Source organism: Acetoanaerobium noterae (genome assembly GCF_900168025.1).
In the GTDB taxonomy this organism is placed as follows: Bacteria; Bacillota; Clostridia; order Peptostreptococcales; family Filifactoraceae; genus Acetoanaerobium; species Acetoanaerobium noterae.
In genome coordinates this window covers 87,872-142,210 of the sequence record NZ_FUYN01000002.1, presented here as the reverse complement: position 1 = coordinate 142,210, position 54,339 = coordinate 87,872, and the positions used below count along the sequence as shown (strand labels likewise).

Below are 54,339 nucleotides of genomic sequence, written 5' to 3'. Positions count from 1 at the left end.
AATAATGTTTATTTTCATTTCTATCTTGCTCTAAATCCGGTCTATTTTCATTCCATTCAAAATGTGCTCTTACTTCATACTCCACATCATATAAATAAGTGTAAAATGAAAGAGTATTTTTGCTATCGTGATAGTTTATGGGTCTTATTCCCTTATTTTCTGTCCTAATAGGATTCAATACTCTAATTTCATCTATTACCCATCTAAATGTGGGCTTCCAGTATATTGATTCGCAAATTCCTTTTAGTGCTTGATATGTAGGAATCTGATATGAAAATTTTTCTCCTCCTACTCTAGTTACTGGATCGCTAAACAAAGCATACTTTCCATAAAGCTTAAATTCAATTTGATTTCTCATATTCTCCCCCTTTATAGAATCATAGAATCTATTATTTCTACTTCATCAACAAGACCAAAATTTTTATTATAATGTTCGTCATATGCTAAATAATATATTCCATAACCCTCTTGTATTTCTCGAATAACTTTACTCTCAAATAATTTATCCATTCTATATTTAAATAAATTAACTGAATATCTTTGAGCTTCCCTTAGAAGTGGATATATCTGCCTGATATCTTCTGCCTCACACAGCTTATTAACTAAATCTCTTCCTTTTTCTCCATATGGAACAATTACCCCTTGTGTATATGAATCTATTGCCTTAAAATTATTTCCTGCTGTTTTGAATGCAAAAGGTAATGCCACCTCTTTCGTTAACTTCGATTTTGCTTTTGATGTCAGAATTGATTTTTTATTTGATGAGAGCAATGAAAACAACGAGTCTTCTATATCATAATCTCTCAGCTTTGTTTTATAATCCATTTCATCATTCCTAGAGTAAAAATAATAGCTATAGTATTGACGAAGAGCCATTGGACTAAGTAAATCATATCCATATAATTCTGGATTAGTTTTATATTCTCTTAAAACTCTCTCCGTGATTTCTTTTCCCTTAAGTATATCCTTGAGCATTTTAAGATTTTCATCTTGAGGATTTACAATAAAGGTTATCCCTTTTCCTTTTAACTTTCCATTTCTATTACATCTTCCTGCTGCCTGTACAATTGAATCCAGTCCAGCTGTAAACCTTATTACTACATCAAAATCTACATCTACTCCTGCTTCAATTAGTGCAGTACTGACACATACCACTGGTTTTGCTGTATTTATTTTAGAATTTTTTAGTTCGCTTATCATTTTATCTAATGTGTCTGTCCTATGTACTGGACACATATCAGTGCTAAGATGGTAACAATTACAATCACTTTCTTCTAATTTTTCATAAATCTCTTTAGCTGATTTTTTTGTATTAACAATTACTAGAACGCTTTTCCCACTATTTAATTGATTTGTAGCTAGTTCTGCTACTTGCTGTAAAGTCCACCCTTCTTCTTTAGTGATATCTTTTAAATCTACTCTAGATAACCTCTTGTGGAGCAAATCTGGATTTAAGATTATCCGTTGATTATCAGATATATTTAGACTATGAACAAATGGATTGATATTATCAAGAAGGGGCTGGGTTGCTGTACATAAAACTACTGATGAATTACAGAACTCTACTAAAAATTTCATTGCAGTGTTAAACATATAGACCATCTTTACATCTAGTGTCTGAATTTCATCAAATATAATTACTGAATTAGCTAGTTGATGTAATCTTCTTATATTTCTAGTCCCTCCATTAAATAAACTTTCTAATAACTGAACCATTGTTGTAAAAACAATAGGACAATCCCAATTTTCAGATAGTAGCTTTGTCTGAGATGTATTCCCCTTATATACTTCATCTTCCTTTGTTAGATTTGAATGATGTTCTAAAACTATACTTCCTCTTTCAGATTCTAGCTCTAAAATGTTTCTAACAACATCTGCATTTTGGTCAATTATAGTCGTAAATGGAACTACATAAATAACTCTATCCATGTTGTTAAATTCTGCATGTCTAAGAGCAAATCTCAAACTAGAAAGCGTTTTCCCTCCGCCTGTTGGCACAGTTAATTGAAATATATTGTTGCTTTGTGTTGCAACTTGTAGACATCTACCCGCAATATCGGTTCTTATATCATCTATATGGTTTTGTGGTTTAAAAGAAGCTAGCTTTTCTTCCAATCTATCTATTAGCACGTTCCACTCAATATACATTCCATTTTGCCTAATTCTTTTTTGAATAGGAATATCAAAATCTGCTGTATCTTGCCTGTCTGCATCAATTAAGCAGCTAAAAAGATATTTCACTACCATTCCTAAACTAAACATTCTAGCGGTATGTTGATAAAACTCTAGATTTTTATCATTCGCTTTTTTGATGTCTTCATCTGATATTAAATCATGATTAAACTTATTTGTTTTATCCAAAATAATTTTAAAATCATTTTCAATATCGCTATTTAATAGCTCAATTATTCTATTCATAATTTCTTTAGGACAACTCTCAATAGCTTCTTCTAGCCTAGTAAGGTTTATATCCTTTGAAAGTTTATCGTATAGAGGTATTTCTCCATCTGGAGAAATTACATCTAAAAGACCTCCATGATGAGATCTTATAACTAAAGCAAGAATTGATTTTAATCTAGCATCAGATAAGTTAGATTTTCCATATATATACTGTGCTCCAGCTGTAGAATGGTCAACACGAAGCTCCCCTTCTTCTATATAGCCTTTATCACTTTCTTTTAGTAATCCAACTCTGGATTTTATATAATTATTAAATAAATCGGTTGCCTTTCCTAAATCATGTAACAATCCAATAAGTTCCCCAATATCTGCTAGCCCAATCTTCTCTGCAAATTTACGAGATAGTTTTGCTGTTCCATACATATGCTCTTGGACCGTCTGAATAGTTGAGTCATATTCTCTATAGTGAGCAACAAAAATTTTTTCTTCTTTCTTAACCAATGCTATCACCTCCACAAATCAATAATAACAAACAAAACAGGTACTATAACGTATGTATTAATTATTTATTTATAAAGATTCATCATACTTTGTATCTGATTTAATATATCTGCTTTTAACTCTAGTGGCTCTATTACTTCTGCACAGGCCCCCATTCCGAGTATCCAAGTTCTATATTCTTCATAGCCTTTCATGGTTGCAGTGAATAATATTGTCTTTTCATCTATCTCAATTATTTCTTGATTTTTTGTGATTTCTTTTTCTTTAACTATTTCGCTCATAGGATAATATATTTTTAAAACTACTTTCTTTGCCTCGTCATTATAGATTCCAAATGAAGTATTCATTAAGTTTTGAAAATCAAATTTATTATCAGGTTCAAATGAATCTTCGGTTTTGTTATAACTATCTACTCTTGATAATTTAAAAAATCTTATACCTTTAGCTTTTTCACAATATCCATATACATAAGATGCTCCTTTATAATCAAATACCCCATATGGATGTACTGTTCTTTCGCTTAAAGAAATACCTGCTTTTTTGAGTGATTTATATTTTATTTTCAATTTATGTTTATCTATTATTGCTTCGTTTACTACCTTCCATATGTCTTTTTCTCTATTTATAACTTCATCTGACTCAACCATCATTTTATTAAAATAAACGATTTCCTTTGATTTGTTTATCTCGAGCAATTTATATGCTAACTGCTCAAAACCTCTACTATAATGGAAATTGCCGCTAGTTATTGTTTCTCTTGCCATTTTCAGCGCTATAATATCAGATTCACTAAGTCCAATATTGTCAAAAGTCTTAGTTTGTTCTATGAAATAATATCCATTTCGTCCTCTAATAGCTCCTATATATACTCCTGCTTGTTCTAAATCATCTTTATATTTTTTAACCATTCTCTCACTTACTTCTAAATAATCTGCTAACTGACATATAGTTGCTTTACCTTTTACACTCAAATAAAAATAAATATTTAATGCATTTGCAATTCTAGACATATTAGCCTCCCTACTACTTATTCTTGAATAATCAATATGTGAAATTTTGTATATATTAACATCATAGCTCAAAAAAATTGAATATCAAACACCATTTTACAAATATTGTAATTGAAAGAACCTGAGTTTAAATGTTAAAATATAAACAAATTGTTTTCTATATGATATTTTCAATAATAAGAATTTATTAATTTCAGGAAAAAATTGGTGTATAATATTTCATTGAGTATTATTTAATAAATAAGTGAAATGAGGCACTATGTATAAGAATCGTTCATTCGGACAAAAACTCATACTATTTACAACAATCATGCTATTTATATCAAGCGCTATTGTTGGCGGATGCAGCTATCTAGTCGCTAGAAATGCGTTGATTGAAAAGGGGAAGACTATTCTTCAAAATGGAGTAAAATCTGCGTTAATTTTGATTGATGAAATGAATAAAGATGTAGAAAACGGCTCTATTACTTTAGAAGAAGCCCAAGAAAACATAAAGCTTCATCTGCTCGGTCCACTTAATGAAGATGGTACAAGACAAATTAATTCTCCAGTTGATTTTGGAGAGAATGGTTACTACATAATATACAGCACATCAGGTGTAGAAATAATGCACCCAAACCTTGAAGGTGAAAATGTTTGGCACTTTAAAGACAAAGCAAATAAAAATAGACCGTTCTATTTAGTTCAAGATAAAATTAAAAAAGCCCAAAGTGGAGGCGGATTTACCGAGTACACATGGGAATACCCTAATTCAAACGAGCTCGGTAAAAAAATAGTCTATTCAGAGCTCGACCCTAATTGGGGATGGGTAGTCACTGCTGGCTCATATATATCTGATTTTGATAAAGCTGCTCTAATAATTTTACAAATAACTGTTATTACTATGATTGCAGTGATAATTTTGGGATTTTTGTTTGCAAGAGTATATATTAATTCAATTACTAAGCCTCTCACTGTAGTAGTTGATGCTATGAAATCTGTAGAAGAGGGTAGCTATGGGATAGTTCCTCAATTTGAAGTTTACGATGAAATAGGAAATTTAATTCACGGATTCAATACTATGGTTCAAGCTATTGATACTGCTCAAAAAGACTTAATTCAAAAAGATGATCAGCTTCTCCAATATGCCTATTATGATCAGCTAAGCGGCCTTCCTAATTCTTATTATTTCAAAAAGCATGTCAGCGAGAGATTGGCTCATCTAAATAGTAATGCTGCTATGTTATTAATAGATATTAAGGATTTTAATATTATTAACTCAATTTACAGTACAACATACGGAGACGAAATTATAGCTCATCTCGGTAAAAAAGTAATCGATATGAAATCAGATGATAGTTTTGTCGCTAGAATCGGTGGCAATGAATTCGTTGTTTGGATAGAGGATGTAAATGAAAATCAAATATCTGATATTCTATCTAATATTCTTGAAGAGTTTAAACTTAGCCTAAGAGCTTCAAAGTTTATAAATCATATTGATTTTTATACTAGTTTAGTTATTGTTGATTCTACGAATTTGGACTTTGAAGATATCTATAAAAAGGCATCTACAGCACTTCAATATTCAAAAAGTAGCAAAAATATGGAGATAACTAAATATGAGGACGAGATGTATGCACAGCTTGAAAAGGAATCAAAAATCACGTCTTTAGCAGAGCTTGCTATTCACTCAAATGAATTTTTAGTTTACTATCAAGAAAAAGTTGATGTTACAACTCAAAAAGTTGTCGGGGTTGAAAGCTTATCACGCTGGTACAGCAAAGAACTCGGGTTTGTAAGCCCTGCAGAATTTATTCCTGTGCTACATAAATCTAATTTAATGATTCTATTTACCAATATGGTATTAAGAAAAGTTGTAGATGATATTGAAAAAATTTATTCGCTTTACGGAGAAGATGTAAGCGTTTCTATAAATATATCTCCTATATCATTTTTTAGTGATAGCTTTGTTAGTTCACTTCAGTCTTTGATAGAATCTAGTAAAGTTAAAGCAAGTTCAATTGTGCTTGAAATTACAGAGGACGTTTTTATTAGTGATTTTGAAGTTGTACAGGCTAAAATCCTTGAGCTAAAAAATTTAGGAGTTAAAATTTCACTTGATGATTTTGGTACAGGATATTCATCACTTAATTACCTATCCAAAATTCAGTTTGATGAAATCAAAGTAGATAAGTCCTTTGTAGATAATGTTCATCTTGATGAAACGGCTTATTCTCTATTTGATGCCATCGTAAAAATTGCGAAATCACTCAATTGCAACGTTGTTGCTGAAGGTGTTGAAACTGCTGAGCAAGTCAAGGTTATTGAAAAGTCTGGTTGCAATATAATTCAAGGCTATATATATTCAAAACCTAAACCATTGTAGTCCCTTATAAATATCTAAAATCATATAACCAAAGAGTAATTGTCATTTCCTTAAAATGTTGTTTTTCTCACAATAAAAGGCAGCTCCATCCATTTTGGTATGAGTTTGCCTTTTAAATTTTATTTTAGACTATTATATCTCCTCAAATCTATTTACCATCTGCCCATCTACTTCCACCTGCTCTAGAAACATCTCAAGAGGTCTAACCCATACTCCCATTTCGCCATATAGAGCCTGATAAACTACTAGCTCTTCTAAGGTTTCTGAATGCTTTGCTATATGCATTACTAGATATTCGTTACCCTTAAAATGTCTATATTTCTTGCCAATTTTTAGTGTTCTCAAACATTTCACTCCTTTAATGGTTATTCTCGCTATACTAATATATACCAAATTTTATATTTATTCCATTCTTCCAAATTTCATTTCTATCCCTTTGGAATCATACTTTTTTCTCTTTCCTGTAATGCTTTCTATTGTTATTTTGTAGACGTTTGTTCTTCCTAATCCTGCTTTTATTGCAATATCAAAATATGCCATTTTATCAGGGGTATATTTTTGACATATGAGCTTCATTGCATGAATTTTTTCAGCTTCATTTTCTAATTTTTCTACTATCCCTGAAGCTATAGCTGATTCAAACTCTGTAGTAAATACGCTGCTTATAAAAGTTACGGCTTTTGATTCATCTATTGCCATCTCATCTAGTTGAGCTTTAGTATAGTTATCTGGCACATTTACTTCCCCTACAAAAGCTATGCTGACTTTTTGGTTCTGTGCTAGGGCATGAACTTTTCTACCATCCATAGCTGAATGAAAGTATAGATTTTTATCGTCTCTTACTATCGATAGAGGAAGACCATAAGGAATATTGTCACCATCTACCATAGATACTATGCCATATCTAGATTTATCTATTATTCCCAGTGCAAATTCTTCAATCATTTCTCTATCTTTTCTTCGCATGAGACACCTCCTAATTGGGTTTATATATATCTTACACCATTATTTATAATAATCAAAATACCCCAGAAAATAGAATCCTTACTCTATCCTCTAGGGTATTATAATCTTCATTTATTAAATTTTTTTATGCTTTTTTCATCTCTATTACTAGCAGATGGATGTTTTCCAGAGCTTTTATTTTTAGATTTTCCTCTACTACTTCCATTGCATCTCTTTCGATTAGATTTACATCATTTATCTCGGAGCTTCCTTCTATTTGAACTATATAGGCTTGTCTATCGCTACCCATTAAAAATTCAGTTTCTTTGTCCTTATCTAGCTCTATTACATAAAAGTTTGTATCTTGATTTATTTGTATAGGAGCTTCACCGTTTTTGGCTGATACCATGTGAAACCACTTGTTTTTCCTATCCTTCTCGTCTGTTCTGAAATCTCCATAGTTAGGTTTATGGTCCTTTTTATCTGGAAATATCCATATCTGAAGTAATCTTAGAACATCTTTTCCTAGATTGTGTTCGCTGTGATATATTCCTGTTCCTGCGCTCATATACTGAACATGACCTCTTGATATAGTATTTCTGTTACCCATATTGTCTTCGTGAGTAAGCTCTCCATCTAGCACATAGGTGATTATCTCCATATCTCTATGAGGGTGCATGTCAAATCCAGTGTCTGCAGATACTAGGTCATCATTTACAACTCTTAGAACTCCAAAATTTATGTTATTTGGATTATGATAGTTTGCAAATGAGAAGTGAAAAAGGCTTTTAAGCCAGCGTGACTCACTAGAACCCATCTTTTTATGATCTATTTTCCTTAGCATGGTAATATCTCCTTTCTGAAGATTTAAAGCTTTCATATATGAGCTAGCGATTATAAATAGGTTTTTACTCTCTCATCTAGTGGCAAGAATTCTTTCTCTCCAGCTCCTGATACTGGCTTTCCAAACGGCATCTGAGCTACTAGCTTCCAGCCTGAAGGTATGTTCCACTCTTTTGCTACATCCTCTTCTATTAGTTCATTGTAGTGCTGTAGTGACGCTCCTAAGCCTTCTACTGCAAGAGCTGTCCATATTACATACTGCAGCATTCCACTTGATTGCTGTGACCATACTGGGAAGTTATCTTTATATAGTGAAAACTGCTCTTGTAAATTTTTAACAACGTTTTGATCTTCGAAGAAAAGTACGCTCGCATAGCCATTTCTAAATGAATCGATTTTTTCTTTTGTAGGTGCAAAATTTTCTTCTGGCACTATTTTCTTAAGTGATGCTTCTGTGATATCCCATAACTTGTTGTGATTTTCTCCAAATAGTACTACAACTCTAGCACTTTGAGAGTTAAAAGCCGATGGTGTATGAAGCACTGCCTCATTTATAACCTCTTGGATTCTTTCATTTGATACCCCAGATTCTTTGCTTATAGCGTAAATTGATCTTCTTTCTTTTAATGCTTCATAAAAATTTTTTGACATTTTCATTTCCTCCTTAGAATTTTCATTTTATATTTTCTTATATTATTTCGTTTAAAAACTATTAGTTTGTCATCTCCTGTTGCTTATGCTATAATTATATATCATATTTACTTTTATGTAAGTATGCACTTTTTAGTAAGGTACTACCTAAAAGGAGAGTTAGGGAATTATGGAAACTAAAACAGATATGAAATATAACTGCCCCATCCAATATACTTTGGACTTGATAGGGGGAAAATGGAAGCTTATTATCATATGGCATCTAGCTACAGAAGGCATCATGAGATACAGCGAGTTAAGAAGAAGCTTAAAAGGCATCACTCATAAAATGCTCAGCCAGCAATTAAAGGAGCTAGAATCAGATGGGTTCATTCACAGAGAGGAATATCCTCAAGTTCCCCCAAAGGTAGAATATTCTCTTACTGATTTTGGGAAATCAATACTTCCTGTTCTAAAAGGCATGAGCGAGTGGGGAACTTCAAATATGAACAAGTAACTCTAATTTATTAGCCTTAATCTGACTTATTGAATTATCTGAGGTATAAAAAATTGTTTGATTTTAAGTACAAAAAAAGCAGAAGATATATTGGAACACATCCAACTTATCTCCTGCTTTTTGAATTACTTTATTAACTTGTTTAAGAGCTTTATTTTGCTTAAATAAAAAATTTTAGTTAAAAAATCTCTCGTCTTCCTTCTAACGCTTTTGTTATTGTCACTTCATCTGCGTATTCTATGTCAGCTCCTACTGGAAGTCCATGTGCTATACGAGTAACTTTTATGTTAAATGGCTTTATAAGTCTAGCTATATACATAGCTGTAGCTTCGCCCTCTATGGTAGGATTCGTTGCTAGTATTACTTCTTTTAGCTCTGGGTTTGCCATTCTTCCTACTAGTTCTTTTATTTTTAGCATATCTGGAGTAATAGAGTCCATAGGTGATATGGTGCCGTGAAGCACGTGATATTTTCCATGAAATTCTTTTGTTCTCTCCATTGCGGCTACGTCTCTTGGGTCTTCAACCACACAAATGATATCAGAGGTACGATTAGGAGAATCACAGATACTGCAAGGATTTTTGTCTGCTATGTTACAGCAGGTAGAGCAGTAGGTTATGTTGTTTTTTGCTTCTACTATAGCATGAGCCAGTGCTTTTACTTGGTCTTTATCCATATTTATAACGTGAAAAGCCAGTCTTTGTGCTGTTTTCCTACCTACCCCAGGCAGTTTTGCAAATTCCTCAATCAGTCTGCTGATGGGTCCTGAGTAATAATCCACTATATCACCCGCTTAAAACATGCCAGGCAGATTAAGTCCTGATGTTACTTTTGACATGCCACTGCTCATCATTTCTTCTGCTGAGCGAAGAGCTTCGTTTACAGCTGAAAGTACTAGATCTTCTAGCATTTCTACATCTTCAGGATCAACTACCTCTTGCTTTATTGTTATTGATACGATTTCTTTTTTACCATTGGCTTTTACTGTTACAGCTCCGCCACCAGCAGATGCCTCTACCTCTTTTTCAGATAGCTCGGCTTGGATTTTTTCCATGTCCTTTTGCATCTTTTGTACTTGTTTCATCATATTATTCATATTTCCTGGCATTGCTCCGCCTGGAAATCCGCCTTTTCTAGCCAAATTAATTCCTCCTTTAAGCTTTTTATTCTATTTATTATATCATATTTAGTCTTCTCTTTCTCGTATTTCTAAAGGTACATCTGGAAATGCCTGCTTGATTTCCTCTATTATATTTTTTTCTTCATCTATCTCGTCTTTTTTTATATTTCCCATTTCTCTTTTGAATATAAATGCTACTTTTAGAGGCTTATCAAATACCTTTGTAAGAGCCTGGGATATATGGTCAGCATTTATTTGAGTTTCGATAGTCTGTTTATGAAAAGCAAAGTTATCGTCGTAGCCTATGTATATGCAGTCGTTTACGTAGCGTACAGGCTCTCCCTCCATGAGTAGTGCCTTTAGGTGAACATTTTTTTGCTTTCTTAAGACCTCGTGTACCTCTGTCATTCTCGCTTTTACTTCCTCGAGCTTTTGTTTTTCGCTGTCGTCTATATTTGCCTGTAGTCTTACATCGTCAATATAAGGCATAGCAGCCTTGGCTTTTTTTTCTTCCTGATACTGGATTACTTTTTCTTTAGGCTTTTGAACCCCTTTTTCTAGGTTGCTGATTTTAAGCTCAAGCTCATCTATTTTTCTGCTTAGCTCCTCTATTTGAGGAAGCGTCGCCCCTTCATTACTGCTTGTGGTCATTTGTGTTAGCTTTGTAAGCCTTATAAAGCACGCTTCTATTAGGATTTTAGGTTTTGTAGCGTACTTTATTTTTACTTCTAAATCAGACAGGGTTTCTATTAGATTTATTATAAAATCCATATCTACTAGAGCTGCACTTTCTTCCAAAGCTTCAATTTCGTCGCCTGAGTGGCTAAGAAGTTGACTAGCTCCTGATTTACATACCATCATATCTCTAGTATATGATATGAAGTCTCTTGTAAATACTTTTAGGTCTTTACCTTGAGTTTCTATTTTTTGAAGGTTTTCAAGTAAGGTTACTGTAGTTTTTTCTTTTATGCCTTTTACAAATCCATGAAACTCTCTGTAATCTAGCTCTCCTATTACATGAACTACATTTTGATATGTCAGCTCTTTGTATGCAATAGCTTGGTCTAAAAGGCTAAGAGCATCTCTCATTCCGCCATCGCTTTTTTGGGCTATGAGCTCTATAGCTTCTTCTTCATAGGTCAGACCTAGTTCATCTAAGATTTTTATCATTCTTGCTATTATTTGATTTTTGTCTATTTTTTTGAAGTCAAATCTCTGGCATCTTGAAAGCACAGTTGCTGGAATTTTTTGAGGCTCTGTGGTTGCAAGTATGAATATTACGTGAGAAGGTGGTTCTTCAAGAGTTTTGAGTAGAGCATTAAATGCTCCTTGAGAGAGCATATGAACCTCATCTATTATGTAGACCTTGTATTTTCCATATGAAGGCGTGTAAACGACATTTTCTCTTAGCTCTCTTATGTTGTCTACGCTGTTGTTTGAAGCTGCATCTATTTCGATTATGTCCATATCGCCTTGCACGCAGACGCTACATTTGTGGCAAGGCTCCTGATTTACTGAATTTGTGCAATTTACTGCTTTTGCAAATACTTTTGCTGTAGAGGTTTTTCCAGTTCCTCTTCCTCCACTAAATAAATACGCATGCGAAACAGAGCCCTCACTTATTTGATTTTTGAGTATGCTGATTATTTGTTCCTGTCCTACTATATCTATAAAGCTAGTAGGTCTATATATTCTATATAAAGCTTTATGCATGTTTTTTTCCATGATTTTTTGCTTTTCAGTCCCTTCAGTACACTAATTGAAAGTATTCCTAAATCTATATTAGCTTACTTAAATATTATATCAGATTTACAGCTTGATTTATTGATTTTGTATATAAAAATAGACCGTATGAGGATTCATACAGTCCAATATGTGAAAATTTAAAGCTGTGCACCTGCCTTCGTGTGAGTATCATAAACGGTATCAAAGCAGTTAGCTCAATCTAGGCACCCTCGCGGCACACAAAAGGGTCCGCTTACCGCTGCTTCCTTCCGGACCTGACGGGGTTCACAGTCTTCCGTTGCGCGAGACCCAGGTCTCAACACCACTTACTCTTTCCAGCTTTACAAATGCTCATACTCTGGCAGGAATTCGACCCTGCTGAAGCGGATTGCAGGTTACAAGGCACCGCTAACTCCCCATCTAGCACAGCAAATCCTATAGACAAATTTTCAGTAGATAATAGTTATCTACTCATGATATTATAAACAAGTTTGCTCTATTTGTAAAGTAAAATTGCTTTATAGCTGATTCTTCAATCACTTCGTATTAATTGTGGTTTCTCCGCTAGATATATGTTGATTATTACTGCCTTATGATGATATTATATTTATGGGAATGAAGTTCTCCCCTAGCAGTATTTGCTAAAACCGCTTTTTCTAGAGCTGATGGCTTCTGTGAGTATTCACAGAATTTGTCTGCTCTTTTTTAATGTGAATACAAAAAATTAATATAGAAAAGAGGAAGTACTATGCTGTTTAGTTTATCACTGATTTTAATTTTAGGCTTTTCATTAAGCGGAATATTCAACAGGTTAAGACTGCCTGGACTTTTGGGTATGATTCTCACTGGGATTGTCCTTGGCCCTTACGCTCTTAACCTCATTTCTCCTGATATCTTGGATATCTCATCAGATTTAAGAGAAATAGCTCTTATCATTATATTGACTAGGGCTGGACTTAATATCGACATAAAGGATTTGAAAAAAGTAGGAAGACCTGCGATACTTATGTGCTTTGTCCCAGCTTTATTTGAAATAACTGCTGTTACTCTTCTTGCTCCTTTATTTTTTAATATATCCTATATAGAAGCCGCCATCATGGGAAGTGTGCTAGCTGCTGTATCTCCAGCTGTTATAGTTCCTCGCATGATTCATCTTATAGATTCAGGCTATGGTAAGGACAAAAGTATACCCCAGCTCATTATGGCCGGGGCTTCTGTGGATGATATTTTTGTAATTGTATTATTTGCTTCTTTTATGGGCATGTATGGAGGCGAAGGCTTTAATCCTACTTCACTGCTTTTAGTTCCTGTTTCTATTATATCTGGTATGGGGCTAGGTATCATCTCTGGATTTATTTTTGTGAAGGTTTTTAAAGCTATTCATGTCAGAGATACTGTAAAGGTACTAATCATGCTGAGCATTGCCTTTTTGTTTGTTTCACTTGAAGACTTTATAAAGCCATATTTTCCTGTATCTGGGTTACTTGCAGTTATGGCATTTTCTGCTACCATACTTTCAACCTATGAGGTTCTTGCAAAGAGAATCACTGGAAAATTTTCTAAAATCTGGGTTGCTGCTGAAGTTCTGCTGTTTGTTTTAGTTGGAGCGGCTGTTGATATCTCTTATCTAAAAGGAGCTGGTATAGCCTCTATTGTATTTATATTAAGCGCACTAGTATTTAGAATAGTTGGAGTAAATGTGAGCCTACTTGGAACTTCACTGGATAAAAAAGAACGTATTTTTTGCTCTATAGCTTATCTTCCAAAAGCTACAGTTCAAGCCGCTATAGGCGCTGTTCCTCTTGCCGCAGGGGTAGGAGCTGGAAATTTAATTCTGACTGTAGCCGTAGTTGCTATATTAATCAGTGCACCGCTTGGTGCTATAGGAGTTGACAATACTTACAAAAAGCTACTTCATAAATCTAAGACTGCTTTTTCCCAAATTCCTTAGCCATATTGGCAAGCACTACCCACTGGGCCCAGTTTTCAGGACTATCATAGAGATTTTTTATATGCACGCTAGGATTTAATATATAACCTAAATCTGCCAGCACATGTATAGAATCAACTGCATACTGCTTTTCTTTTTCGGTTACTGTTATCATCCATTTAGGTGGATTTGGTGAAGTATTTAGGTGTTTTTCAGGTATTTTTGACAGGTTTATAAATCTTCTAAAGTACTTGAACACCTTGCCATCATCTACGGTCACTCCTTTTGCACTGAAGCTACAGTGAATCCACTTTCCATCTCCAAAATAAAGCCCTATATGGTTGATTTCACTGTTTTTATTTGGATCATACAAAAATCCAAGATCAGCTATCTCAAGCTGTGACTTATCAATAGGCTCACTTACATGCCACTGATGCCAGCTTCCATCAGGTACAGCTATACCAGCAGCTAGGTAGCAATATCTCACAAAGCCCGAGCAGTCTAGTTCCTTTGGTATCGCTGGCGGAACTGCTTTTGCTCCTAGGCTATATCTCACATGCTTGTCTTTTAACATTCTAGCTGTATCGATTATTTCTTGCCTATTTATAAAATTCTGAGTATCAGTCATAATATTACCTCCAAACAAAAAAACCATTAGATTAGTTATCACACTTATCTATATGGCTTTTTATTTGATTTGGTAGGTTTTTTTATTTACTTATTTCATGTGTTTATCTAAAAATTCAAATACTTTATCTAAATTACTATTATCTTCAAATTGTACTCCTCCGTGTGAAGCTCCTTCAAGAAGGATTAGTTCTACTTTTTCATTACCTAAAACCGATTGGAGTTTTTGTGCAAAATTTATTGATTGTTGTACTGGGACATTTGCATCTTTAGTTCCATGCTCTATTAAGAATGCCGGATCATCTTTTGAAATATATGTTTCTGGATTGGACTTTGCAACAATATCCTTTGCATTTGTTATTAAATTCCCAATATAGGCTGATTCGGGAGAAGAATCACTGCTTGTTTTACCAAACTTTGGAGTTATTCCGGATTCTTCGAATTGACTGTCCATCTCTAAAAAGTTAATAGGTCCAAACCAGTCAACAACTGCAGTCACATCGTCTGAAATATTTTCATATCCCAATGAGGGATCATAAAGCTCGTCCGTTCCTCCTGTAGTTCCAGCTATTGATGCTAGGTTTCCACCTGCTGAGTCTCCCCATAGAGCAATCTTATCAGGATTTAGATTGTAATCTGATGCATTTTGTCTTATAAATCGTATTGAAGCTTTTATGTCATTTACTGCTGCCGGAAATATTGCTTCCCCAGAAAGTCTGTAGTCAACAGCAACTACTGCATATCCTCTATTTAAAGATTCAAACATAGAAGTTAAATCTCCTCCAGTTTTGCTACCCATTTTAAAAGCTCCACCATGTATTGCAACAATTACAGGAAAAGGACCTTCTCCTTCATTAGGTAAGTATATATCTAGCTTTTGGGTTTGAGATTTGTCTGCATAAGCAATATCTACATATTTATTTGTATATTTTGATGTGTCTAAAGAACTGCCTCCTAATCCTCCGCCTTCAGGTTTTGTACAGCCTACAAAACTAAAACTAGCAAGTACTAAAGCTAAAGTCAAAACAGTTAATTTCTTCATTTAGAATACCTCCATTTTTTTTGTTTTTATAGTTTAAGTTTAAAGTAAAATTGTGGCAAAAAAATGGCAGTAATTTGAGCTAAAATGTAAATTATTTAGTAATTTCCATCGTAAAACTAAACCTAGTACCTTTTCCTCTATGAGATTCAACCCATATTCTCTCATTTAATTCTTCTATTATTTGCTTTGCAATAGCAAGTCCTAATCCTGTTCCTTGTGTTGTTCTTGATTTATCTGCTTTATAAAATCTTTCGAAGATATAAGGAAGATCTTCTTCACTAATACCTTTTCCAGTATCTTCAACTCCAATTACAATCTTATCATTTTCTATATGTCCAGAAATAATAACTTTTCCATTTTCATTAGTGAATTTAAATGCATTATCTAGTAGAATCACCAATACTTGTTCTACTCTCTCCTTGCTTGTATAAGATCCAGGTAGAGTTTGAATTTCATCTGTCAATTCAAGACTTATAGATAAGTCGTCCGCAACGGTATAAAATTTTTCATGTACAGTATTTATCAAAAGAGAGGTATCTACTACACTTTTTTCTATATATAGATTTCCAGACTGAAGTCTAGAAAGTTCTAACATATCATCTATTAATCTTTGTAGTCTAATTGATTCGGCAAGCATAATTTGATAATACCTTTGTTTTTCGTTATCTTCTTTAATTAATCCATCTACTAAGGTTTCGCTCATTGCTCTTAGCGAAGATAATGGCGTTCTTAGTTCATGCGATATATTCGCAACATAGTCTCTTCTAGTTTTTTCTAACCCTTTTGCTAGCTTAGAGGATTCTTCTAAATTTACAGCTAGTATATTAAAGCTTTCTGCTAATTCCTCAACCTCACCATAACCCTTTTCTTTTATTCTGACATCGTACTTTCCTTCAGACATTTCTTTAGCGCTAAACACCATGCTCTTTAACGGAATTATCAAAGGTTTTATTGAAATATAAAGTAAAACAAGTATTATATTTAGAACCAATGTACTCATAATTAAAAAGACCATATTAAATCCCCTAATTGCAGAAGCAAAGTCGCTAACTGGCTTTAGTAAAAACACTCCTCCAATTATATGATCTCCCTTTTTAATAGGCATACCTAAAACAATAGATGTCCCTTCAATTGCATTTAGGCTAGTTATTTTTTTTACCTCTTTCCCCATGAAAACTTCATTCATAAACGGTTCAATAGATATTCTTATATTTTCTTCAATATATGGCTCATGTTTTTCATCATGATTGTCAATGATTGTAAATGGTTTTTCAAAAACATTCATATCATTTTTATAAATATCATACGCTTTTATAATAAAAGGCATTTTATTCAAATCAGTATTTGTTTTTCCTTTAGCATTGATTTCACTTATAATTTTTTGTAACTCAGGTTTAAGTTCATCTACTTTTATTTCAATATAATATTTTTCTATTACAATCCTCCCTATAAATAAAGATGATACAAATACTAGAACTAAAATTATACTTATATTCAAAAATAGTCTTTTAAACAAGCTTCTATTCATTTTGCACCTCAAATTTGTAACCCACTCCGTAGATAGACTTAATTTCCCAGCGTGTTCCAATTTCAGGTAATTTTTTTCTAAGCCTTTTTATATGGGTATCTACTGCTCTTGTATCTCCAAAATAATCATATCCCCATATGCTTGACAAAATCTGTTCTCTTGTGTATACCTTTCCTATATTGCTTACAAGTAAGTACAAAATTTCAATTTCTTTAGGCGTAGCTTCTATCTTGCATTTATCCACCTCAATTAAATATTTATCTAAATCTACAATCAAATTATCTACTTTAATGATTTTTTTATTTTCCTCAATTTTTTTGCTATCAGATTGATACCTTCTTAAAATAGCCTTAACTCTTGTCACCACTTCTCTTGGAGAAAAAGGTTTTATTACATAATCATCTGCTCCAATTTCAAGTCCTACAATTCTATCAATTTCTTCGCCCTTGGCTGTTAGCATAAGTATTGGAACATCACTTATTTTCCTTATTTCCTTGCACACTTGTGTACCAAACATTTTGGGCATCATTATATCCAAAATCACAAAATCTGGTTGTTCCTTTTTAAAAATTTCTAGAGCTTCTATACCATCAAATGCTGAAAAATATTCCATTCCTTCTAGTTTCAAATAAGCGCCAATGGTATCATGAATAGCTGGATTATCATCACAAATTAAAATATTAATATTTTTCTCCATATATTTTCCCTCTTCAACTCCTTATAATTTTTAAGTAATTTTGTTAAAAATCGACAAAAACCATATAGAATTAGCTATAAACTCATCCATATGGTTTTTATTATTTCATTTATAGAATTATTTATTTATTAAATAGCTCAAAGAAGTCAAAATCGCTCTTTATGATATGGCCTACTACTACGTCTTGGACTACATATTTTACGACTGCTATAGGAGAAATAAGGCCTTTTTCTAAAGCATCATACATATTTTTAGCTTTTATTACTAAGTCATTGTGAATCTTTTTATGCTGCTCATACTCTTCATAGCTATGCTCTAAAAGTATGGCTTCTTCATTTTCAAAATGCAGAGATACATGATCTAGCAGTCGTTTAAACATAACTAGAATTTCTTCAAGATTATCTTCAATAAAGCAATTTGAAATTATATCGTTTGATATGCTTATAAGCTCTTCATGCTCTTTATCTATCTGAGGATTTCCACTTCTAAAGAAAGGCCCCCAGTCTATATTTACTGGAATTCCTCCTTTTGCTATATATACTTCCTCATCGTAAACTACCTTATTTCTTCCTGTAAGCTTGGCTAGGTAGAGAGAGTTATCGACACGTTTAAACAAGCTATCTTCAGTGTCTTCCTTCTGGCACTGCGTAACTCCAAAGCTAGAGGTAATCTTCTTCACGCCTTTAACTCTTAGAGATTCTACTTCTCTTCTGATTTTTTCTGCAACTATAGTAGCTTCCTCAATATGCGCTCCTGGCAGCAGAACCAAAAACTCTTCTCCTCCCCATCTGCAAAGGACATCTGTTTTTCGTATGAGCTTTGAAACCAAATCAGCAGTACCTTTTAGCACTAAATCTCCTTTTTGGTGGCCATACTCATCATTTATTTGCTTGAAAAAATCCAAATCGAATAAAATCACAGAAAAGGTTTCTCCATTTTTACAGCCTTTAAGAAATTCCTTTGAAAATTTTTCCTTTAAATACGAGCGGTTGTAAGCTCCTGTTAGAGAGTCTCTCGTTGCTCTTTGGTAGAGCTTATTTGTCTTATTTATATTTTTCTTTTTCACCTTGTAGTTTTTGATGCATGAGCTTAGTCTGAGCATAAATAGTTTAAAGTCGAGTGGTTTTAGTATAAAATCATCTGCTCCGATGCTCAGGCAGTGAGAAATAGCTCTTACATCTCCATACTGAGTCACTAGGATTATGATGCCGTCGTTATTTTGCTCTCTGATTCTGTGAATTACATCCTCTCCATCGTAAACAGGCATAACCAAATCTATCACATAAAGGTCGTATTTTAAATCTGAGTTTAAGAATTTTTCAGAATCATTGTAGTAGTCTACAGTATGAATCCCACTTTTATCGAAAAAATCCTGCAATACCTGCAAGGAGAATCTACTGTCATCCACTACTGCTATTTTCATGTTTTTAAGACTACCTATGGTCTGAGTTTCCGACTCTATACTGCTGATATATCTTCTAAAGCGCTTCAGGTCTATTTTATCCCTATCTATAATCGCCATAACTCCATTGTCATATAGGTGCTCTTTCATAGCTACACTCATACCATGGGATATGATAATGGTATTTACTAGATATTTCTTTGCCTCTAGAATTTTATTTAGCACTATCTCGCATTGCTCCTGAGATGTGCAATCTGCTTCTATGATTATTAGTCTGTAGTAATCTATATTCTTCTCGTGGTTTTTTAGTTCATCAAAGGTCACTGTCTCGTAGCCATTATATCTATCTCTTATCGCAGTTTTTATTTGAGTTGAAAGGTTGGGGTTATTTGCTATATGCAAAATTCTCATAAATTCCTCCATGTTACATTTAAAAGCAGCTTAGTATTACACACAAATAATAGTATTTTAAAACCAACCTACTTACAGTAAATTAAACTTACTAATTTTGGAAAGTAAGTTTAAAAAAACCTTGCATTACAGTAACTGTAATACAAGGTGTCTACTTTAGATAATGGCGGAGAGAGGGGGATTATCAGACTATAAGACACAACCACTGATACACCTCTATCCTGTATAACAATACTGCTTATATACTGCTTAAGTGGTGATTCATTATTTCAATATATTATATCATTTTAAATTAAGATTGCAATTATTTTTAATAAAGAACCCCTTCATCAGGTCATGCCTGGCCATAATCGGCTGAAGGGGTATTGTCTTTATCATTATTATATCACTTTTCATGTTTAATATCATCTAAATTAATTTCACATAATTCATTCTTTCTTGCTTTTATAAGTTCTTCTAATTCTTCAATATCTTCAATCTTAGCCTGCTTTTTTATAAAATTCCTTGCAGTACTTCTATTTCTTAAATATCTAGCATGTTCTCTATTTTTTTCTTGCCACTTTTTATTTGCTTCAGTTTGAGCCTTAGTTTCCATATTATCTCCTTCATCATCTGGATCATAGTCAGGTACCATTAAATTAAAATTGAACCAATCTAAGTTATTTTCCATAATGTTTACCCCCATTTTATATACGGTTTTAAAGGATTACCGTAAACCTTTTAAGATTATTTTTCCCAGTTGTTTTCTTCTTCCCACTCTTTTTCTAATTCTAGCATTTCTTCATAATTCACTTCTCTGCCAACAAATTCGCTAAAATTTTCTTGAACTGAAGGTTCTCCACAATCATATGCTTTTTGTCCTTCTTCTTCTATAAATCCATTAGCTATTAATCTCCACTCATTATACTTCTGTTTTAAGTTCATCATTTTAATTCCTCCATGTTTTTATTTTGGCGGTTTTTAGGTTTACCGCCAACCTTTTATTTTAGTATTCTAGTTCTACTGTTTTTGTTTCAACTTCTTCTTGTTCTTCTGTATCCCAAACTTCTACTGGAGAATTCCAATCTGCTGCATCTGATAAGTCTGGATTAGTGTCTAGATCAAAATCTTCGAAAACTTTAAATGTTACTGAATACTCTTTTCCACTTTCATCTTTTCCAAAATCTTTAACCATTCTGTCTTCGATTACTTGAGCTTGTCCATTCATTTTAATTTTTAGCATTTTTCATATCCCCTTTGGTTTTATTTAGGAGGTTTTGTTAACCTTCTATAATTATATTATACTATCGATAGTATAATAAGTCAACACTATTTTAAAAATAAATTAATTTTTTCCAAAAAAAAATAAACCCCTGCGTTTGCAAGGGTTTACTGCTATTTTATAGTTATATAGTTATTGACTTTTCTTCCATCGCCTGAAACTATAACCTTATCATTAATCTTTAGAGAGCTGCTTCCACCCCCATCTAGAGATATAGCAAAATCTAACTTAAGATTATTCACTGAGTCAATTATTCTATCGTGACTTGAGTTTGGTCTTATGCATAGATATATAAGGTTTTCATCTTTTTTATAACCCATAAAGGTCTTATTAGTAGTCCTCAGCACATCGCTATATACACCACTAAATCCTTCGCTAATAGGACTATATCCATACGGAGTAACAATTCCAAGTCCACCTATTGCCCACTGAGATTCTAATATTATCTCTGCTGCTAGATTAATTCTTTTAATTTTAACCTCGCCTTGCTTTGTCATGTAAATCACCGACTGAGGGTATCCTCTCCATACATGACTAGCTTGATCGCCTAAAACTTTGCCTTCATTAATTAAAATTCCGTTTGGCTTTCCATCCCAAAAAAATGTACCATTGATTGCAGTACTTTCAGCAATATCTTTAATAGCTTTATTTTTTAATACTATTTTTAAATCTTCTGGCTTTATTTTTAAAACATGAGTCTCTCCTATTAATCCATAGCTATATTTAGGTTCAATAGGAGTATCTACTTTTTTTCAGTTAAAACCTTGTGCATGTTGGCCAGTATTGAAAACACTGCCCAAGCTGGCATATTATCATCAATCTTTTTTAACCATCCATCAAACTGGTCTACCATTTTATTATCGTGTAGATATTTAAGATTGTCTACTTTCCACTGCTCTACTCCCATACTATCCTCCTTAGGTTTTTCACCTGGTTTTAAGTATTTTATACCTTCATGCTCACATATAGCTTTTAAAACTGATTCTGCAAGCTGTAATTTACTGTTTTTTATTATTTTTACATCTTCATCATTTGATGCAAATCCATACTCTACAATAAATGTTATTACATCTCCAGTAAGACGATGCATAAAGTAATAGTCATTATCTTTATCGTTTTTTCTATCAAACACTCTTCTTCCTGGAATTATTTTTTTCATTTCTTCAAACATCTTATTTGCAAGTACCTTATCATTTGTAATTGAAGTAATTATTTCAGCTCCTCTAGCCTTTTTATCACTTGCAGCATTAAAATGATTACTTAAGCAGTATTTAGCTTTGCTTTTCTTCACTAGGTCGGTTCTATAAGGTGGAGTTAAAAACATATCTTTATCTCTTGTGAGTTCTGCTTGTATTCCTAATTCTTTGCACCTTTTAAATTGATATAAGCTTATTTCTAAAGCTAAATCTTTTTCTTTCCAAAAAAAATTAGAGCCACCTCCTGGGTCTGTTCCTCCATGTCCAGCGTCAATAATTATTTTTAACATTCTAATTCACCTCCGTTTCTTCTTTCCAAGCCTTTAATGCTCTTTTAAGTATAGAAGGTACTGGCACACCAATAATCGCTAAATTTTCTACTAAAGACACCCCTTCATTTGCTATAAAAAAAGTAACTACAGCATTTCTAAACAGCTGTGAACCAGTAGGGTCAATCTTATCCATCTGATGTGCAACTATAACAGCTATAAGAGTGCCTATTTTCTTCATCAACCCATTCCAACCCACTGCGGATGATAAATCTTTTCTTATAAAAGCTTTCATCAGGCCTGTAGTATAATCTAGCACAAGGAAAAATAATAGCACTCTAAGTATCAAGTCCACGCCTCCAAACGCATATACTATGCAAGTTCCAAAAAATGTCGTTATTAATTTTACAGCTGCACTTTCTCCCATGTTTTTACCTCCAATTTTTACAATAAAAAAGAGCCATGCGGCTCTTTTGGTTATGATATTAATTTACGATATTCTGACTTGATATGGTCCTTATTCATGACAGCATAAATCTGAGTAGTTGCTACACTCTCATGCCCCAAAATGCTCTGAATACAGTTATATCCATACCGCTATTAAGTGCTAAAGTAGCAAAAGTATGCCTGAGCAAATGCGGATGCACTTTTCTATTAAGCTTAGCTGCTTCTCCAAGTCTTTTAATTTCTAATTGTATTGCTCTTGCTCCTAAACGCATATAAGGAGCACGATAAGAAACGAATAGAGCAGGGTTTTTATCCTTCCTAGAGTTAATATACTCTTGTATAAATAACTTTGCTCTAGGGCTAAAATAAACCACTCTTTTCTTATTTCCTTTACCAAGTACCTCAACACATCTTTCATTGAAATCAACATCAGATATATTGAGTTGCTGAAGCTCTGTAAGTCTACACCCTGAGCTAGATAAAAACTCAACTAATGATTTCTCTCTGATTGTCTTGCATGCATTTCTAACTTTTTCTAATTCTTCACTGGTTAATGCATGCCTTAAATCCCTTTTATTTAAGCTTGGAGTCTTAAGTTTTCTCATAGGGTCTTTATCAATTATTTCCTCGTTTGCCATCCAGCTAAAAAACGATTTTAAGACACTAAAATTAGTGGCCATAGTAGACTCTTTTAAAATCTTCTCCTGTCCAAGCAATGCTAAATAATAGCGTATATCATGAGTTGTTATCATAGATGCTGGTTTAACTACTCTATTTGCAAAATGTTGTAGTTTAAGATTGTAGTTATACAAAGTATTAAGCTTTACTCCATCGATTTTCTTGGCGGCTAGGAAATAAGCTATCTTTTCTTTTAAATCGCTAACTACTAGATCATAGCTTTCCTTTTCAACTAAATATCCGTTAAATGCTTCATCCAAAATAGCTCTCATACTTTTTGAATCAATGTCAGCTATTTCTCCTAAATTTGCCATTATCTTGATTATTATTAGCTCTTTATTGTCCATAGTGATTACCTCCAACAGGCAATATAACTACATCATCAAGATTAATATCAGACTCAGTTTCCCAAGCACATTGAAAACAGATTACCTTCTCCCAAAGATATGCATATAAGGGATACTCAAATTCTCTACCACATAAATCACAAGTTTTTTTAATCATAAAGATTAACCTCCATTTATACATTACACGCACAAAAACAAAAAGTTTTTATACATGTAAAAAATGGAGGCTATATTTCACAATTTTTAACTGTATCTAAAAATAAATACTTGTAACCATTAGTATGACTTATTCCTAACTAATAGCGAATAATATCGACTATTGTGTAATAAAAAAAGCACCTTATTTAGTGCTTTTCTCTTCTTCTAATTTTTTCTCTTGTTCAATAAATTCTTTCATCTGTTGATTAACCCAGGTTGATATTTTTATTCCTTTTCTTGCTGCATACTCACAAAACTCTTCAAATACTTCAGGATCTAAAGAAATATTTTGCCTTCTGGTTGCCATTTAATTTCCCCCTAAACCTATGGTCATTAAGGGGATTATAATAAAAAAATAACATTTTGTCACCAAAGTGTGTATTAATACACACTAATACACACTATTAAACTATTGAGAAAGAATCTCTAAAACTATTACCCTCAAATTTCCTACATCTGGAACATCATCTATTGTTATTTGTCCTGCAAGTATTAAAATTGAATAAGATATTGCTATTCTACTTTTTGTTGTGAATGTCATATAAAACATCTCCTTCGCTAATATATAATATAATTTGATTAAATTAAACAACTTTTTTATCCAAAACATTTCTAACTACCTCTTTTAGATTTTGGAAATTAGGCACATCGTCTATTGTTTTTAAATTATTTACAATAAGAAGTACATAGTCTTTAACAAGTTTGCTTTCTTCTGTAAACATTTACATACCTCCTACCATAGATAGCATCATTTCAAATAACTCAGCGTTTGCTTGAGCTGATTCTATTCTTATTTTGTCAAATTCTGTCGGCTGTGGTGGTAATGGTGTTGGGTCATGTGTATCTATGATTTGTTGCACTAAATCCATGTCTATACCTGCTGCGAAATCGATATCAGCGCCTATCTGGCTATCACCTACAATAGCCTCTATTGATTTTAATACTATGCCTTTTTCTATTAATTCATCGTGCAATTTGTTTCTTAAAACATTTTCAATTTTCATTATTCCACCACCTCGATAGCAAAATATGTTTCAAATCTTAAATCAAGTGCTGAACCCCTAGCATGAAAAACTCTCATTTCAAAATAATCACCAGCTATAACATCAAACGTAGGGGACTCAAAAGATTGCGAAGATTCGTCTTGAGCCAATCTTGTATCTCTCGGCTCAATTATATTTCCATTTTTAAATAAAGCTACAATTCTAACCCCAGTGTTATTCGGAGACCAATGAGCAAAACCTTTTAACTTTACTTTCGTTACACCTTCTGGAATAGTTAGTCTTGTAGGATTAGTGGCATTAAAAAACATACTATTATCATAGACGCTTTCTTGAAATGGGACAGAAGTGTATGTTGTGTTTGCAATTGATATATTCGATGTCCGCTTAACCAAAGCCCCTTTGAATCCACCATGTGCTTTATTGGCATTTCCCTGCGCATGTTGTGCCGATTGCGAAACAAGTTCATTGACTGCCCCGACTAAATTAGTCTTATCAGTAGTGATTAAAGTTGCTAAATCTCCTTGATTATCAGCAAGTTCTTCTACATTATTCTTCAAAGCTTCATAATCATATTCAGTAAAATTTCTTGCTATAGTGGTTCCTGCATTCCATGTTTTAGCAGTCCCCTGAAAAGCTCTTTCTACAGTGATAGCTAGACCTGAAATACTTAGTACTTTTATAGTTTCAGCACTTATTCCAGTCCCAATTACCATTAGATTTGGTAAGTCAGTTGGAACCTTAGTTTCGTCTTGTACATATATTAGTGTATCTGTATTGCTGATATTGTTAGTTATTATTGTCTCAGGCGAGTTTATAGCACCTTTATACATTTGTAACATTAATAATCACCGCCTCCTCTACTGTTTGTAAATATTTGCATAAATACATTGGCAACTATTCTAGTAAGTGCATTTGGAATAATTTCTATAGTATGCCAAGTATTTCTATTTATCCTTCCACCACTATCAGTCGCAAGATAAGCTACTATATCTATATCTTGCCCTGGACTAGTCTGAGGAATAGTCTTTCCATCGACTTTAATCGTCACGCTATTTGCAGTAGTTCCTCTATATATCCCAAATTGCAATTCGTGGATATGACTTGGTAAACTTATACTGTGCTGATGATTTGGGATATTTACATTATGGCTATGGTCTTTAACTTCAAAATTATGTTTATGTGATGGGGCATTAAATCCGTGACTGTGGCCATAAATACTAACTCTATGAGCATGATCAGGTATTCCATGACTATGACCGTCCTCAGTTTCAGTTTGGTCTACATAAACTGGTGGATAAGAGCCAAAGGTATATTCCCTAATATCAATATCCTCTTTAGCGTTTTGAGTAGTTTTATATTCACCACCTCCACTATCAGTAGAACTATAAGAACCTCCGCCTGAACTTGTAGATGTTGCTGAGCCTCCTCCTGAATTTGTAGATGTTACACTAGCACCACCGCCTCCTATAGCTTTGCTATAAGCCCTAAAAGCTTCTAGCTGATAGTTTAGTATGCACTTATTTATCCTAGCCATAGTTCCAGGTATATATATCCTCATGACTGCAGGATTTGCATTGTCAGCATTATCAGCATAGGGAATAATCATTTGATTAGTAGCACCTTGAGCATATACTTCATTTATTCTAGCTCTATCTGCAAGCTCAGATATGCTTCCAGCTACATCTCTTGTCTTATTTGCTATTTCTATTTCAATATCTCCTGGATTACCTGTGATGTCTGATTTGCTTACTTTTATAATAGGTAAATCCTCTATTATGTCATCCTCTTTATCCATTATCCTTACAATGTCCCCTGGAAAGAACTTACTGTATTTCTTATTATCTTTTCTATAAAGGTCAACTGCTTTAGTAGTATAAGATTTATATGGATATTTAAGTTGATTTAGTAATGCTTGGCCATAAGCTTTTAATGTTTCTGGACTTTCAAACCTTTTATCTACAAGTATGCTAGACTTAATGCCATAAGTTGTTGTTTGCCCATTACTTTCTAAATAAGGGACTCCATTATTTACACTTTCAATTCCAAGTTGATTGTCTCCCTCTCCATAGCCAAGACAATATAACCTAGTTACTACAGTTGTAGGGTCAACTTCCTTTTGTATTTCTGTCATGTTTTTCTTGTATGTTACATCTGCTTTTACTTCAGTGCTTAGTCTTTTTAAATTGATTCTCCATACACTGCCTTTAGTGTCAAATTCCCATCTGTAACCTTCGTTAAAGCATTGAGGTACACTAAAAAGAGCTGCTAGTAAATTTTCATTTTCCCATTTATATTCAAACCTTCTGTCGAACTCACATACTCCAAGTTGCCATTTCTTATCTAACTGTCTATCTAAGATATATCTAAGCACTGTAGTAGTTCCAACACCAATATTTCCTATTTGGTGATATTTAAAAAGGACATCATCTAACAATGTTGCAAGTACATGCTCGCATTGATAACTGATATCCCCTTGACTACTTCTAACAAGAGTAGATGGCATAATTCTAAATAGCTCTACTCTTTGATTATCATCATAAATTTCTACATAATTAAATGGCTGACAATAAATATTTTTAGGATCATCAGCAGGCATACTAAAATTTGCATACCATAGCTCATTGAGTGTGAGCTGATATCCTATTGCATATGCATTATCAAGATAGGCTAGTTTTTTCATGTTTCTATCATATACTCTGATAAGATTCTTCACTACAACCACCTATCTTTCCATATGACATCAAACATTGCTTTTCTAGAAGCATTACTATCACTGTAGATTAAAGTATTAAGTCCATTAAGTAAGCTTATAAAATCACTATCAGAGCTGAAATACTGCATTGCATTTTGACCATTTAAAGTCACGGTCATATCGCATGTATTAATAATAAGTTCTTCACCAGGCTTTAATACTAAATTATCTAATTTTATAACCTGCTCTCCTGATAAAGTTTGACTTGCTGAAGCTCCTAGCACCATGTTTGCATCATCACATGCAACAATGAAAGCTTTAGTTCCGTTTGCGGTATACCCCATAGTCATAGCTGCAGTACTTGCAGGACTGTATTTATTTATAGTAGCTTCTGATAAGCTCTTAAGACTAAGATTAGATATTCCTCCTGCTGATATTATCTTGCTTGCACTAACCAATGGAGTCGATAAACTCATTTGAGCTAGTCCTGATGCTCCTGTGGTTTGAATAGAGCTTACATTAAACTTACCACGATTAAAAGGTTGCCTATTAAACATAAGCCACCTCCTATTCCATTGTCACTTGTATATTACCTGTCTCAATAGTAAATCTATTACCACTAAGCACATTCTCGACCCTTGAAAAACTACCCTTGCATAAAAGATTTCCACCAGTTTGAGCTGTTCTTATTCCCCAGTGAGATATCTGGCCCCAATCTGTAGAAGCAATGGGAAACTCTACCTTCTGGTTATTAGCTATTACTCCCTTATCTCCTGTTTGAGTTGGTGCTCCAAAGGTTACTTGTTGCCTCGCATATGCTCCACCACTTACCTCAGTACCAGTGTCAGCATCAGTAGGATCGTTTATATATAAAGCTAAATAGATTTGCGTAGGTTGAGCTACCGACTGATTTCTAAAAAAATAATTTAGTATAGCCTCTTCAAGATAATTACTTGCACTTGCCATCTAAATCGCCGCCTTTCTTGTTATTGTTATATTATTTATATTAGTTGTACCTGTGTTTTTTATCGTTATGATACAGCAAGTTTCTGAGGTTCCTGAAACATTAACAGGTATTTCATAGGGCTTTGTTGTAACTTCTGGAATATTTACTTGATTAAATTGTAAGCTTTCAGCAAATGGCTGGCATTCGAATACTACACTTGTTACTCCAGTTGTATTGATTTGCTCTAAACTAATAGCATCATAGATTTTAGCTGGATAAGCTTTATTAGGTTCGTCATCAAATATCAAATTTCCTTGCTTCGATAACCATTCTGCTACAGACCTTGCTTGTGTTCTTAAGTCTTCTAAACTGTTTTTTATGAAATTTAATTCTACTGAGATATATCTATTCTCATAAGTTTCATTTCCGTAGTCTAAATATCCATGTTTTCCGTTAATTAGAAATAAGTTTTTTCTTTTTTCAGGTCTTAATGATCTATCAATTGACCTTATATATATGCCATATTCTGAGCTATGTTTATTGTTAAATGTGAATCCCATCATGCAAATAACACGCCCTTTCCTCTAGCATCTTGTTTCTGCAAGTTATATAATTCTTTTACTATCTTCTTAATATCTGCTTCTTCTCTAACAACTAAGCTTGATATATTAAAATTATTTTCTATTTTCTGACCTGTGCCCGTTGACATGGCTTTATTTTCTTTTGCTGTTAAAACTCTCTCGCCTTGGTGCAACAATGCAGCATAATTATTATGAGGCACATAATCAAGTCCAGTAAAGTGAGAGCCTTCATTTTTACTTGTTTTAACATTGCTAGTATTCATTTTTGAACTTGTAGTATTCCAAGATGTTAAAGCATTTTTTAAATCAGTCATTCTATCACTTACCCAATTTGATATACTACTCCAAACACTTTTCATACCTTCCCACACCATATCAAACATGCCTTTGCCTAAATCTCTAAAGACATTAAATGCACCTCTTAAGACTGCATATATTCCTTCTAATAGCTGAGGTAATAAATCTTTCATCCCATTCCAAACACTACTGAATATCTGCTTAACTCCGTCCCATGCTCTTTGCCAATCACCTGTAATTAGTCCAAGGGCAACATTTATAATTCCCTTGATGATATTTATAACAGTTTCTATGATTGTTTTTATAGCTCCAAACGCTATTTCTGTTATCTGTTTTATGTCTTCTCCATATTTATTCCAAATAGTTGTGGCTATTTGTACGAATGCCTTTATTATCTCGCCTATGGTATTAAAAATTGATTCAAATATAGCTTGAATAGCTGGTAAATTAGCTTCTACCCACTCAAATAAACTTTCAAGCCAAGGCATCAAGTATTCCATTATTACATGTGTTGCTGCTTCAATGACTTTGCCTATAACATCAAATACTATTTCAAAAGTTTTTTGAATTTCAGGCATATGATCTAATATAAAATCTAAAAATATTTGTAATGTAGGTAGCATTTGATTTGATATAGTCATAAAAACCATTCCAAAAGCAGCCTTAACATCTGCCATAGTGTCCCCAAATACGACATTAGCTTTAACCATGTCTTCTGACATAACTAGGCCTAATTCATCAGCTCTTTCTTTAAGTCCTGTCATACCCTCGCTACCTGCGTTTAAAAGTGGCAATAGCTCAGTATATGATTTACCAAGCAAATCATTACCTAATGCGTTTCTTTCAGCTCCTGCTGGCATATCTGCAAGTGCATTCATAACATCATCAAATATTTCTGATTGAGATTTTGTTTTTAAATCATCTAGGCTTATTCCAATCTTATCAAATGCTTCTACATTTGCTTTAGAGCCATTAGTAGCACCATCCATAACATCAGATAATTTTTTCATACCTACTTCTAGTTTTTCAATATCTCCACCAGATTGTTCAGCTGCATACTTCCATCTTTGTAATTCTTCTCTATTTATTCCTGTTCTTTCACTTAATTTATCAATAACATCGGCTGTCTCTGCTGTCTTATTAGCAAGTGCTAACATACCTCCGACTGCTGTTCCAGCTCCTGCAACTATGCCAGCTCCCCATTTAGCCGCTGTGCCTATCATACCTGTTAGTTTTCCGCCTAGTCCTTCTGCTTTGCCTTCTGTTTTAGATATAGATTCATCAGCTGCTTTATTATCTACTAGGATACTTCCAAACAGTTTAAATAACTCCATACTTCACCTTCTTTCTTGCGTAAAGGTAAAAAAAGAGAGTACATTATCTAGTTCTAAGACTATCTAATATGCTCTCTGCTTCACTTACTATTTCTTCAAATGTCTTGTTTTCATATGTCTTATTAATAACCTTAGATGGATTGCAAAAGTCCTCAAAAGATACATAAGTTTCTTTATCCATGTAAGGATATTTAGTTAAATATAGTTGCCATAATTTTTCTTTTTCTTCTTCTTGATACGCTTTCTTTATAAGCTCTATTGCATCAAGTACATCTAATTCCATTACAGCATCTAAGCTTTTATATCTTTTTAAGAGCAAATCATACAATTCTATGTATCTAATTTGCCCACAAATGATAAAAAACTTTTGATATCTTCCTGCTCTTTCAACTCTTCAAAGTACTTCATTGTATCTATTAGAGGTAACTTAGCGTATTCCTCAGCGGATATGCCTACTAAATCAGCCATAAAGTCTGTTATTTCAGCCTCTGCCATGTGCATGTTTTCAGCCATCTGCTTGATAACTAGTGTTCCAGCTTCGTGTTGCGACATTCCTTCACTTATAGTGAAATCTAGATTCATTTTTTTAATAATCTTACTAACCTTGAAAACATCTTTAGTCTGTAATCTTCTCATTTAATCCTCCTATGGTGTAACTACTGGTTTAGGATATAGTATTTTAAAAGGTGGAGTATCCAGTTCAGTTGAATCTAAATGTCCGTAGAATGTAGCTGGAATTTTACCTTCTGAAGCATCTTGCATATTAAGGCTAAGACCTTCAGTGGATAAAGCGTTATAAATAATAATAACTACTGGATCATCACTTCCGCTAAGCTTTCCTACAAAAGCTATATTCTCTAGATAGTTAGTCTCTAAAATATAGTTATTAGCAGTAATCTCATCATGAGTAGTTCCTGATGTAACTGTAACTGCTCCAAGTGCCATAGCTAATGTGTCCTTTGTGACTTCTAGCAAGTTTGTTGCTAAGCTTACTTCCCAGCTGTCTATAACATTAAGTCCTTTTACTCTTGTGCTTTTAACTCCGTCAATTGGAATGTTTCTCATATTTGGTTTAGCTGTAAATGTATTACCGCCTTGTGTTGCTCCTATAAGAGTTCCTGTCATTAGTGTTTCGTCTAAATTCTTGTATAATGCTCCAGCATCTAGTAGTAAATTTTCTGCTGTATTAGCATTAAATCCAGTAAATTGTAATGGCATTTCTATACCTCCCTATCATAATATCTAATGTTAAACACTACCGTTTTTCTTTTCCAATCTAGGCTTTCAGATTTAGTGTTAATAATTCTATCTAAGTGCATGCTAAATTGAATTTTATCGTTAATAAAATTAAATCTATTAAGTTTTTTTAGCTTTTTTACTAGATCATCAACATTTATTTCATTTATGTTCTTATCCCATATATCAACATCTACAATCCATACGATTTGGTCTTCTATATTTGTACCTTGTGCTAAATCGTAGGTTAGATATGGTACTGGTCCGTCTGCTGGGGCTTTTTCAAAAGCATAAACATTAGGGCATATGCTAAGGAGAGTATTTCTAAGTTGCTTTTTCAATTCTCTCATATTACTCTTCTCCTTGTGGGCTTAAATATTCTTCTTCACTTGGTATATCTGGTTTTTCTTGATTTAGTGCAGATAAATATTGTGCTTGTATTCTCTGTATTTCATCAAGATTTTCCATAACAGTTCCTCTTAATATATCTCTCTTTGGCTGTCCTCTATCTCCAAGTTCCTGAAATGCTCCATACCAGGTGTTATGCTTAAATCCTATTTGCAAATCTGTTTCTCTTTTTCTAACCCAGTACTGTGTAGAGCTATAAGGTCTTTTAGATTTTCTCATTCCTTGTAGATTTCTTAGCTTTTCTACCATCCGTTTTCTAAGGAATTTTGCCGTATCTCTAAGTGCTGCTCTTGATAACTCAGTCATTGAATACATTACTGCATCTACATTACTTTCAAACTTAACTCCATCTTTATTTATTTTCATTTTGGCATTAGGAAGTGGCAAGGTCTACACCTCCGTAGACTGTTATTTCTAAAGCTTTAGAACTTTTTCTGTAAGTTTTCAGCACTCTGTATATCTTGCCTTCATGCTCTATTTCAGATTCATTTTGATAATCCAAATAATCAGCTATTTCAAACTTTAGTTCAGGCTTTAAACCTGCAGTATGAGCCATATAAAATTCCTGTTGGCCTATACTTAATATCTTGGCATAAACTTCTATTTCGGTTGATGTTTCTATTGGTTCTCCTACCTCATCATAGGTTCTATCTATCTTTCTTAGCTTTATAATCTCGTTATACACTGTAATCACCACTCATGGACAATGATTGTGCCATTGATGTATATGCTTCTTTGTATCTATCCGCATCAGATTCATAGTTTAAATGCCATTTGCAATACAATTTAACAGCTTGAATTATTAAAGTATCTTCATCAGTTATATTTATTATGCCTACCCTAGCTAAGTCCTTTTTAGCTGCAGCTATCATGTCTATTAATTCATCATCTAATGCCGTATGCTTTATTCTTAGGGACATTTTTATTTTTTCTAGCATATTATCCCTCCATTAACTATCTCCTTTTAAAAGCTGTAATAACTTAGCTTTATTATCTCTAGGAGTATATTCAATTCCTTTTTCCTCTAGCATTAATTTAATTTCTTTTACTGTAAGTTCGCTTTCTTCTTCTTGATCATCTTGCTTCAAAACTAATACATCTGCTTCTACAATTAATTGTCTGCTAAGTAGGTCTTTTTTTCTGTTTTCGTCTTCTATTTCAAGTATTGTACCTACTTTTATTACTTTTCCTGAGTATTTATCTTGAAATTCATGTTTAACTACTAACATGCTTCACCTCCTAAATAAAAAAGGCTGGTTTCCCAGCCATATATTTAACCTGCAGCCTTTTCAATTAAAGCGAATGCTTTTTCAGCTAATACATTTCCGTCATTTACTTCATAAGCTACGAAATCAGTAGTTCTAGCTTTTGCATGTTGCTCAGTAACTAATCTCATTTGTTCTTGAGTATTAACAATATAACCTTTAGCTGAATTCCCAAGAAGAATTTCCCCATCTAATAAAGCATCTTCAACTTCAACTACTTTACCAAATATTCTTCCTACTCCACCAGAAGTTGGGTCTGGAATAAAAATAGGTCTATTTTGTCCATCAAGCAGGTTAGCAAGATTGTTCCAAAGAGTGCTAGTGTTAACATAAAATTTTACACCGCCAGCAAACTCCGAAGCTATCTTAGCCATAGCAGCAGTTAAATCAGAATAACCTGGTGTAGTTGCATAAGTCTTTATTTGAGGAGTTAATGTTTGAGCTTTTAGAGCAGTAATAATTCCAGTAGGTTGGTCAGTTCCGTTACCTCTTACTATAGCATGTGCTTTAGCAGCTCCGATTCTTTCACCAAGTTCTTCTTGAATAAATGGAATAAAATCAGAAACAGCCATTTCTTGTAATTTCCAGCTTACTGTAACAGACTTAGATAACTCATGTCCCCCTAGAACAATTTCTCCAAAAGTATTTTCTTCATCTTCAACAACTTGAGATTCTGTGTAATATTTAGCATCTCCAGCTACAATTCCAGTGTGTTTTACAAATTTAACGATTCCTTTAATTCCAAGTTTTCTTACATCTCCTAGTATAGGATGTAGTTCTACAGCTTCTTTCATGATTCCAGCTATTACAGTTTCAGGAATCATGATTTCAGTATTTGTAGTATTGTGAGTATATGCATTTTCAGGGTTATATTTGTTATAAACCTCTATTTCTGCATTATTAAGTGGTCTTTTCAGTGCTACTTTAGCAAATACAGTCTCATAATCTACTTTGCTGTTGTCTTGCTCGGTTGTTCCTACTACTTTAGCTCCTATAGGATTAACTGCAGAATTCTCAGGGTTATATGGCACTGCTTTGTTTTCTAGTGCTGCTAAATTTGCTTGCTCAGTTGCTATAGCTTCAAAATCGCTATCTAATTTTTCAATCTCAGCTTTTTTAGCTTTCATTTCTTCAAATTTGCCCTCATTCAAAAGATTTTGAGCCTCTGTCATTAATGCATTTCTCATCTGTAAATATTTTTCTCTGTTCATTGTATTTCTCCTCTCAATTTTAAAATATCTAATTCGGCTTGAGCTTTTTCTTTTACCATTTTTTCAATAACATTTGTAGGAATGATATTTGGCATAAAATTAGCTAATAGCTGAAATTTAGAATCATCATTTGTAAACATAACTTCATCAATGAAACCATACTCTTTAGCTTTTTCAGCTGTTAGCCATGTTTCTTTATCCATCATGGCCAAGATTTCATCTTTAGATTTACCAGTTTTTAAGATATATGCACTTGCAACAGTTTCATTTGCAGTCTTAAGTATGTCTGCCATATGTTGCATGTCTCTATAATCTCCTTCTCCTTGTGCTGAAACATTATGCACCATGAACTGAGCAGTAGGAGACATTTTAACTGTTTTACCTGCCATAGCTATTACACTTGCTGCACTTGCAGCTAAGCCAACTATACTTACATTAACTTGTCCTTTATGGTTTTTTAATGCTGTATAAATTTCACTTCCTGCAAACACACTTCCACCACCACTATTGATTTCAACTTCAATAGTTTCATATTCATCAGTGATAGCTTTTCGTAAATCATTTGGACAGAATGAATCCATTTCGAACCAGTCATATATCCATTTCTGGTCATTTGAAATTATTACTCCTGCTATTCTTACTTTTGCCATGCTTCACCTCCTTATTCTGTTGTTGGTCTAGTATCTAACCTTCTTACATAGACATCCCCTTCTGCTATTGGAGCTAGATTTAAGATTTCTCTAACTTCATTAGGATTCATTATTCCTCTGTCTACAAACTGAACTAAACCTAGTTTTGTCTGCATACTAGCAAAAGAAAGATTTGTTGATTCGAATACAATCTTATTTCCAAAACCACGCTCCCTTCTGGAAAATATCTTTCTTGTATATTCTCCTGATAATTGCATTACAACTGGCTCAATTTCAGCCTCATAATAAGAAATCCAGCCATCTTCGTTGAAAGATGATTGGATTATGTTTTTATTAGTATTAAAAAAGTTGTAAATTCTATCTATTGTCTTATCAACTAACGAAGCATTTGGCACATAATCATTGGGTGTTACCTGCTGTGCATCAAATTTAGCATCTGTGGCTGCAGCACCTGCTGAACTACCATCTGTAGCATCTTCTATTTTTAAAAAGTCATCTACAAACTGTTTTGTTTGCTTCTTGATATCTTCTGGCTTAAGAGTAGTATGGAACTTTAACAGCCATTTAATAACATTGGAATTTTTTATTGCATTTATAATCCCTTGGTCTGTTGTTGTCACTATCTCCATGAGCTGTGTTAGTGCCGTGGCTGGATTATCTCCAAATATATCGTTTGAATTAAAGTCTCTTCTAAGATGTATTATGTCTGAATACTTAAAAGTGTATGATCTACCATTAGCCATTTGAAACTTAAGATATAAATTAAAGTTTTCATCTTGAATAGCCTCTACCGAATTAGCAGGTATAGGGTATATGGCTACTGGATATCCATTTTCATCCCTTTGTATATGTGCAAAAGCATTATTATTGAGCATTAGCTGTATTGTCATTTTTTCATGTAACATTTGCCCAGTCATATATGGATTAGGTTCTTCTAGAAGAAACTTAATATATGGCTCTGGATTTATTTTTAATCCAGCAGGGTCTTCTCTTATATGCTTTCCAATAATTTTTCCAACTGCTTGAGCTTTAGGCCTTATACAAGCCCTAACAATATCAGATTGATATAATTTTCCGTCATAATTAAAAAAACCACTCCCTGATTGAGTAATCAGTTTGTAGTTCGTGATAGTAACAGCTTTATTTTTAAATCTATCTAATATTCCCATGATTCACCTCCTTAAATTAAGTTGATATATTCATCATAGTGTCTTTCAAGCACTACATATGCGTTTAATAAGCTTGCCATACCGTCTATTCTTTTCTTACTACTTGCTCCTTTTGCAGGTTGAATGTTATTATTTTTATCTATTACAACAGTTGTGTTACTTAAACACCATTTTGTTATAGGGTTATTATTATAATTAATTCTTTTAGCTTTTAAATCTGCTCCTAATGATTTCATAGGTGATGAAAGTGTCTTACTGCCTTGTATTACTGATTCCATTCCATTCTTACCATAGTAGTTTCTCATATCCTCAACATAGTAAGTTGCTGACCATGCATCATAACCGTGATATGGAATATAAAGGTCATGCTTTTCAGTAATTTCAACAAACCATTCCTTAACATCTCTGTAATGAACCTTGTTTCCTTCGCAAAGTCTAAGCAAACCTTGTTCTACCCATTTGTCATAAGGTATGTGGTCTTCTTTTATTTTTATATCTAGTAAGTCTTCAGGCATCCAGTACATTTGCTCTACATATATAGTTTTATCCTCAGGCAGCATAAAAATAATCGTTCCACAAGTTAAGTCAGTAGTACTTGATAAGTCACTGCCTCCTATTCCATAATCAGGTTTAAGTAAGCTTATATCAAACTTAGCTGGGTTATTAAGCTCATCATAAGAAAGCCATGCTTCTGTTGATGTTTCTCTTATATTAAACTCTTTGCATACTAAGTTTTTAACTAGATTGCTGTTCTTCTTAGCTCTGTTGACTTTATCCCTTAAAGTTACTAAATTCTTAATAGTTCCTAGTCCTGGATTAGCTTTATACCAGCATTTCTCATCTTCCCACTCTGATTTCTTGTCTAGCTCATAAACAAAGTAAATAGAACGCTCATCTTTGAATCCATCTTCTAGATCATATCCATTAATAGTAAGTTCTGCTTCTTCATATATTTCATCATAAATGTCTTCTCTTATCGTACCTGCAGTAGAACACATGAAAATAAGAGGCTGTTCTCTCGCAGTAATACCATCAGCCATAATGTCATAAAGTGGTCTACCATGTTTCCATTGATGGAACTCATCCATTAATACACCATGAACATTAAGACCATCTAAAGTATCACTATCACTCGCTAAAGGTCTAAAAACTCCATCATTGTACTCTCTGCTATCAAGTTCATGAGTAAGCGCCTTAATTCTTTTTTTAAGAGTTGGGGATTTCCTAACCATACTTTTAGCTTCTTGCCATATGATTTTAGCCTGGTCTTTTTTAGTCGCAACTGCGTATATTTCAGGACCTGACTCATTGTCTCCTATTTGCAAATAAAGTCCAATTATAGACGCTAATAAAGATTTACCATTTTTTTTACCTACTATCAGTACTGCTCTTTGATATTTTCTAATTCCTTCAATGTTAATAAATCCAAATATAGTAGCAAGAAAAGCTTTTTCCCATAATTCTAGAGTAATTCTCTTTCCACCTTGCTTACCTTTGGAATGTCTGCAGTAATTTTCAGCAAATTCTAAAATATGATTTGCTCTAGCTGTGCTATAGTACCACTCCGATTTTGAATTTTTTATGTCATTTACTATTTTTTTATAGGTTTTTTCAATTTTTATTGAAACAATTGCTTGTTTTTTCTTTATTTGCTCATAATATTCGATTATGGGATTATAATCTTTTGGATAATGTCTTAATCCTTTTGCATCAACAGTAGGTTTAATTTTTCCATAAATTATGTCTGGATTATTTCTAATCACTTCTACCACCTACAAACTCATCAAAACCATCTGAGACTTCTTTTGGTAACTCTTTTGGTAATAAGTCTGAAAGTTGTTTTATCACAGTTGTGTATCTTTGAACCATGCTGTTGTATGCTTTTAAAGCTGGATGTTCTCGAAGGATTGAATATTCTCCTTGTTGCATCTCATCTATTGGTCCATTTTCATCTATAGAGGCTTTGAGTTCTACGAGTGTTGCTTTCATGTATGCAGCCTCTTCAATAAGTCCCTTACTGGTCAACCTTTTATTTTTTTCTATATCTTTGAAAATTCCTGTAAGTCTTCGTATCTCATTATTAATCTTTTTATCTTTTTCTTTTATGGGTTCTTTAGGCTGTCTAACTATTGTTTTCTTGAGCTTTGTTGAAGCTTTTTTCGTTGCCACTCAAATCACCTCCTTTCGATAGGGTGGGGGGTCTTGTGAAAATGCCCCGTGTATTATTCAGAGGTTCCCCTTCGGTCCTTTGGCAAAAATCAATCAATAATTTTATGGGGGGACTCTGTAAAAATTAAATCTCCGTTCTCATCAAACGCAAATCCTTCTCTTAATGCTGAGTGCTTGCTAAATGTTTTAATGTTGTGGCATTCCAAGCATAAATACTGCAGGTTCTTATGATTAAGTGTTATCTCAGGATCATTAATGTTTAATGGACTAATTTCTTCGATATGGTCGACTATATATCCTAATTGGTTCTTGCAGTGTTCGCATATTCCACCATCTATTTTTTTTCTTTTTGCAATAAAAGAAGCACGACATTTCTGCCATGCTTTTGATTTATAAAACTTCTTTGCATATTCTTTTGCCACTCTATCACCTATTTTACTTTGAAACTGTTATCGCCATAATCTTCGTAATATACCTCATAATCAGTTATATTCTCCATTACTTCAAAAGATACATATCCTTTGAGCGTTTCTCCAGGCTTAATATAACCACCGTTCAGTACTTCTGTATCTTTAGGTATTTTATCGCTTATACTTTCTTTCTGAGAGTTTATGTTTAGTAATAAATAGTTAGGATTAAATTCATAATCATCAGTACTATTATTAGTTATGCTTACTTCTAACAATATTAGTTTTTTACCATCTTCTAGCTCATCCCACTTATCTTCTGTGTGTTCTGTCACACCTATCACATTAACATCTAATGTCTGTTTAGTTTTAGGTTCTTCTTTGACTTCTTGGATTTCTTGCGAAACTTCTTTAGCTTGGCACCCAGTAAGTAGTAACGCCATTGCTAGCATGATTAGTATTTTTTTCATTGACTTAATACCTCCTATTATTTTCTTAGATTATATAATAGGTATTCTTGTTTGTATATCCATAGCCTCCCGCCCCTGGCCATCGTTTTATGTAGGATATTCTTTCCCTCTGCATAAGCAGCAACCATTTCTATTAACGCCTAACACCTTTGTTGACATTAATATATTTTTCTTTATTTCTTTCAATCAATCTATCATATTCATGCTGAAACAATAGTCTCTTACATGCTTTTCTATAATATTCGTTCCTAGGCAATAGTCCTTTATTGATTAACCTTATGCAATCCCTAGCACCTGTTTCACTTTTGAAATGCGCATGAGCTGAATAATCTCCTAATTCATTTATTACAATAAAATCTCGTGAATCTCTTACTAACTTAAAGTGTCCTATTTTATCTATTACCTTCATGATTCACCTCATTGCATGAAAAAAGAGCCTCATTTTAGAGACTCTATAGGGTAAGGAGGTTACTTATATGCACTCGTAACTAATATCATAATAACTTAAAACAGTGTATCATTGTGTATCATGATTTAATTTCTAATATTCTAAGTGCATTAGAGTGTATCCTATGTACTTGTGGCCAACTGTAACACATTTCAACTGCTATTTGTTCCCATGTCTTTTTTTCCATATATCGTGCCCTTACTAAATACTGTTCTCTAGTAGGAAGTTTATTAATTAAAGTTTCAATCTCTACTTTCAATCCATATAGTTTATTGAGATTTTTATTAATTATATTCTGAAGTTCAATCATTTTTCCTACATTTTCAGCTAATGTGTCATTATATCCTTTCATCTTAGGCAAATTCGAAAGAGTTGGTGTAACTTTCATTACCCTTGATTCTATAACTAATAATTCATTCTCTAGTTGCTCAATATTTCTATTTATCCATAAATATTCTTGAAGTTTATCTTTTACGCACATAAACATTCCCTCCAACATCCTAAAGTTTAAAAACTTTCTTCATGCTTCTAAAAAGTCTCTGCTCAAAACTTGCTTTCCCCGTGTAGTTAATCATAGTAATTACTATATCTGCTAAATCCTTATTGATATTCTTTTGATTTTCCTCTCTTAAAACCCACTCTCTTATATCAGTTGTAAGCCACTTTCTAGTTCCATATGGTGTGATAACCCTATGCCCTTCTTGATTAAGGCTTAAAACTAAATTATTTGCACCGTTTTTTTCTATATATCCTTTAAAAATCAATGCGTTGAAGTCAGTCCCTTTTTCAGATTCTAGTACCTCATTTATTCTATTAGTCATAATTCGTTTATATTCAGCCTTATCAATCCTAGTGTTTTCAATAGTTTTCACTGTTTTCACCTGCTTTTTTGAATTATACATAAACATTTAATTGTGTATAACTCACCAAATTCTTTTTTTTGTGTATTTTTACATTCTTTCAAATATATTCTTAAAAATGAATTATACATTTCCTCAATATGTATAACTCAATAGATAAAAAAATAATAAAACTACTCCCTATAATCAAAATTTAAAACAGCTTTATTAACTGCTTCCTGATTTATTCCTATATACTTAAGCGTAACTGAAGGATCACTATGATTATAAAACTCCTGCAGCACTACTATATTTTTAGTCTGCTGATAAAAATGATATCCAAATGTTTTTCTAAGAGTATGAGTTCCCACATTCTCTAATTCAAACTTTTCTCCAATGTCCTTTAAAATCTTATATGCAGTATCTCTAGTAATAGCCTTATTCTCTTTTTCCCTAGACTTAATTAGATATTCATACTCTTTTTTATCTTTTATATAACCTTCTAAGGCTTTTCTTAGTACTGCGTTAATAGGTATTATTTTCTGTTTACCTGTCTTTTGTTCCCTCATAGTTATATTCTTCTTATTCTTAACATCCTTTACTTTCAGCCTTAAAATATCGGATATCCTAAGAGCTGTATAGCAACCTATCATTACCATGATATAATTTCTTTTATTTTCATACTTCAAGTACTCTAGTATGTCTTGAAGCTTATTATAATCTCGTATTGGCTCAACATAATTCACTAAATCACCTCCAAATAACAGAAAAAGCCCCAAGGTTTATGCACCCTGGGACTCTTGGTCCTCTAATTTTTCAATTTTAACAATATACTCATGCGAACATTTGCATCTAGGACATTTTATGATTATGTTAAAATCATTATGTCTTTTATTGACTGTTATGACTCCTAATAGCTTATTGCATTTAATACACCTTATTTCTGTCATAGTACCTCCTAAAATGGCACCTCTGATTCATCAAAATCAACTTGGCTATATTCATCAGGTTTAAAACTTTGAGCATCTTCAGTATTATTTTTTTCCCATTCAAGTATTTGCAATCTTTCTGATACTATCTCGGTAATGTATCTTTTTTCTCCTTCTTTTGTTTCATAGGTTTTATTTTGAATATTACCTTTAATTGCTACCAATTTGCCTTTGCCTAAATATTTAGAGCAGCGCTCTGCACTTTTACCCCATACTACTATGTTAAAGAAATCAGTTAGCTTTTTACCTTCTTTACCAGTGAAATCTCTATCAACTGCGATTGAAAAAGTCGCAACAGCATTTCCTGTAGATGGAATGTATTTTAATTCTGGCTCTCTTGTACTTCTTCCTATCAAAGTTACATTATTCATTTTAATCCTCCCTGTTAATTGACCTTTCAGACTCAAAGCCATTTGGATATCTATTTTTTAATTTCTTTATATTTAAATTCATTACTGTTTCCAAATCAGTTTCTAGGGCTTTTGCTAAAACTGCTATGTACCAGCATACATCCCCTAATTCATTTAATAACTTTTCTTTATCTAAACCATGTCCTTGGAATTTCCATTTCTTAATATGATCAGACACTTCTCCAGACTCTCCACAAAGTCCTAAAACACCATTTAGTAATAAATCTTCTAGATTTTCACTATTCGCAGTCCTAAGAGCTGCCTTTTGATATTCATTTGCCGTTAGATTGCTTTGATTTTCAGCTATGCATCCATTACATGAACAAGTCGAGCAGTCTTTATCTTCTCCTATTTCAGCCATCAATGCACATTCTTGTAAATCGTTTATTTGTTCTTTTGTCATATTTCACATTCTCCTTTCTTAATTCATATTTAAAAATAAGTATTTATTATTACTTTTATTGATTTTCCCAGCCTCAGATTTTGACATTGGTTTTATTGTATATGCATCTTTTATGTCCCATCCTGTTCTAACTCTTCTTATGAAAGTTGAATAAGGCACTCCATTTTCCTCAGCTAGAGATTTATATTCTGGATATTTCGTACTCTTTTTAGCATTATTTTTGTATATTTCCTCTTTTGACATTATCGGAGTGGATGAAGCTTTTTCAACACTCCATCCATTTTTCAGCCTGTTATAATAAGCTCTTCTACTTATTCCATTTTCTAAAGCTTTATTTATAATCTTCTCATCATGCTTTTTAAGCTTTCTTATAGGTTCAGTTATTGCCCTTTTAACGCCCCAGCAATAACTGTTTACTCTTTGATATACTACATTTCTACTGATTCCATTACTTTCAGCTATTTTATAATCCTCTTCACTTATAAAATAGTAATCCACTTCAATCAGCCTCACTTTCTTATTTAATAATCACCACTAGTATTAAATGCTATGTCATTTATTTCAGTAATTATCAATTTCTTAAGCTTATTGAGTTCATCAATTTTCTTGTTATATTCAAAAATGTCTATTATATAAGGCTCTTTTAGTACATTTATTAACTTAGATAGATAAATTAAGCTTTCTTCGTCAGTACCTTTAGTAGCTGCGCAATCTAGTAGCTCATATACTGCCTTTTCAATAGTTTCACAACTTTGATTTTGAAATGGTAGAAAATATTCCGTTTCAACCTCTGCAACCTCAATGAGTGTCGCTTGATTTATAACTTTAAGATTATTAGTATTAAATTGATATTTCATTACTATTCCTCGCTTTCAGCTCGTTTAAAAAAATAACCACTATTCCATTTCTTCATAGCTCTATCCATACTCTTCTCTTTAAATCTAGGAGGAGTTTCGTCACAGTTCTCGCATAACACCTTGTAGTATTGGTATTCCATATAAACCATGATTGTTCTTCCCCCACAGCTAGTGCATTCCCTCATAATATTTCCTTTAGAGTCTTGCTTCTCGCTAGTTAGCATATCATCATAATCAAATTTCATACTTTGCCTCCGAATCTGATATAACTGACTATTTCACCATCCTGCATTTTACAATCAATCCTATTTGGATATTTAAACCTCTCAGGTATTTCAAAGAAGCTTGCAACCACTTCTTCAACTCTATTATGCGAATGCTCACATATAACAGCATCATTCAAACCATCCCATACTCTACCGCATATTTCACATTGATATTGAACTGGTAGCTTTTTAGCCATAAGTTATTCTTCTCCCTTCTCAACCGCTAAATGAATTCAGAATCAAGAAAATTATCTAGCCATTGATAAGCATCTTTTTGTTCTGTTTCATAAGCTATTATTTCTATACTCTCAGCATCTTTCCCAACCATATCTAATACATCAGTTACTAAATCTGGTGTAATTCTATTGGATAAACACCAACCTCTAATTACATTTCTGCTTGCGTTTGATTCTTTAAATTCCCTCATTTTCTCCCAAACCTTCATCACTCGCTCTCACTTTCTGGTTATTTAATCCTTACATCATCCAACCAAACTTCACCCTCAAAATCTCTTGCTCTTCTTAATGCAGCATCTATTTGCTTTTGCTTCCATTTACCTTCTTTCCAAGTGCTGAAATTAGGTGCAGGATATAAATTTGCATCATAGCCCATAAACACTAATTTATTTTCTGCACTATTTTCTTTATCAAATAACCATTCCATATCCCACACACTACATTCGCCATCTATAACTTCAACAGTAAAGCCAGATTTATACTTATCCATTATCTATCCTCGCTTTCTATGTTTATATGGAGTTATTCCATAAATTAAATAATTGTTCAAGTTTAAACATTGCAAGGTCTCTTGCCTTAGGTTGAGATTGGCTCCATTCAGTAACAGTAATACCGCTAGGGATATGTTCAACTTTTACAAACCTGTCTCTGTTTTCAGTTGTCCCCAATCCTTTACAGTTGACCTGGATTACATTAAGCTTTATATCTTCTTGCTTGAATTCCATTATTTTTCCTCACTTTCTGGTAAAGGACATAGAAGAAAACAATACTCTTGATCACATAAATCGCATCCCGCTTTTAATAAAAAACACTGAGCCGTATAATCATCTACCGACATATCATACTCATGATAATACTTACAGTCCTTTTCGCAATCTCTTGGAAAACGCTTCATTCTTTCATCCTCCTTCACATTCTGGTTATTGCCACTACCCGTTATTAATCTCAATTTCTTCCATAATTGTTGTATACTTAAACATTCTTACATTTTCATTGTTTTCTACGCTTAACATATATTCAGCCATTTCCATAGCTATTTTTATATCATTGAATTCTTTTGTAAATCCCTCTTTTTCGGTTTTTCTGTCTTTGCGTTGCCAAGTAACCTCGTACCAAGTTGTTTCCATAAATCATCCCTCGCATTCTGGTTATATTGCGTTTCAAACTAATCAAAACCATTACAATCATTTTCAAGAAACTTTATTAATTCCTCAGAGCCGTCTGTTGTTATCTCAATAGCATCAACCCAAATATCCAAATACTTTTCTTCATCTAAAATTTGTTTTTCTACCCATGCTTTTGCTATTGCATTATTCTTGGCAGCCATTGCATTATATTTCCCAGCTTTTCTTATAGCATTTTTTATATTTTCAGGTATATGCATACTTTCAACTCCTTCTCAATATCAACCTATTGTGTAACTTCCCAAGGAAATTCTTGCACAAAATCATTTCCCATTAGTTCCTTTAGACTTTTTTTCATGAAAATTGGTACTCCTGAATAATTACATTGTTCTTTAATTTTCATAATCCACTCTTTTTTAGGAATTACTTTTCCTTTTCTATTTCCAGTCTCAGCTCCTACTATTATCCAATTTGGCATAATCCCACTTTCTAAATCCCCAAATGGCTCAAGTATAGGCTCTATGCTTACAAATGTTTTGTATGGAGTGTTTTCAAACCATACATATTCATCAGATGGTTTTGTTAAGCTAGTTCCTAGCCATATATTTTCTTTGTATGGCAACTTTTTTTCAGCTGCAAGATTTAAATATCTTTTAGGATTCCTAGTTAAAAATAAATATCTATGTTGAGCAGATTCTTCGCAAGAATTAAAAACCTGCGCTATCCATTCATCTGGAACCCAATCTCCAAATAGATCTGTCATTGAACCAACAAATATAGTTTTTGATTTATTATATTTTTTAGGTTCATCTAATCTATATTTATGAAATGTAGGATGGAAATCATATGGATATACGCTAGCTATTGACTCTTTTTCACCTGTCATTATGCAATTACTTTCATGAGTAAACTTTTTTTCTAGAACTTCTAAATTACTTGTTTCTATGTGAAGTCCAAACCTCTTTGCAATTTTTCTAGCATAACAGTACTTACAATCGTGTAAGCAACCTGTCACTGGATTCCAACTCATATCGCACCAATCAATTTTAGTTTTATTCATAATTATCCGCCTCTCAACCTATTGCGTATTTTCTACTTCATTCTCATGTTCAAATACCTTTTGCCTAAAACAACTGCTTTATCAAGGCTAATTCCTTTAAAATATAGATTTTCTACTACATCCAAATACTCTTTTATTAATTCTCTAGGTATATTCTTCATAACTGACTCCCTATTCCTTAATCATGTAGTCAATTCCATGTAATTTTTTTAAGAAGCATTCTTTATATCCTGCTGGATGTTTAAATAAATATAGCTCGTTATTTAGCTCTTCTAAAAATTTCATTCTCATTTTAACTTTGCTCTTTGCAGTGTTTAATTTTATAGTTATCTCGTAGCTTTTGCCTTCTATCATCTATTAGCCACCCTTTCGATATCCACAAACTTCGTCATAGGTCCTACAAATCCTAATTTAAACATTCCTGTAGGTCCGAAGCGATTCTTCTCTATTAGTACTTCAGCTCTGCCTTGGTCTTTACTGTTAGGATCATAATATTCATCACGATAGAGCATTATTACAGTAAGTGCATCCTGCTCAATTTGTCCTGAGTTTCTTAAATCGGCTAATCTCGGTCTTCTATCATTTCTGCTTTCAGGGCCTCGACTTAGCTGAGCAATCGCAATTATTGGAATCCCAAGCTCTTTCCATAAAGCCATTAAAGTTCTAGAAATCTTAGCTGTTTTCTCATTTTCATTTAATCCATGACTACAATCTATGAGCTGCAAGTAATCTATAAAGACAATATCAATATCTTCTTGTTTTTTAAGTCTTCTAGCTTGTGATACAATCTCTTCTAGTTTGCTAATATCATCCGAAACAAATATTCTGCTGTTATAAAGAACTGAAGCTGACCTGTTAAACTTCTCCCACTCTTTGTCATTCATTCTAGCCTTAAAAATGTGGTCTCCTTCAATCATCGTTTCTTGAATTAACATCTTTTGATATATCTGTTCTTTACTCAACTCTAAAGTAAAAAAACCAACCTTTTTATCACTCTTAAGAGCACAGTTCAAAGCTATATCAATCGCAAAACTAGTTTTCCCCATTCCTGGCCTAGCAGCTATAACATGAAAACCTGGCTGAAATCCATCTATAACCTCATTGAGCTTTTTAAACCCTGTGTCTATTCCTAATAGCTTGTTTGGATTTTGTGCTCTGTCATAAGTCTGCTGAACAACAATATCTATTACCTCTCTTGAGGTGTACATCTGCTTACTCTTATTGTTATCTCTGATACTAAGAATCTCTCTTTCGGCTATATCGAAAATCTCAGGATCATTTATATTTTTATTAATCTTTTCAGTAATCTCTAAAAGCTTTCTTTTACTTGTAAAAGCTTTAAGCTGCTTACAGTAATCATAGAAGTTCTTAGAGCTTGCATTTACTTGAGAAACTAAGTGAGATAAATAAATTATCTTTTCGTCCCTAAATTGTGATGTATAGGTTACTAAGTCAAGAATTAGCCCAGTCTTAGCAAAAGATTTTAGGTTTGCAAAAGTCTTTCTATGTTCATTAACAGTAAAATCATCCTCATTTAAAATATCTATATCCTTAAGAAAGCTTTGGTCTAAGAAAAAACAAGCTAATATACTTCTTTCTAATTGCACTGCCTCCATAAAACATCCTCCTCTATAACTCTCTTCTAAATTTAATGTCTGTATCTCCCTGATTTTTATTTTTAAATTCTTTACCTTTTACACCAGATGATTTAAACTCTAGATAGTTATTGTATTGTTGACCTTCATCTAGCCAGCTTGATAATCCGTTAGACTGTTTAAAGAAGTTATAAAAGCTCCATCTATGGTTGTAATAATAATCTTCATCTGCTATAGCTGAATCTAATCTATCAATAGCTTGAATGATTTCTTCCTCAGAATAACTTTGTAAGGCCTTTAAGCAATAACGCTCCATGTCTTTATTTAGTTTTTTATGTTTTATTAAGAATTCTTTTGAATTCCATTTTTCAAAAATACTATATATATATTTAATATCTTTATTATTCTCTTTGACATTTTGGTCAATACCCCTATTGATGTTTTCGTCAATACCCCCTACTAAAGTATTAATGAATAATCTTCTCTCAATAATCTGACCTAAATTATCTTTAATGATTACTCTTTTAAGATATCCTCTCTTCTCTAAACCAGATATCCACCTACTTACAGTCTCTTTGCTAGTACTATATAGTGATGCAAAATATTCATTAGATGCATAGCAATAACCCTTTTTATTGGTTAATGAAGTGATCTCTGCAAATAGAAGTTTTTCATTAGCTTTAAGTTTGCTATCATATCGAACCTCTGAAGGGATAATAGCGTAGTAATTAGGTACTATAGGTAAATCATTCATAAGACCACCCTCTTGTGGTATTTAGCAAATATATATGCATAAAAAGACCTCCTTTACTTTTATTAATAAAATCTATGTGGTATAATATCTTTAGAATATTTCTTATGCCCCTTTATGAGTTGCCGCTCGTGATGGGCTTTTTTCTTGCAGTGAAACAATTAAATTTAGTGTTGATATTAATAAGTCAAATAACTTATCTTGTATACGCTCTACTGTCTTAATTTCATGCTCATCAATAACATCATCTGAAACTACATCAATTAAGTGCCTTAATACATCCTGTATGTGTCCTAGTGAGCTTTGAAACCCTACTGTACTTCCTGATAGTTCCTTAAAAGTTACATTATCTAAACTGAGTCCTATAGCTACATTCTTCAAATGCATTATAGGCAGCCATGAAGCATAATATTTTTCAGTCATACTTACTACTAAATCATCTGGAACTTTATATTTACCGTTTTCGTAATCTGATAAAGCTCTACATGATACATTTAGCAGCTCAGATGCTTGCTCTTGCGTTAAACTAGCATTAACTCTTGCTGTTTTGTAGATGTTTATGCAATGTTCTCTCATGGTATGCTCCTCTCATGCTTGTTATAATTAAGTAAGCACATAAACAAGGAATAATAATAAACAGTGGCGTGATTACTAAAATAGATACTATTTTTAATAAAGCTGATATTATTATTCCGCCTCCCTCGCCTAGCAGTGGTTCCATACTACTTGCAAACTTAGTCCAGTCTATAAGCTCATAGAAGAAAATATATTTCATTAGCTTGTCCTTTCCAGCCGCCCTGGCTTATTTTTTTACATAACAGTTTTGCCAATGTTACTTCTTATCCATTTCTCAAAATCTTCCTGGATAATAAAATATTTAGAATTAACTCGTACAGCAGGAAACCCTTTGATTTTAACCATTTCGTATGCAGTGCTCTTCTTAATGTTGTAGTTAGCAGATAAATCCTTTACGCTCATTAGATTCATATAAATTTTGACCTCCTTTCTTTTTGATACCTATTACACGCATGAAATTGAAAAGTTTAAAAAATAATTTCAGAATTGATATAATTCTTTGAAGCTGATTTTTTTACCTAGTAATTACACGAGTTTCCGAAAAAACTCTAAAATGTTTTTTCAAAATCTACTTTTTACTAATTAACATTTGTTCTAGATATTGAATTTAGCTTATCCCCAAACCTTTTGATTATAGAAGAAATATGCTCCATATCTTTGCTCCTTTCAAATTATTGCAAGAATTCGATTATTTTTTTATTCTCATAATCGAATATCACGCCTCTTGTATTAAATGCCATTCCGTTATTCAACCAGTGCATATATTCCTGCTCAGATTCAAAATTTATAATTACCACCTTTTCTCCACTAAGAATTTCAACTCGAAATTTGTTGTAGCCAACCACATCCCCTATCATTAATATCTCTCCTTTTTCGAATATTTTGTTCTTTTAGTTATCAAAAAAAATATCATCTACTGTTGTATTAAAATAATCAGCTATTTTTTTTGCTAGTTTAAAGCTAGGTGTTCTAGCTCCTCTCTCAATCATAGATATATAATCTTTTGTTACATCTAGTTTAATAGCTAGTTCTTCTTGTGTAATTTCTTTTTGTTTTCTTAATTTTTCAATACTGTTTCTATTTTTTGATTCCAAATTTAAACCTCCTTCTCAAGAACATTTTGTTCTTTAATTATATAGAACATTTTGTTCTTTGTCAACAGTGTATAGAATTTTTTGTTCTATTATATTTAATATCAAGAACAATTTGTTATATTAGTAATAGAGGTGATGAACATGACATTCGGCAATAGGCTGAAAATGTTAAGAAATGAAAAGCAAATTACTCAAAAAGAATTAGGTTCTATCATTAACATTTCTGAAAGAGTAATTGGATATTATGAATCTGATGATAGATTTCCTAAAGACGATAAAGTGATAATTGCTTTGTCTGAATACTTCAATGTTTCAATTGATTACCTCTTGGGAAAATCAGAAATTAGAAATCCTTATGAGTCTCATGCTAGAATAAAAGATTCTATAGAAGATGATCCTGAGCTTTTAGAATTTTGGGAAGTACTAAAGGAAAGAGAAGATTTGCAGCTTATGTTTAAGCAGACTAAAGAAATGTCTCCAAAAGACATAAGACAAATAATAAAAATAATAAAAGCCATAGAAGATGAAGAGGATGCAGAAAACTAATCAAGGAGAGCAGCTATGAAAAATAGATTACTTAACTCGCTATTAAGCGGTCACTTGTCTTTTTTCGACATATTAGGTGCTTATGATATCAAGTTGGCCGTAGTCAATCATCTTAATCAGAATATATTGGGAATGGTTTATAAAACCAAAAGACAAAATTATGTAATAGTTTTAAATGGAAATGTTAATTATGAAACTCAGTGCAGCGTATTTATGCATGAAATCTATCATATAGAACATCATTTACCTGAGATAGGATATTTTATAGGAATAGATATGCAACATACACCAATGGAAAAATCAGCAGATTTGAATTACGCTTAAAGATTAAAGGGGGATATCTTTATGAACTTCGTAACTATCGATTTTGAAACTGCAAATATGAAACATAATAGTGCATGTCAAATAGGTATAGTAAAGATAGCTGATGGAATTATAGTTGATAAGTATTGTTCTTATATTTATCCGCCTTCTTTAGCTTTTGATGAAAATAATATAGAAATACATGGAATAACGCCTGAAAAAGTTAAAGAATCTCCAAAATTTGATGAATTATGGATAGAAATTAAGGATTATTTTGAAAATGACAATATTATTATTGCTCATAATGCTTTATTCGATATGACAGTTTTAAAAGCATGTCTTGAGGAATACAATATAGACATGCCAAATTTTAAATATATTTGTAGTATGAATATGGCCATGAAGTTAAATCCTGATTGTGGAAGAAAATTAAGTAATATAGCTGATTATTATGGCTATGAATTTAAACACCATGATGCATTAGAAGATGCTATTGCATGTGCTTATATTGTAACTTCTCTTTTAGATCATTGCGGTATTGATTCAATAAAACATTTTATTCTTAATAAAGATATCAATTTAGTAAACAGATTTCCCTATGGTGTAAATGTCCCTAAGTCATACAGACCTAATAAGAAAGTTAATTATCCTGAAAAAATATCTGTTAAAGAAATTGCACCAAATGTTGAAAATTTTGATGAAAAACATCCTTTTTTTAATAAAAACCTAGTTTTTACTGGAGAATTAAAGCATTTATCTAGAAAACAAGCTATGCAGATAGTTTGTGATATAGGCGCAACTATAAAAAGTGGAGTAAGTAAAAAAGTTGATTATCTTATAGTTGGTGAGCAGGATATAAGTCTAGTTGGTGATGATGGCATGAGCACAAAAGAAGAAAGAGCTTATGAGCTTATTTCTGAGGGGCATAGTATTAAAGTGATAAATGAAAGTGATTTTCTTAAGCTTATAAAAAGTGGGGGATATAATGGATAATCAAATTACTTTTGTTGAAACTATTAATGATAATTTTGATGATTTATTACTTGATAAAATAAAAAAATGCTTTGATGATAATAGATTTCCATATGAAGATATCGTGATAAGAAAAAATATAAATGACATAAGCTATTTAGTTACAGGACAAATCTTCTTTAAAAAACTAGAAAAAAAGGGCATTAAATATCTACTTATTAAGAAATATTATAAAGATTTCCTTGATAATAACAAAATTGATTATAAAGTAAATAAAGCTACAATTTGGTTGCAGGTAAAATATCAAGATTTATTGCCTGTATTTGATGAGTTAATGTTATGCATATATGAGTCAGTATTTTCATTATCAGATTTTTCTTGCTGCTCTAGATACGAAATGTGTAGCGATGCTAAGCAATGTGTTCAACCTAATAAGCTTCTTGGTTTGCAATGCTCCTATAGAAAAAAACTTGAAAAAGGAATAATATTCTACGGAAAAAATAAAACTATTTAATAAGCCTTAGGGCTTTTTCTTTTATATGGAGGTTTTATATGGAAAAAGTTGAAAAAGATATAGGAAAAAAGAAAAAAAGAAGAAGTAAAGGCGAAGGATCTATTTATTTTGATGATAATAAAAAAAGATGGGTATCTCAGGTAACTCTTGGAAAAGACCCTCTGACTGGTAAACCTAAGAAAAAAACATTTTATGGAAAAACTAAAATTGAAGTTATTAAGAAAAAGAGTGAATTCGAAAGAACTTCATACGGTTTAAAAATAGATTCCGACACTATAGTTTTTGATGAATTTTTTAATAAATGGTTATATGGAATAAAAAAAGGTGAAATAAAAGAAAAAAGTTTCTATAAATACGAAAGTTTATATAATAATCATATAAAAAAAGCCCCTTTTTTGTACACAAAGTTGAAAGAGATAACATATACAGACTTAAAAGTTTTTTATTCAGATTTGCAAGCTGAAAATAGTGTTAGTCAGATTGAATATATTAATGATTTAATAAAATCTTGCTTTGAAGTTGCAGTTATAGATAATATCATGAAAAATAATCCAGCAAAACGAATAAAATTTAAAGAACAAGAAAACAATAAAATAAAAGTTTTATCAGCTTTAGAACAAAAGATAATGATAGATTATTTATATGAATCTAAATATGAAGATGAAGTAATCAGAAACATGATTCTTTTTAATTTTGGAGCGGGTTTAAGACTAGGGGAGACTTTAGCATTAACTTGGGATGATATATCCTTTAAAACTAAAACATTAAGGGTTAATAAGCAATTACAAAAAATTAAAGTAAATGGAGAATGGATTGATAAGATAGTTATCACAAAAACATCTAAATCAAATCGAGAAATTCCTCTACCAGATAAGACTATAAAGCTTCTCAAAACTATTAAAAATGATAAGGAAATAAATAAAATGAATTTAGTTTTTTATAATCCTGATAATGGGGATTATATAACAAATAAAAGGCCTGCTAAAAATCTCCATGCTATATGCAAAAAATTACATCTTGCAGATATTGACTATCATGGTACTAGACATTGCTATGCTACTAGACTTTTTGAAGCTGGGGTACAAATAAAAACAGTTCAAAAGCTATTGGGCCATGCAGACATAAAAACTACTATGAACATATATACGCATGTTATGTCTGATGTAAAAGAAGATGCTGTGAAAAAATTAAATGATTTTTTATAATTTACTGCTTATTTACTGCTTATCCTACGGAATATATGGAAAAAATGGATAATATGCGGAAAATGTGGAAAATAAAAAACCTTGTATTTTCAACCGTTACGGTCAAATACAAGGTCACATTAATTTATTGGCGGAGAGAGGGGGATTATCAGACTATAAGACACAACCACTGATACACCTCTATCCTGTATAACAATACTGCTTATATACTGCTTAAGTGGTG

The 54,339-nt window shown here is 32.6% G+C and carries 82 protein-coding genes, 1 other RNA gene and 1 riboswitch (1 of these 84 running past the window's edge); of the genes, 8 read left to right on the top strand and 75 right to left on the bottom strand.

Translation table 11 applies throughout. From position 1 onward, the window contains the following. From cas5c to B5X47_RS04360, 3 genes are all read right to left on the bottom strand, one after another. On the bottom strand, window positions 1–358 hold the beginning of the coding sequence (gene cas5c, locus B5X47_RS04370) for a type I-C CRISPR-associated protein Cas5c (RefSeq protein WP_079588996.1). The gene continues 362 nt to the left of window position 1, outside the view; 358 of the gene's 720 nt are visible here — the first part of the coding sequence; the start codon lies at window positions 356–358; its stop codon lies off the left edge, out of view. Between the two features lie 11 nt (window positions 359–369). Further along, entirely contained in the window at window positions 370–2,901 is a 2,532-nt protein-coding gene (locus B5X47_RS04365) for a CRISPR-associated helicase/endonuclease Cas3 (protein ID WP_079588995.1), read from the bottom strand. A 65-nt stretch (window positions 2,902–2,966) separates the two neighbouring features. Continuing rightward, window positions 2,967–3,911 carry a helix-turn-helix transcriptional regulator gene (locus B5X47_RS04360; RefSeq protein ID WP_079588994.1) on the bottom strand — a complete coding sequence of 315 codons (945 nt, stop codon included), beginning with the start codon at window positions 3,909–3,911 and terminating at the stop codon, window positions 2,967–2,969. A gap of 259 nt (window positions 3,912–4,170) precedes the next feature. On the opposite strand from B5X47_RS04360, the gene B5X47_RS04355 reads away from it, so the two are divergent. After that, window positions 4,171–6,276 (top strand): EAL domain-containing protein, encoded by a 2,106-nt coding sequence (locus B5X47_RS04355; RefSeq protein ID WP_079588993.1) that lies wholly within the window; start codon window positions 4,171–4,173, stop codon window positions 6,274–6,276. A 132-nt stretch (window positions 6,277–6,408) separates the two neighbouring features. Here the strand turns inward: B5X47_RS04355 and B5X47_RS04350 are convergent, their stop codons facing one another. From B5X47_RS04350 to B5X47_RS04335, 4 genes are all read right to left on the bottom strand, one after another. After that, window positions 6,409–6,630 (bottom strand): DUF1653 domain-containing protein, encoded by a 222-nt coding sequence (locus B5X47_RS04350; RefSeq protein ID WP_334293172.1) that lies wholly within the window; start codon window positions 6,628–6,630, stop codon window positions 6,409–6,411. 48 nt (window positions 6,631–6,678) lie between these two features. Then, complete coding sequence (locus B5X47_RS04345; protein WP_079588991.1) at window positions 6,679–7,242, bottom strand: pyridoxamine 5'-phosphate oxidase family protein; 564 nt, start codon at window positions 7,240–7,242, stop codon at window positions 6,679–6,681. 124 nt (window positions 7,243–7,366) lie between these two features. Then, window positions 7,367–8,065 (bottom strand): pirin family protein, encoded by a 699-nt coding sequence (locus tag B5X47_RS04340; RefSeq protein ID WP_079588990.1) that lies wholly within the window; start codon window positions 8,063–8,065, stop codon window positions 7,367–7,369. Window positions 8,066–8,115: 50 nt separating this feature from the next. Then, window positions 8,116–8,715, bottom strand: coding sequence for a nitroreductase family protein (locus B5X47_RS04335; RefSeq protein WP_079588989.1), 600 nt, complete (start codon window positions 8,713–8,715; stop codon window positions 8,116–8,118). A gap of 169 nt (window positions 8,716–8,884) precedes the next feature. Here B5X47_RS04335 and B5X47_RS04330 point away from each other — a divergent pair, with 169 nt between their 5' ends. Then, the gene (locus B5X47_RS04330; protein WP_079588988.1) at window positions 8,885–9,211 is read left to right on the top strand and encodes a winged helix-turn-helix transcriptional regulator; all 327 of its coding nucleotides are present in this window, start codon (window positions 8,885–8,887) and stop codon (window positions 9,209–9,211) included. A 178-nt stretch (window positions 9,212–9,389) separates the two neighbouring features. On the opposite strand, the gene recR is transcribed toward B5X47_RS04330, so the two are convergent. The 4 genes from recR to ffs form a co-directional block, all read right to left on the bottom strand. Continuing rightward, window positions 9,390–9,992, bottom strand: a complete 603-nt coding sequence (recR, locus tag B5X47_RS04325; RefSeq protein WP_013360333.1) for a recombination mediator RecR — start codon at window positions 9,990–9,992, stop codon at window positions 9,390–9,392. A gap of 12 nt (window positions 9,993–10,004) precedes the next feature. Further along, on the bottom strand, window positions 10,005–10,352 hold the full coding sequence (locus B5X47_RS04320; RefSeq protein ID WP_079588987.1) for a YbaB/EbfC family nucleoid-associated protein: 348 nt from the start codon (window positions 10,350–10,352) through the stop codon (window positions 10,005–10,007). A 45-nt stretch (window positions 10,353–10,397) separates the two neighbouring features. After that, window positions 10,398–12,056, bottom strand: a complete 1,659-nt coding sequence (dnaX, locus tag B5X47_RS04315) for a DNA polymerase III subunit gamma/tau (protein ID WP_079588986.1) — start codon at window positions 12,054–12,056, stop codon at window positions 10,398–10,400. A gap of 164 nt (window positions 12,057–12,220) precedes the next feature. Next, window positions 12,221–12,485: signal recognition particle sRNA large type (gene ffs, locus B5X47_RS04310), an RNA gene on the bottom strand. A 173-nt stretch (window positions 12,486–12,658) separates the two neighbouring features. Then, window positions 12,659–12,738, top strand: a riboswitch (Fluoride riboswitch). 66 nt (window positions 12,739–12,804) lie between these two features. Here ffs and B5X47_RS04305 point away from each other — a divergent pair. Next, a complete protein-coding gene (locus tag B5X47_RS04305) occupies window positions 12,805–14,007 on the top strand; it encodes a cation:proton antiporter (RefSeq protein WP_079588985.1) in 1,203 nt (400 codons plus the stop codon). On the opposite strand, the gene B5X47_RS04300 is transcribed toward B5X47_RS04305, so the two are convergent. The 64 genes from B5X47_RS04300 to B5X47_RS04020 all read right to left on the bottom strand — a co-directional run bounded on the left by B5X47_RS04300 (window position 13,979) and on the right by B5X47_RS04020 (window position 50,576). Then, window positions 13,979–14,614: a C40 family peptidase gene (locus tag B5X47_RS04300; protein ID WP_159446396.1), complete on the bottom strand. Its 636-nt coding sequence runs from the start codon at window positions 14,612–14,614 to the stop codon at window positions 13,979–13,981. The two genes, B5X47_RS04305 and B5X47_RS04300, sit on opposite strands and share 29 nt — an antisense overlap. A 90-nt stretch (window positions 14,615–14,704) precedes the next feature. After that, window positions 14,705–15,655, bottom strand: coding sequence for an alpha/beta hydrolase (locus B5X47_RS04295; protein WP_079588983.1), 951 nt, complete (start codon window positions 15,653–15,655; stop codon window positions 14,705–14,707). 91 nt (window positions 15,656–15,746) lie between these two features. Next, window positions 15,747–17,183, bottom strand: a complete 1,437-nt coding sequence (locus tag B5X47_RS04290; protein WP_079588982.1) for a sensor histidine kinase — start codon at window positions 17,181–17,183, stop codon at window positions 15,747–15,749. Further along, on the bottom strand, window positions 17,176–17,880 hold the full coding sequence (locus B5X47_RS04285) for a response regulator transcription factor (protein ID WP_079588981.1): 705 nt from the start codon (window positions 17,878–17,880) through the stop codon (window positions 17,176–17,178). The genes B5X47_RS04290 and B5X47_RS04285 overlap by 8 nt, the downstream gene beginning before the upstream one ends. A 121-nt stretch (window positions 17,881–18,001) precedes the next feature. Beyond that, window positions 18,002–19,693 carry a diguanylate cyclase gene (locus B5X47_RS04280; protein WP_159446395.1) on the bottom strand — a complete coding sequence of 564 codons (1,692 nt, stop codon included), beginning with the start codon at window positions 19,691–19,693 and terminating at the stop codon, window positions 18,002–18,004. Window positions 19,694–20,078: 385 nt separating this feature from the next. Further along, window positions 20,079–20,363: a hypothetical protein gene (locus B5X47_RS04275; protein WP_330395734.1), complete on the bottom strand. Its 285-nt coding sequence runs from the start codon at window positions 20,361–20,363 to the stop codon at window positions 20,079–20,081. Window positions 20,364–20,419: 56 nt separating this feature from the next. Then, window positions 20,420–20,620 carry a hypothetical protein gene (locus tag B5X47_RS04270; protein WP_079588979.1) on the bottom strand — a complete coding sequence of 67 codons (201 nt, stop codon included), beginning with the start codon at window positions 20,618–20,620 and terminating at the stop codon, window positions 20,420–20,422. A 58-nt stretch (window positions 20,621–20,678) separates the two neighbouring features. Beyond that, entirely contained in the window at window positions 20,679–20,915 is a 237-nt protein-coding gene (locus B5X47_RS04265; RefSeq protein ID WP_079588978.1) for a hypothetical protein, read from the bottom strand. 152 nt (window positions 20,916–21,067) lie between these two features. After that, window positions 21,068–21,568 (bottom strand): phosphodiester glycosidase family protein, encoded by a 501-nt coding sequence (locus B5X47_RS04260; RefSeq protein WP_278278414.1) that lies wholly within the window; start codon window positions 21,566–21,568, stop codon window positions 21,068–21,070. Window positions 21,569–21,696: 128 nt separating this feature from the next. Next, on the bottom strand, window positions 21,697–22,440 hold the full coding sequence (locus tag B5X47_RS04255; RefSeq protein ID WP_079588976.1) for an N-acetylmuramoyl-L-alanine amidase family protein: 744 nt from the start codon (window positions 22,438–22,440) through the stop codon (window positions 21,697–21,699). 1 nt (window position 22,441) lies between these two features. Then, complete coding sequence (locus B5X47_RS04250) at window positions 22,442–22,846, bottom strand: phage holin family protein (RefSeq protein WP_079588975.1); 405 nt, start codon at window positions 22,844–22,846, stop codon at window positions 22,442–22,444. Between the two features lie 121 nt (window positions 22,847–22,967). After that, a complete protein-coding gene (locus tag B5X47_RS04245) occupies window positions 22,968–23,891 on the bottom strand; it encodes a site-specific integrase (RefSeq protein ID WP_079588974.1) in 924 nt (307 codons plus the stop codon). After that, window positions 23,881–24,048 (bottom strand): hypothetical protein, encoded by a 168-nt coding sequence (locus B5X47_RS13780; RefSeq protein ID WP_159446394.1) that lies wholly within the window; start codon window positions 24,046–24,048, stop codon window positions 23,881–23,883. Before B5X47_RS13780 ends, B5X47_RS04245 begins: the two co-directional genes overlap by 11 nt. 183 nt (window positions 24,049–24,231) lie before the next feature. Then, the gene (locus B5X47_RS13865) at window positions 24,232–24,396 is read right to left on the bottom strand and encodes a hypothetical protein (protein WP_200805082.1); all 165 of its coding nucleotides are present in this window, start codon (window positions 24,394–24,396) and stop codon (window positions 24,232–24,234) included. Window positions 24,397–24,498: 102 nt separating this feature from the next. After that, complete coding sequence (locus B5X47_RS14010; protein ID WP_278278412.1) at window positions 24,499–24,630, bottom strand: hypothetical protein; 132 nt, start codon at window positions 24,628–24,630, stop codon at window positions 24,499–24,501. Window positions 24,631–24,673: 43 nt separating this feature from the next. Continuing rightward, complete coding sequence (locus B5X47_RS13860) at window positions 24,674–24,811, bottom strand: hypothetical protein (protein ID WP_200805081.1); 138 nt, start codon at window positions 24,809–24,811, stop codon at window positions 24,674–24,676. Next, window positions 24,812–25,093, bottom strand: coding sequence for a hypothetical protein (locus B5X47_RS04240; RefSeq protein WP_079588973.1), 282 nt, complete (start codon window positions 25,091–25,093; stop codon window positions 24,812–24,814). It lies immediately after the preceding gene. After that, window positions 25,093–25,932 carry a hypothetical protein gene (locus tag B5X47_RS04235; RefSeq protein ID WP_079588972.1) on the bottom strand — a complete coding sequence of 280 codons (840 nt, stop codon included), beginning with the start codon at window positions 25,930–25,932 and terminating at the stop codon, window positions 25,093–25,095. Before B5X47_RS04235 ends, B5X47_RS04240 begins: the two co-directional genes overlap by 1 nt. Beyond that, window positions 25,932–27,806: a phage tail protein gene (locus B5X47_RS04230; protein ID WP_079588971.1), complete on the bottom strand. Its 1,875-nt coding sequence runs from the start codon at window positions 27,804–27,806 to the stop codon at window positions 25,932–25,934. Before B5X47_RS04230 ends, B5X47_RS04235 begins: the two co-directional genes overlap by 1 nt. Further along, complete coding sequence (locus B5X47_RS04225; protein ID WP_079588970.1) at window positions 27,806–28,342, bottom strand: phage distal tail protein; 537 nt, start codon at window positions 28,340–28,342, stop codon at window positions 27,806–27,808. The genes B5X47_RS04230 and B5X47_RS04225 overlap by 1 nt, the downstream gene beginning before the upstream one ends. A 10-nt stretch (window positions 28,343–28,352) precedes the next feature. Beyond that, window positions 28,353–28,751 carry a phage tail fiber protein gene (locus B5X47_RS04220; protein ID WP_079588969.1) on the bottom strand — a complete coding sequence of 133 codons (399 nt, stop codon included), beginning with the start codon at window positions 28,749–28,751 and terminating at the stop codon, window positions 28,353–28,355. Continuing rightward, window positions 28,752–29,294, bottom strand: a complete 543-nt coding sequence (locus B5X47_RS04215) for a distal tail protein Dit (RefSeq protein ID WP_079588968.1) — start codon at window positions 29,292–29,294, stop codon at window positions 28,752–28,754. After that, entirely contained in the window at window positions 29,291–30,943 is a 1,653-nt protein-coding gene (locus B5X47_RS04210; RefSeq protein WP_079588967.1) for a phage tail protein, read from the bottom strand. Before B5X47_RS04210 ends, B5X47_RS04215 begins: the two co-directional genes overlap by 4 nt. 43 nt (window positions 30,944–30,986) lie before the next feature. Then, window positions 30,987–31,271 (bottom strand): hypothetical protein, encoded by a 285-nt coding sequence (locus B5X47_RS04205; protein ID WP_079588966.1) that lies wholly within the window; start codon window positions 31,269–31,271, stop codon window positions 30,987–30,989. Window positions 31,272–31,273: 2 nt separating this feature from the next. Next, complete coding sequence (locus tag B5X47_RS04200) at window positions 31,274–31,579, bottom strand: hypothetical protein (protein WP_079588965.1); 306 nt, start codon at window positions 31,577–31,579, stop codon at window positions 31,274–31,276. A gap of 9 nt (window positions 31,580–31,588) precedes the next feature. Beyond that, a complete protein-coding gene (locus tag B5X47_RS04195; protein WP_079588964.1) occupies window positions 31,589–32,161 on the bottom strand; it encodes a hypothetical protein in 573 nt (190 codons plus the stop codon). A gap of 2 nt (window positions 32,162–32,163) precedes the next feature. Continuing rightward, a complete protein-coding gene (locus tag B5X47_RS04190; RefSeq protein WP_079588963.1) occupies window positions 32,164–32,529 on the bottom strand; it encodes a hypothetical protein in 366 nt (121 codons plus the stop codon). Between the two features lies 1 nt (window position 32,530). After that, window positions 32,531–32,953 carry an HK97-gp10 family putative phage morphogenesis protein gene (locus B5X47_RS04185; protein ID WP_143215759.1) on the bottom strand — a complete coding sequence of 141 codons (423 nt, stop codon included), beginning with the start codon at window positions 32,951–32,953 and terminating at the stop codon, window positions 32,531–32,533. 7 nt (window positions 32,954–32,960) lie between these two features. Beyond that, the gene (locus B5X47_RS04180) at window positions 32,961–33,272 is read right to left on the bottom strand and encodes a phage head closure protein (RefSeq protein ID WP_159446393.1); all 312 of its coding nucleotides are present in this window, start codon (window positions 33,270–33,272) and stop codon (window positions 32,961–32,963) included. Continuing rightward, a complete protein-coding gene (locus B5X47_RS04175; protein WP_079588960.1) occupies window positions 33,265–33,525 on the bottom strand; it encodes a head-tail connector protein in 261 nt (86 codons plus the stop codon). The genes B5X47_RS04180 and B5X47_RS04175 overlap by 8 nt, the downstream gene beginning before the upstream one ends. A gap of 12 nt (window positions 33,526–33,537) precedes the next feature. After that, window positions 33,538–33,816, bottom strand: coding sequence for a hypothetical protein (locus tag B5X47_RS04170; RefSeq protein WP_079588959.1), 279 nt, complete (start codon window positions 33,814–33,816; stop codon window positions 33,538–33,540). Between the two features lie 44 nt (window positions 33,817–33,860). After that, window positions 33,861–35,063: a phage major capsid protein gene (locus B5X47_RS04165; protein WP_079588958.1), complete on the bottom strand. Its 1,203-nt coding sequence runs from the start codon at window positions 35,061–35,063 to the stop codon at window positions 33,861–33,863. Further along, on the bottom strand, window positions 35,060–35,713 hold the full coding sequence (locus B5X47_RS04160; protein ID WP_079588957.1) for a head maturation protease, ClpP-related: 654 nt from the start codon (window positions 35,711–35,713) through the stop codon (window positions 35,060–35,062). Before B5X47_RS04160 ends, B5X47_RS04165 begins: the two co-directional genes overlap by 4 nt. 11 nt (window positions 35,714–35,724) lie before the next feature. Then, window positions 35,725–36,882: a phage portal protein gene (locus B5X47_RS04155; RefSeq protein WP_079588956.1), complete on the bottom strand. Its 1,158-nt coding sequence runs from the start codon at window positions 36,880–36,882 to the stop codon at window positions 35,725–35,727. A gap of 11 nt (window positions 36,883–36,893) precedes the next feature. Then, window positions 36,894–38,645 (bottom strand): terminase large subunit, encoded by a 1,752-nt coding sequence (locus B5X47_RS04150; RefSeq protein WP_242951001.1) that lies wholly within the window; start codon window positions 38,643–38,645, stop codon window positions 36,894–36,896. Further along, window positions 38,638–39,051 carry a hypothetical protein gene (locus B5X47_RS04145; protein ID WP_242951000.1) on the bottom strand — a complete coding sequence of 138 codons (414 nt, stop codon included), beginning with the start codon at window positions 39,049–39,051 and terminating at the stop codon, window positions 38,638–38,640. Before B5X47_RS04145 ends, B5X47_RS04150 begins: the two co-directional genes overlap by 8 nt. A gap of 89 nt (window positions 39,052–39,140) precedes the next feature. Next, window positions 39,141–39,473, bottom strand: a complete 333-nt coding sequence (locus B5X47_RS04140; RefSeq protein ID WP_079588955.1) for an HNH endonuclease — start codon at window positions 39,471–39,473, stop codon at window positions 39,141–39,143. Between the two features lie 8 nt (window positions 39,474–39,481). After that, a complete protein-coding gene (locus B5X47_RS04135; RefSeq protein WP_159446392.1) occupies window positions 39,482–39,910 on the bottom strand; it encodes a DUF4352 domain-containing protein in 429 nt (142 codons plus the stop codon). Between the two features lie 151 nt (window positions 39,911–40,061). Beyond that, window positions 40,062–40,337 carry a hypothetical protein gene (locus B5X47_RS04130; RefSeq protein WP_079588953.1) on the bottom strand — a complete coding sequence of 92 codons (276 nt, stop codon included), beginning with the start codon at window positions 40,335–40,337 and terminating at the stop codon, window positions 40,062–40,064. Between the two features lie 118 nt (window positions 40,338–40,455). Further along, window positions 40,456–40,857, bottom strand: a complete 402-nt coding sequence (locus tag B5X47_RS04125) for a sigma factor-like helix-turn-helix DNA-binding protein (RefSeq protein ID WP_079588952.1) — start codon at window positions 40,855–40,857, stop codon at window positions 40,456–40,458. Between the two features lie 19 nt (window positions 40,858–40,876). Continuing rightward, window positions 40,877–41,248, bottom strand: a complete 372-nt coding sequence (locus tag B5X47_RS04120; RefSeq protein ID WP_079588951.1) for a hypothetical protein — start codon at window positions 41,246–41,248, stop codon at window positions 40,877–40,879. 161 nt (window positions 41,249–41,409) lie between these two features. Continuing rightward, window positions 41,410–41,961, bottom strand: a complete 552-nt coding sequence (locus B5X47_RS04115) for a site-specific integrase (RefSeq protein ID WP_079588950.1) — start codon at window positions 41,959–41,961, stop codon at window positions 41,410–41,412. A 212-nt stretch (window positions 41,962–42,173) separates the two neighbouring features. Further along, window positions 42,174–42,575 carry a single-stranded DNA-binding protein gene (locus tag B5X47_RS04110; RefSeq protein WP_079588949.1) on the bottom strand — a complete coding sequence of 134 codons (402 nt, stop codon included), beginning with the start codon at window positions 42,573–42,575 and terminating at the stop codon, window positions 42,174–42,176. A 1-nt stretch (window position 42,576) separates the two neighbouring features. Next, window positions 42,577–43,017, bottom strand: coding sequence for a nucleoside triphosphate pyrophosphohydrolase family protein (locus B5X47_RS04105; protein ID WP_330395733.1), 441 nt, complete (start codon window positions 43,015–43,017; stop codon window positions 42,577–42,579). A gap of 18 nt (window positions 43,018–43,035) precedes the next feature. Further along, entirely contained in the window at window positions 43,036–43,515 is a 480-nt protein-coding gene (locus B5X47_RS04100) for a hypothetical protein (protein WP_079588948.1), read from the bottom strand. A 23-nt stretch (window positions 43,516–43,538) separates the two neighbouring features. Continuing rightward, window positions 43,539–43,874 (bottom strand): hypothetical protein, encoded by a 336-nt coding sequence (locus B5X47_RS04095; RefSeq protein ID WP_079588947.1) that lies wholly within the window; start codon window positions 43,872–43,874, stop codon window positions 43,539–43,541. Between the two features lie 2 nt (window positions 43,875–43,876). Continuing rightward, window positions 43,877–44,119, bottom strand: a complete 243-nt coding sequence (locus B5X47_RS04090) for a hypothetical protein (protein WP_079588946.1) — start codon at window positions 44,117–44,119, stop codon at window positions 43,877–43,879. Then, window positions 44,116–44,337, bottom strand: a complete 222-nt coding sequence (locus tag B5X47_RS04085) for a hypothetical protein (protein WP_079588945.1) — start codon at window positions 44,335–44,337, stop codon at window positions 44,116–44,118. Before B5X47_RS04085 ends, B5X47_RS04090 begins: the two co-directional genes overlap by 4 nt. A 26-nt stretch (window positions 44,338–44,363) precedes the next feature. Next, window positions 44,364–44,567, bottom strand: a complete 204-nt coding sequence (locus B5X47_RS04080) for a hypothetical protein (protein WP_143215757.1) — start codon at window positions 44,565–44,567, stop codon at window positions 44,364–44,366. 38 nt (window positions 44,568–44,605) lie between these two features. Further along, window positions 44,606–44,866 (bottom strand): hypothetical protein, encoded by a 261-nt coding sequence (locus B5X47_RS04075; protein ID WP_079588943.1) that lies wholly within the window; start codon window positions 44,864–44,866, stop codon window positions 44,606–44,608. 22 nt (window positions 44,867–44,888) lie between these two features. Further along, window positions 44,889–45,101: a hypothetical protein gene (locus tag B5X47_RS04070; protein WP_079588942.1), complete on the bottom strand. Its 213-nt coding sequence runs from the start codon at window positions 45,099–45,101 to the stop codon at window positions 44,889–44,891. Then, window positions 45,101–45,271, bottom strand: a complete 171-nt coding sequence (locus tag B5X47_RS13775; RefSeq protein ID WP_159446391.1) for a hypothetical protein — start codon at window positions 45,269–45,271, stop codon at window positions 45,101–45,103. The genes B5X47_RS04070 and B5X47_RS13775 overlap by 1 nt, the downstream gene beginning before the upstream one ends. A 34-nt stretch (window positions 45,272–45,305) precedes the next feature. Continuing rightward, window positions 45,306–45,503 carry a hypothetical protein gene (locus B5X47_RS04065; RefSeq protein ID WP_079588941.1) on the bottom strand — a complete coding sequence of 66 codons (198 nt, stop codon included), beginning with the start codon at window positions 45,501–45,503 and terminating at the stop codon, window positions 45,306–45,308. A 38-nt stretch (window positions 45,504–45,541) separates the two neighbouring features. After that, a complete protein-coding gene (locus B5X47_RS04060) occupies window positions 45,542–45,760 on the bottom strand; it encodes a hypothetical protein (protein ID WP_079588940.1) in 219 nt (72 codons plus the stop codon). A gap of 26 nt (window positions 45,761–45,786) precedes the next feature. Beyond that, on the bottom strand, window positions 45,787–46,560 hold the full coding sequence (locus B5X47_RS04055; RefSeq protein WP_079588939.1) for a DUF5131 family protein: 774 nt from the start codon (window positions 46,558–46,560) through the stop codon (window positions 45,787–45,789). Window positions 46,561–46,592: 32 nt separating this feature from the next. Beyond that, complete coding sequence (locus B5X47_RS14005) at window positions 46,593–46,721, bottom strand: hypothetical protein (protein WP_278278411.1); 129 nt, start codon at window positions 46,719–46,721, stop codon at window positions 46,593–46,595. Between the two features lie 10 nt (window positions 46,722–46,731). After that, window positions 46,732–46,914 (bottom strand): hypothetical protein, encoded by a 183-nt coding sequence (locus B5X47_RS04050; protein WP_079588938.1) that lies wholly within the window; start codon window positions 46,912–46,914, stop codon window positions 46,732–46,734. Continuing rightward, on the bottom strand, window positions 46,911–48,176 hold the full coding sequence (locus tag B5X47_RS04045) for a replicative DNA helicase (RefSeq protein WP_079588937.1): 1,266 nt from the start codon (window positions 48,174–48,176) through the stop codon (window positions 46,911–46,913). Before B5X47_RS04045 ends, B5X47_RS04050 begins: the two co-directional genes overlap by 4 nt. A 13-nt stretch (window positions 48,177–48,189) precedes the next feature. Further along, entirely contained in the window at window positions 48,190–48,909 is a 720-nt protein-coding gene (locus tag B5X47_RS04040; RefSeq protein ID WP_079588936.1) for a helix-turn-helix domain-containing protein, read from the bottom strand. Window positions 48,910–49,011: 102 nt separating this feature from the next. Continuing rightward, entirely contained in the window at window positions 49,012–49,482 is a 471-nt protein-coding gene (locus B5X47_RS04035; RefSeq protein ID WP_079588935.1) for a helix-turn-helix transcriptional regulator, read from the bottom strand. After that, window positions 49,439–49,681, bottom strand: coding sequence for a hypothetical protein (locus B5X47_RS13685; protein WP_143215756.1), 243 nt, complete (start codon window positions 49,679–49,681; stop codon window positions 49,439–49,441). Before B5X47_RS13685 ends, B5X47_RS04035 begins: the two co-directional genes overlap by 44 nt. Window positions 49,682–49,716: 35 nt before the next feature. After that, window positions 49,717–49,893, bottom strand: coding sequence for a helix-turn-helix domain-containing protein (locus B5X47_RS04030; RefSeq protein WP_079588934.1), 177 nt, complete (start codon window positions 49,891–49,893; stop codon window positions 49,717–49,719). A gap of 260 nt (window positions 49,894–50,153) precedes the next feature. Further along, the gene (locus B5X47_RS04025) at window positions 50,154–50,339 is read right to left on the bottom strand and encodes a hypothetical protein (protein WP_079588933.1); all 186 of its coding nucleotides are present in this window, start codon (window positions 50,337–50,339) and stop codon (window positions 50,154–50,156) included. 33 nt (window positions 50,340–50,372) lie between these two features. Beyond that, entirely contained in the window at window positions 50,373–50,576 is a 204-nt protein-coding gene (locus B5X47_RS04020; RefSeq protein WP_079588932.1) for a helix-turn-helix transcriptional regulator, read from the bottom strand. Window positions 50,577–50,717: 141 nt separating this feature from the next. On the opposite strand from B5X47_RS04020, the gene B5X47_RS04015 reads away from it, so the two are divergent. The 5 genes from B5X47_RS04015 to B5X47_RS03995 are packed head-to-tail and all read left to right on the top strand — an operon-like array spanning window position 50,718 to window position 54,116. Next, window positions 50,718–51,122 (top strand): helix-turn-helix domain-containing protein, encoded by a 405-nt coding sequence (locus tag B5X47_RS04015; RefSeq protein WP_079588931.1) that lies wholly within the window; start codon window positions 50,718–50,720, stop codon window positions 51,120–51,122. 15 nt (window positions 51,123–51,137) lie between these two features. Continuing rightward, entirely contained in the window at window positions 51,138–51,446 is a 309-nt protein-coding gene (locus tag B5X47_RS04010) for a M78 family metallopeptidase domain-containing protein (protein WP_079588930.1), read from the top strand. A 21-nt stretch (window positions 51,447–51,467) separates the two neighbouring features. Beyond that, window positions 51,468–52,418 (top strand): exonuclease domain-containing protein, encoded by a 951-nt coding sequence (locus B5X47_RS04005; RefSeq protein WP_079588929.1) that lies wholly within the window; start codon window positions 51,468–51,470, stop codon window positions 52,416–52,418. Then, window positions 52,411–52,911, top strand: a complete 501-nt coding sequence (locus B5X47_RS04000) for a hypothetical protein (protein WP_079588928.1) — start codon at window positions 52,411–52,413, stop codon at window positions 52,909–52,911. The genes B5X47_RS04005 and B5X47_RS04000 overlap by 8 nt, the downstream gene beginning before the upstream one ends. A 38-nt stretch (window positions 52,912–52,949) precedes the next feature. After that, entirely contained in the window at window positions 52,950–54,116 is a 1,167-nt protein-coding gene (locus B5X47_RS03995) for a tyrosine-type recombinase/integrase (protein ID WP_079588927.1), read from the top strand. Window positions 54,117–54,339: the final 223 nt, after the last annotated feature.

Coding starts and splice junctions, on each gene's coding strand:
- B5X47_RS04360 (WP_079588994.1), bottom strand. CDS start 3,911: ATGTCTAGAATTGCAAATGCATTAAATATTTATTTTTATTTGAGTGTA.
- B5X47_RS04355 (WP_079588993.1), top strand. CDS start 4,171: ATGTATAAGAATCGTTCATTCGGACAAAAACTCATACTATTTACAACA.
- B5X47_RS13865 (WP_200805082.1), bottom strand. CDS start 24,396: ATGGCAACCAGAAGGCAAAATATTTCTTTAGATCCTGAAGTATTTGAA.
- B5X47_RS04245 (WP_079588974.1), bottom strand. CDS start 23,891: ATGGACAATAAAGAGCTAATAATAATCAAGATAATGGCAAATTTAGGA.
- B5X47_RS04185 (WP_143215759.1), bottom strand. CDS start 32,953: ATGAAAATAAATAAAGATGGAGTTAAGTTTGAAAGTAATGTAGATGCA.
- B5X47_RS13685 (WP_143215756.1), bottom strand. CDS start 49,681: ATGAAATATATTTTCTTCTATGAGCTTATAGACTGGACTAAGTTTGCA.
- B5X47_RS04040 (WP_079588936.1), bottom strand. CDS start 48,909: ATGAATGATTTACCTATAGTACCTAATTACTACGCTATTATCCCTTCA.
- B5X47_RS04300 (WP_159446396.1), bottom strand. CDS start 14,614: ATGACTGATACTCAGAATTTTATAAATAGGCAAGAAATAATCGATACA.
- B5X47_RS04220 (WP_079588969.1), bottom strand. CDS start 28,751: ATGGCAAGTGCAAGTAATTATCTTGAAGAGGCTATACTAAATTATTTT.
- B5X47_RS14010 (WP_278278412.1), bottom strand. CDS start 24,630: ATGACATTCACAACAAAAAGTAGAATAGCAATATCTTATTCAATTTTA.
- B5X47_RS04190 (WP_079588963.1), bottom strand. CDS start 32,529: ATGAGAGAATTGAAAAAGCAACTTAGAAATACTCTCCTTAGCATATGC.
- B5X47_RS04275 (WP_330395734.1), bottom strand. CDS start 20,363: ATGGAAAATAACTTAGATTGGTTCAATTTTAATTTAATGGTACCTGAC.
- B5X47_RS04215 (WP_079588968.1), bottom strand. CDS start 29,294: ATGATGGGATTCACATTTAACAATAAACATAGCTCAGAATATGGCATA.
- B5X47_RS04060 (WP_079588940.1), bottom strand. CDS start 45,760: ATGCATATACCTGAAAATATAAAAAATGCTATAAGAAAAGCTGGGAAA.
- B5X47_RS04175 (WP_079588960.1), bottom strand. CDS start 33,525: ATGCTAGAAAAAATAAAAATGTCCCTAAGAATAAAGCATACGGCATTA.
- B5X47_RS04195 (WP_079588964.1), bottom strand. CDS start 32,161: ATGCCATTACAATTTACTGGATTTAATGCTAATACAGCAGAAAATTTA.
- B5X47_RS04295 (WP_079588983.1), bottom strand. CDS start 15,655: ATGAAGAAATTAACTGTTTTGACTTTAGCTTTAGTACTTGCTAGTTTT.
- B5X47_RS04225 (WP_079588970.1), bottom strand. CDS start 28,342: ATGTTTAATAGGCAACCTTTTAATCGTGGTAAGTTTAATGTAAGCTCT.
- B5X47_RS04345 (WP_079588991.1), bottom strand. CDS start 7,242: ATGCGAAGAAAAGATAGAGAAATGATTGAAGAATTTGCACTGGGAATA.
- B5X47_RS04265 (WP_079588978.1), bottom strand. CDS start 20,915: ATGCTAAAAATTAAAATGAATGGACAAGCTCAAGTAATCGAAGACAGA.
- B5X47_RS04015 (WP_079588931.1), top strand. CDS start 50,718: ATGACATTCGGCAATAGGCTGAAAATGTTAAGAAATGAAAAGCAAATT.
- B5X47_RS04280 (WP_159446395.1), bottom strand. CDS start 19,693: ATGAGAATTTTGCATATAGCAAATAACCCCAACCTTTCAACTCAAATA.
- B5X47_RS04155 (WP_079588956.1), bottom strand. CDS start 36,882: ATGGGAATATTAGATAGATTTAAAAATAAAGCTGTTACTATCACGAAC.
- B5X47_RS04335 (WP_079588989.1), bottom strand. CDS start 8,715: ATGTCAAAAAATTTTTATGAAGCATTAAAAGAAAGAAGATCAATTTAC.
- B5X47_RS04250 (WP_079588975.1), bottom strand. CDS start 22,846: ATGGGAGAAAGTGCAGCTGTAAAATTAATAACGACATTTTTTGGAACT.
- B5X47_RS04340 (WP_079588990.1), bottom strand. CDS start 8,065: ATGCTAAGGAAAATAGATCATAAAAAGATGGGTTCTAGTGAGTCACGC.
- B5X47_RS04050 (WP_079588938.1), bottom strand. CDS start 46,914: ATGATAGAAGGCAAAAGCTACGAGATAACTATAAAATTAAACACTGCA.
- B5X47_RS04290 (WP_079588982.1), bottom strand. CDS start 17,183: ATGAATAGAAGCTTGTTTAAAAGACTATTTTTGAATATAAGTATAATT.
- B5X47_RS04030 (WP_079588934.1), bottom strand. CDS start 49,893: ATGAATCTAATGAGCGTAAAGGATTTATCTGCTAACTACAACATTAAG.
- B5X47_RS04000 (WP_079588928.1), top strand. CDS start 52,411: ATGGATAATCAAATTACTTTTGTTGAAACTATTAATGATAATTTTGAT.
- B5X47_RS04165 (WP_079588958.1), bottom strand. CDS start 35,063: ATGAACAGAGAAAAATATTTACAGATGAGAAATGCATTAATGACAGAG.
- B5X47_RS04125 (WP_079588952.1), bottom strand. CDS start 40,857: ATGTGCGTAAAAGATAAACTTCAAGAATATTTATGGATAAATAGAAAT.
- B5X47_RS04200 (WP_079588965.1), bottom strand. CDS start 31,579: ATGAGAAGATTACAGACTAAAGATGTTTTCAAGGTTAGTAAGATTATT.
- B5X47_RS04010 (WP_079588930.1), top strand. CDS start 51,138: ATGAAAAATAGATTACTTAACTCGCTATTAAGCGGTCACTTGTCTTTT.
- B5X47_RS13860 (WP_200805081.1), bottom strand. CDS start 24,811: ATGTTTACAGAAGAAAGCAAACTTGTTAAAGACTATGTACTTCTTATT.
- B5X47_RS04305 (WP_079588985.1), top strand. CDS start 12,805: ATGCTGTTTAGTTTATCACTGATTTTAATTTTAGGCTTTTCATTAAGC.
- B5X47_RS13780 (WP_159446394.1), bottom strand. CDS start 24,048: ATGATTAAAAAAACTTGTGATTTATGTGGTAGAGAATTTGAGTATCCC.
- B5X47_RS04210 (WP_079588967.1), bottom strand. CDS start 30,943: ATGGAGTTATTTAAACTGTTTGGAAGTATCCTAGTAGATAATAAAGCA.
- B5X47_RS04065 (WP_079588941.1), bottom strand. CDS start 45,503: ATGGAAACAACTTGGTACGAGGTTACTTGGCAACGCAAAGACAGAAAA.
- B5X47_RS04005 (WP_079588929.1), top strand. CDS start 51,468: ATGAACTTCGTAACTATCGATTTTGAAACTGCAAATATGAAACATAAT.
- B5X47_RS04170 (WP_079588959.1), bottom strand. CDS start 33,816: ATGTTAGTAGTTAAACATGAATTTCAAGATAAATACTCAGGAAAAGTA.
- B5X47_RS04255 (WP_079588976.1), bottom strand. CDS start 22,440: ATGTTAAAAATAATTATTGACGCTGGACATGGAGGAACAGACCCAGGA.
- B5X47_RS04045 (WP_079588937.1), bottom strand. CDS start 48,176: ATGGAGGCAGTGCAATTAGAAAGAAGTATATTAGCTTGTTTTTTCTTA.
- B5X47_RS04330 (WP_079588988.1), top strand. CDS start 8,885: ATGGAAACTAAAACAGATATGAAATATAACTGCCCCATCCAATATACT.
- B5X47_RS04095 (WP_079588947.1), bottom strand. CDS start 43,874: ATGAAATATCAATTTAATACTAATAATCTTAAAGTTATAAATCAAGCG.
- B5X47_RS04130 (WP_079588953.1), bottom strand. CDS start 40,337: ATGAAGGTAATAGATAAAATAGGACACTTTAAGTTAGTAAGAGATTCA.
- B5X47_RS04070 (WP_079588942.1), bottom strand. CDS start 45,101: ATGGAATTCAAGCAAGAAGATATAAAGCTTAATGTAATCCAGGTCAAC.
- B5X47_RS04160 (WP_079588957.1), bottom strand. CDS start 35,713: ATGGCAAAAGTAAGAATAGCAGGAGTAATAATTTCAAATGACCAGAAA.
- B5X47_RS04135 (WP_159446392.1), bottom strand. CDS start 39,910: ATGCTAGCAATGGCGTTACTACTTACTGGGTGCCAAGCTAAAGAAGTT.
- B5X47_RS04080 (WP_143215757.1), bottom strand. CDS start 44,567: ATGAGGGAATTTAAAGAATCAAACGCAAGCAGAAATGTAATTAGAGGT.
- B5X47_RS03995 (WP_079588927.1), top strand. CDS start 52,950: ATGGAAAAAGTTGAAAAAGATATAGGAAAAAAGAAAAAAAGAAGAAGT.
- B5X47_RS04285 (WP_079588981.1), bottom strand. CDS start 17,880: ATGGAGAAAAATATTAATATTTTAATTTGTGATGATAATCCAGCTATT.
- B5X47_RS04240 (WP_079588973.1), bottom strand. CDS start 25,093: ATGAAAATTGAAAATGTTTTAAGAAACAAATTGCACGATGAATTAATA.
- B5X47_RS04090 (WP_079588946.1), bottom strand. CDS start 44,119: ATGAAATTTGATTATGATGATATGCTAACTAGCGAGAAGCAAGACTCT.
- B5X47_RS04105 (WP_330395733.1), bottom strand. CDS start 43,017: ATGACAAAAGAACAAATAAACGATTTACAAGAATGTGCATTGATGGCT.
- B5X47_RS04025 (WP_079588933.1), bottom strand. CDS start 50,339: ATGATAGGGGATGTGGTTGGCTACAACAAATTTCGAGTTGAAATTCTT.
- B5X47_RS04035 (WP_079588935.1), bottom strand. CDS start 49,482: ATGAGAGAACATTGCATAAACATCTACAAAACAGCAAGAGTTAATGCT.
- B5X47_RS14005 (WP_278278411.1), bottom strand. CDS start 46,721: ATGAAGAATATACCTAGAGAATTAATAAAAGAGTATTTGGATGTAGTA.
- B5X47_RS04075 (WP_079588943.1), bottom strand. CDS start 44,866: ATGGATAAGTATAAATCTGGCTTTACTGTTGAAGTTATAGATGGCGAA.
- B5X47_RS04235 (WP_079588972.1), bottom strand. CDS start 25,932: ATGTTACAAATGTATAAAGGTGCTATAAACTCGCCTGAGACAATAATA.
- B5X47_RS04270 (WP_079588979.1), bottom strand. CDS start 20,620: ATGATGAACTTAAAACAGAAGTATAATGAGTGGAGATTAATAGCTAAT.
- B5X47_RS04055 (WP_079588939.1), bottom strand. CDS start 46,560: ATGAATAAAACTAAAATTGATTGGTGCGATATGAGTTGGAATCCAGTG.
- B5X47_RS13775 (WP_159446391.1), bottom strand. CDS start 45,271: ATGAAGCGTTTTCCAAGAGATTGCGAAAAGGACTGTAAGTATTATCAT.
- dnaX (WP_079588986.1), bottom strand. CDS start 12,056: ATGGAAAAAAACATGCATAAAGCTTTATATAGAATATATAGACCTACT.
- B5X47_RS04085 (WP_079588945.1), bottom strand. CDS start 44,337: ATGGCTAAAAAGCTACCAGTTCAATATCAATGTGAAATATGCGGTAGA.
- B5X47_RS04110 (WP_079588949.1), bottom strand. CDS start 42,575: ATGAATAATGTAACTTTGATAGGAAGAAGTACAAGAGAGCCAGAATTA.